Source organism: Peijinzhouia sedimentorum, assembly GCF_049340005.1.
In the GTDB taxonomy this organism is placed as follows: domain Bacteria; phylum Bacteroidota; class Bacteroidia; order Cytophagales; family Cyclobacteriaceae; genus CAXBDP01.
This window is the reverse complement of the sequence record NZ_JBMPIY010000002.1, coordinates 403,700-461,370: the sequence shown is the minus strand read 5'-3', so window position 1 is coordinate 461,370 and position 57,671 is coordinate 403,700. Positions and strand designations below refer to the sequence as shown.

Below are 57,671 nucleotides of genomic sequence, written 5' to 3'. Positions count from 1 at the left end.
TTCTTCATTGAATCTATCCTTTAAGTATTTTTCTTTGTTGCATACTCACGCAAAGTCGCCAAGGCGCTAAGTCTTTGTGCTTTTTTCTTCGCGACCTCGTGGCTTTGCGTGATATTTTCCTTCCCAAGATTATGCATTTTCTTTCTAGTTAATTTTTTTGATCCTCCACAGAGTCCCAACTATGGAGGTTAGGTCGATTCAACATCCACAAAAAAAGGCTGCCTAAATGAATAGACAGCCTTTCGATATACATTTTTTGAATTAAATCTATTTCTCTGCGTCTTTATCTACCAAACCTTTTTGTAGCGTTACCACTAATTCCTCAGCGCCTTCTACATGATCCGCAAGTAAAGTATCGCCAACTTGGATTTCACCTTTTAGAATTTCTTCAGCGATAGGGTCTTCCAAGTATTTTTGGATAGCTCTATTGAGAGGTCTTGCTCCATATTGTGGATCGTAACCTTTTTCAGATAAGAAATCCTTTGCTTTATCAGTAAGCTCAATTGAGTACCCTAAATCCTTGATACGAACGAAAAGCTTACCCAAAGAAATATCGATGATTTTGTGGATATGCTCTTTTTGTAAAGAGTTAAACACGATCACATCATCCAATCTGTTTAGGAATTCAGGGCTAAAGGTCTTCTTAAGCGCTTTTTGAATAGTATCTTTCATAAGATCATCCATTGCTTCTTGCTTGGTTTGTGTTGCAAAACCAATGCCCGCACCGAAATCTTTCAAATCACGCACACCAATATTTGATGTCATAATGATGATGGTATTTCTAAAATCAACTCTTCGCCCAAGTCCATCTGTTAAAATACCATCGTCCAATACTTGAAGTAGGATATTATAAACATCTGGGTGAGCTTTCTCGATTTCATCAAGAAGGATTACAGAATAAGGCTTGCGACGAACTTTCTCAGTTAATTGACCACCTTCCTCATATCCAACATAGCCTGGAGGCGCTCCTACTAAACGAGAGATTGAGAATTTCTCCATATACTCACTCATATCGATTCTGATTAGAGAATCCTCTTTGTCGAATAAATATGTGGCAAGCACCTTCGCTAGCTCCGTTTTACCTACGCCAGTTGGCCCTAAGAATACGAATGAGCCAATTGGCTTTTTCGGATCTTTCAAACCTACTCTTGTACGTTGTATAGCTTTCGTTAATTTCTTGATTGCTTCCTCTTGACCAATTACTCTACCTGCAAGTGCTTCGCCCATTTTCATTAGTTTGGCACTTTCATTTTGAGCAATTCTATTGGCTGAGATACCAGTAATCATCGCAATAACCTCTGCTACATTTTCTTCGTCAACTGTGTAGCGTTGATTTTTGGTTTCTTCTTCCCAGCGAAGTTTTGCCGCATCAAGTTCTTCAAGAAGCTTTTTCTCCTTATCGCGAAGTCTTGCCGCTTCTTCGTATTTCTGGCTTTTTACAACCTTATTTTTATCTTTCTTTACGTCTTCAATGTCCTTTTCTAGCTGCTCGATATCTTCAGGAACGTGTATATTTTTGATGTGTACTCGTGCGCCAGTTTCATCCAAAATATCGATAGCCTTATCTGGAAGAAAACGATCACTAATGTATCTGTCGGACATTTTAACACAAGCTTCTATCGCCTCCTGAGAGTAATTCACATGGTGGTGTTCTTCATACTTGTCCTTAATGTTTTCCAATATTTGGATGGTTTCGTCTATCGTTGTAGCGTCTACCATTACCATTTGGAATCTTCTGGCTAAAGCTCCATCCTTCTCAATATATTGTCTATATTCATCTAAGGTGGTCGCACCTATACATTGGATTTCTCCACGAGATAGTGCAGGCTTGAACATGTTACTGGCATCCAATGAGCCAGAAGCTCCTCCCGCACCAACAATAGTGTGTAATTCATCAATGAACAGGATTACATCTTTCGATTTTTCCAATTCATTCATTACTGCTTTCATTCTTTCCTCAAACTGCCCCCGATATTTTGTGCCCGCAACCAGTGAAGCTAAATCAAGCGTTACAACTCTTTTGTTGAACAGTACTCTCGATACTTTTTTCTCGATTATTCTCAAGGCAAGCCCTTCGGCAATAGCCGTTTTACCCACACCCGGTTCACCAATTAGTATTGGATTATTTTTCTTACGGCGACTAAGAATTTGCGCCACTCTTTCAATTTCCTTTTCACGACCGACTATTGGATCTAATCTGCCATCTTCGGCAAGTTTAGTCAAATCGCGACCGAAATTGTCTAGCACTGGAGTTTTGGATTTTTCAGCACCTTTTGATGCGCCAACTCCACCAGCAGAACTTCCAGAACTACCGAAAACTTTGCTACTATCGTCATCGCTATCGTCAGTATCAGATGCCGCCATTGGGCTGTCAGATTGATACTCCAAAAGCTCTTTTACCACATCATAGCTCACATTGTATTTTTCCATCACTTGGGTTGGGATACTGTCTTCATCCCGAAGAATTGATAGCAATAAATGCTCAGTTCCAATCAATTGACTTTTAAATATTTTTGCTTCTAAATATGTGATTTTTAGTACTTTCTCAGACTGTCTGGTTAGTGGGATGTTCGCTAGATTTTTTACATTATGAGATGCAGTTCCTTTGGTCGCTTTTTCCAAAGACTGTCTCATTTCATCTAATGGAACGCCTAATTTCTTAAGAAGAGAAACGGCTACACCTTCACCCTCCCGCAACAATCCAAGCACCAAATGCTCGGTGCCAATATAATCATGCCCTAGTCGCAATGCTTCTTCGCGACTTAGGGATATTACTTCTTTTACTCTATTCGAAAATTTTGCTTCCATATTCTGTATCTATAAAGCGTCTGTACTTGCTAAATGTAAATGATTCAATTCGAAAATACCACCTTGGGAAGGATAAAAATTATGTAGGAAAAACGTACTATAGCCTACATTTGTTCAATGCTTCTTTTTGATAGATGCCATCAACAACGATTTGGCTTGAGGGCCTTCACAAAAGAGGAGGTCTAGAATCGACAGATTGTTTACAAAGTCTGCGCCAAACACTTGGTAATATGACATGGGATCAAATTCTAAAGAATCAGGTAATGATTTGTTGGGTCTAATACTGTTTCTCAAGTCGGTGACGCCTCTTTCAGTCTGTTTTTCAAATGTTTGCGAATATTCTAAATTAATTTTGATATTTAATAATTTGAGACAATTTGTCAGTACTAATTTATTCAAGTCTAAAAGGCGGGAGGGTTTGGCTTCCAGTATTTGGCGGATGTCATTTTCGAAAAACTCGAAGTATGGTGCATTGCCATAACCCGATTGGATCGTCCTCCAATGTATATCAGTCCACCTTTGTGAATAATCTATTTCAATTTCGGAGATGGGTTGTTTGCTACTGCCTTTTACAGGGACGGAAAGTGCAGTAACCTTATTTGCTGTTTGGATATAGCATCTGTTTCTGTAACTCTGTTTTAAGAAACTCTCTTGCGTTTCAAGCATGATTGTATCAAATCGCAATAGTTGAGCGAACCAAGCTATACATGGAAAGTAATGAAGTTCGATAAGGGCGGTGTGGGCTTCGATATTATTAGGCACTGTTTATTTTTACCTAGGGAGCATGCTCCATTTACTTTGGTTGTTTTCTTTTTTTATGAATAAGGATTTACTTCTACAAAAAATCATCAATATTACCCAGACCCTCACGTATTACTTCAATCTCATCGCCAGAGCAATCGATCACTGTGGAGGCTACATTTTTGCCGTAATCTCCGTGAATCACTATATCCACCTGATTTTTGAATTTCTCATAAATGAGTTCAGGATCGGTAGAATACTCAATAACTTCATCTTCATCTCGTATGGAAGTGGTGATAATTGGATTGCCCAATCGCTCTACAATCAATCGAGGAATTTTATGATCAGGAACACGAATACCTATAGTCTTTTTTTTGGTATTCAGTATTTTAGGTACTTTGCTGCTGGAATTTAGGATGAATGTGAATGGCCCAGGAAGTGCCTTTTTCATTACCTTGTATACGGGAGTGCTTAGGTTCCTCACGTATTCTGAGATATTGCTCAAATCGCTACAAATAATTGAGAAATTAGCTTTCTCAGGTTTTACACCTTTCAACTGAGCGACTCTTTGGACAGCTTTCTGATTGAAAATATCGCAACCCATACCATAAATTGTATCCGTTGGGTAAATGATGACACATCCATTACGGAGTACTTCCACAATTTGATCAATCTTTTTATCCTCAGGATTTTCCTCGTACAGACGTATAAATTCGGCAGACATACTTATACTTATTTATTCAAAGTTACGCTTTTTTTATTTCAGACGGTTGACAAATACAAGCAGAAGAAATCGAAATTAATCAAATCCTTATTGTTTGATGTAACATTATCCTCCCGCCATTTTGTAATTTAGCCATCGAATTAAAATCCATTTATTATGCAAAAGCGCATCTTATCATTTCTGTACGTCGTTTTATTTTTTGGGCTAGCTTGTAGTTCCCAGGCTCAACAGCTCAAAACGATTTCTATTAACAATGCAGCGGAAACTTCCTTATTTCTTAAATGGAATGAAAACCGTGTGCCGATGATTTCTGCACATAGAGGTGGGCCTATGACAGGCTTTCCCGAAAACTGTATTGAGACTTTTGAGAATACGATAAAGTACACGCATGCGATTATCGAATGTGATATTGTGATGACAGCAGATGGTCATTTGGTAATGATGCATGATAATACACTCGACCGAACAACTAATGGAACTGGTCGTGTAAATGAAGTGACCTTAGAATATGTTCAATCTTTGTATTTGAAAGACAATGAGGGTAATCTCACAGACTTCCAAGTGCCAACATTGCGGGAGGTATTAGAATGGGGCAAAGGTAAAGTGGTATTTACATTGGATGTTAAGAGTGGTGTGCCACTTGAAAAAGTTACAGATTTGATCGTAGAAACTGAAACGAGTCATTTGTCGATAATGATTACATATAATATGGATGCGGCAAAGCAAGTGCATGAGCTTATTCCTGATTTGCCTATTTCGATGTCTCTTGGTAGTATGGATGCAATAGAGCAATGGCGTAAATCGGGTATTCCAGCAGAAAATGTTGTGGCCTTTGTAGGTACATCCGAAAGAGATGCTGAGCTATATGAAATTTTACATAAAGAAGGAATTTACTGCATACTAGGCACGATGGGCAACTTAGACAGAAGCGCAGCAACAAATGGCGATGAATTATACACCAATCTAATCCGGAATGGAGCAGATATCCTATCTACTGACAGACCGGTAGAAGCAGCCAAAGCATTAGCACCATTGATTAATACCGAAAGCAGATTTTACCAAAGATTTTTCAAAAACTAAGTATGATAGATTTAAGAAGCGATACCGTAACCCGTCCTACACCAGAAATGATGCAAGCCATGATGGCGGCAAAAGTGGGTGACGATGTGTTTGGAGAAGATCCAACTGTAAATGAGTTGGAGAAGAAATTAGCAGCCTATTTCGGAATGGAAGCTGGACTATTTTGCCCAAGTGGTACCATGACCAACCAAATCGCCATTCGCATTTTAACCCAACCACAGGACGAAGTGATCTGCCACAAGTACTCTCATATTTACCTTTATGAAGGTGGTGGTCTGATGGCAAATTCTCATATTTCTGTTGCCTTGCTCGAAGGCGAAAATGGGATATTGAGTGTCGAAGATATTAAAGGTGCGATTAATAACCCTGATGATGTGCACCGTCCGCTTAGTAGGGTAGTTGCATTAGAAAATACAATGAATAAAGGTGGTGGCGCAATTTATCCAATGGCAACAATCCGTGAGATCAGCAAAATGGCTAGAGAAAACGGATTGGCGATGCATTTGGATGGAGCAAGGCTTTTCAATGCATTGGTTGAAACAGGCAATGATCCCTTAGAATACGGTCAATTGTTTGACACTATTTCCATTTGCTTATCCAAAGGCTTGGGTTGCCCGGTAGGTTCTGTTTTGCTTTCGTCAGCAGAAAAAATTCGTAAAGCACGTAGAGTACGTAAGGTACTAGGTGGAGGAATGCGCCAAGCAGGATACTTAGCTGCAGCAGGCATTTATGCTTTAGATAATAATATAAGCAGGCTTAAAGAAGACCATGCAAAAGCGTCCAAATTAGGTGAAGTTTTAGCCAATTTGAATTGGGTAGAAAAAGTAAGCCCAGTTGCTACCAATATTGTGATTTTCCATTTAATCCCTAGCCTAAACAATAAGGAAATTCTAGCCAAACTAAATGAAGCAGGTATTGGTGGTGTGCTTTTCGGGCCAGGGCAGATTCGCTTGGTTACGCATTTAGATTTTAGTGACGAGCAATTGGAAGAAGCAATAGATATACTGCAAAGGTTCGAGCCATGAGTTTATTTGCTTCATCGGCACCATTAGCGGAGCGTCTCAGACCTGAGTCGCTAGACGACCTTATTGGTCAGCAACACTTGGTGGGGCCAGGAAGTGTATTGCGTTCGGTAATAAAATCAGGACATGTGCCGTCGCTCATCTTATGGGGACCGCCAGGCGTTGGTAAAACCACCTTGGCGAATATTATCGCTAAGCAGGTGAAAACGCCTTTTGCCACATTGAGCGCAGTAAGTTCTGGCGTAAAAGATGTGCGGGAGGTAATAGAGCGAGCAAAAAATACGGGTCGGATTATCCTTTTTATCGATGAGATTCACCGCTTCAACAAGTCCCAGCAAGATGCACTATTGCATGCTGTGGAGAAAGGGTATATCACGCTAATTGGAGCAACTACAGAGAATCCATCGTTTGAAGTAAATGCTGCATTACTTTCTCGTTGTCAAGTGTATATTCTCAAAGCCCTTGACGAAGCCGATTTGATTGGTTTGATGAAAAAAGCACTTGAAGAAGATGAAGTGCTTGCCAAAAAGAAACTTATTCTCACAGAAACGGCAGCACTTATTCGCATATCAGGTGGTGATGCCCGTAAGCTATTGAACTTACTAGAAATCGTTGTAGATCATTTGAGTGAGGGAGAAGAAATTCTCGATGAAAGTGTGATGAAAATCGCACAGCAAAAAATCGCTATTTATGATAAATCGGGCGAGCAACACTATGATATCATTTCGGCATTTATCAAATCCATAAGAGGAAGCGATCCTAACGCCGCACTTTATTGGCTGGCTCGAATGATAGAAGGCGGGGAGGATGTAAAATTCATTGCTCGCCGAATGGTGATTCTAGCCTCAGAAGATATTGGTAATGCAAATCCAAATGCGCTATTGCTTGCAACCACTACTTTTCAAGCTGTTGCCATGATCGGCTATCCGGAAGCTCGCATTGTGTTAGGGCAATGTGCAAGTTATTTGGCTTGCTCCGCCAAAAGCAATGCGGCCTATTTGGGAATAGACAAAGCGTTGGCCGAAGTGCGTAATTCTGGAGATTTGCCCGTTCCCTTGCCTATCCGAAATGCACCCACCCGCCTTATGAAAGATCAAGGCTATGGCAAAGGCTACAAATATTCACATGACTATCCTGGAAATTTTGCTTTCCAAGAGTTTTTGCCCAATGAGCTAAGCAATACCGTGTTTTACGATCCAGGCAAAAATGCGCGGGAGGAAGAGTTTCGTAAACAGCTCCAAAAACTTTGGAAGGATAAATACGACTATTGAAATCAGCTTATTTGCTAGGTGATGTCAGGATTTAATGCGATTTCATCAGGCATATAGTTCTTATGCCATTTGCTCAGTTTCTCGTTGGTTTGATGATTCATCTGCGAGACTTTTTGGATTCGGTCGATTACGAATACGTGCTCATGACTCATTTGTACTTCATCTACAGGGCCTCTCGGTGAAATTAATTTCACAAATATTGGTGCTGTTTCTATACAAATAAATAGCAGCAAAATAAACCAACTGGCAGTAGCCATTACTGAATTTTTCTCACCTAATCTGCCTAATGCCTCCAGCCTTGCTGCCATTCCATCGTAGCGATCGCCTTCAAGGGTTAATAATTCGGCTTGCAATTTTTGATATACGCTATCTCTCGCCACAAGCAATTGAGCAATATTCATTTTCGCATCAGCTTCGAAGCTTTTAAATTCCTCTTCAGCTTTATCTGCATCCGCTTTTTTCAGTAGGTAAATAGGGCCTAAGTTTTTCTGCATTGAGCCGCCTGTTCCATCGGCTTCTTTGCGAGCTTCTTCCGCCAACATATCTTTCCGGTTTTGAGCAGACGCTATTTTCTGTTCCCAATCGAGTACTGCACTATCGTAGCTGGCGAGTGTATTGGTAAATCTTGCAGAAATACTTGCTTCTTGGTTTTTTTTCAATTCCTGCTGCATCAATACAAGCTCAGAGGCAATTTCTGGCTCGAATATCTTGAGTTCGAGTGGGCGGGAAATCACGATTGCTAATACAATTGCCAAGAGCAAACGAGGAATAGCCATTGCCCATTCACTTTGACGGCTTTTACTTTTCTTCATGCTCGATACTATATAGCGATCCAAATTGAATATCATAGCACCCCATAGCAGTCCAAATCCTATGGAAAGGAGAATGTTTTCGCTAATGGTGAAAAGTGCATAAGCCGAAGCCAGAAAGGCAAAAACGGCTGTAAAGAATATGGTGGCACCAATGCCACAGTATTTATTAATTTCACTTGGGCATCTTTTGATATAGCCCTTGGAAACTCCAGAACAGAAAAGGAAGAATTGCTGCATAATGCGGGAGGATTTTGTTCAAGCTTAACGAATAAGCTACTTGCATATTTTATCTCCAACAAAATTCGATTAACCGCCCGATTTGTTCGACTGATGGGGTGATTTTGGGGGTGGGAAAGGTTTGAAAATTGGTTGGATATTTTTTTCGGAACCATCTGCGTAAATCTGCGACATCTGCGGGCAATTTTCTCCCGCAGATTACGCAGATGAACGCAGAGAAGTAATCATAAACTTTGCAAATCTTCGCGTAAAACTCAGCGCTCATTGCGGTTGATAGAATTTTGATGGAAGTGAAAAGAGGTTTTGATTAGTTCAAAGGAGTAATTTAGATGAAAACCATCAATCTTCCAGTGTTTGTCAACCCATCAATCAAAATCCAGTTTCTATAACCTTCTTTTATTTTGTGCTCCAATTTTCTCCTCAAAAACCCTCTTCCCCATAAACCCAAGGAATCAAAGTCTGACTCAAAATCATTAGTATAATAATGGAAATCAAGTTGAGAATAAAGCCGGCTTTCACCATTTGTTTCATGCTGATAAAGCCGCTGGAATACACAATGGCATTTGGCGGTGTGGATACGGGCATCATAAAAGCATAACTCGATGCTAGCGTTACTGGAATAGCCAACATGAGTGGAGGAATATTGAGGCCATCAGCGATGCCTAAAACTACAGGAAGGAAAATTACGCAAAGTGCAACATTGCTCATAAGCTCTGTCATAAATAGCATTATGCTAGTGAGTACAAGCAAGAGAAGCCAAAGCTCCCATTGGCTATTGCCTGATACGGCTTCTCCTACTGATTGTATGATTCCCGTTACTTCCATGGCTTTGGCAAGTGTGAGTCCACCACCAAAAAGCAGTAAAATACCCCATGGCAATTCTTTGGTCGCAGACCAATCCATAATGAATTCGCCTTTTTTGAAATTTACTGGGACGATAAACATCAATATTCCTCCTGCCATTGCGATAAGGGTGTCGTTGAGGAAATTACTGCCAATCATATTGTTAATCGGTGAGCGAAATATCCATGCCGAAGCGGTGAGCACAAATATGATGGCTACCAACCACTCAGCTCTGCTTATTTTGCCCAATGCAAGAAGCTTACTTGTAACTAACTCTCCGGTATCTTTTTGCCCTTTTATTTTATTGGGATAAAGTATTTTGGTTAGCAATAGATATGTAATTGCCAACATAGCGACAGCGGCTGGAATGCCCACAAGTAAGTACTTTCCGAACGCCAAATCGTAGTCGTAAAATTGATTGAGATAGCCGACCATTACCACATTGGGTGGTGTGCCAATTATCGTTGCTGTGCCACCAATATTTGCAGCATAGGCAATACTGAGAAGAAGCACTAGCGAAAAGTTCTTCACCCCGATTTGATTTTCTTCAGCTATTCGTTCACTAAGGAGTTTTACCACACTCATGGCAATTGGCAGCATCATCACAGCTGTGGCTGTATTACTAATCCACATGCTGAGAAAGGCGGTGGCGACCATAAAGCCTAGGATTATGCCATTGGGATTGGTGCCGATTACTCGGATAAGGTTTAACGCAATTCGCGAATGGAGATTTTGCTTTTCCATTGCCAATGCAATCAGAAATCCGCCCATAAATAAGAATACTATTGGGCTTGCATAAGGCGTAGAGGCCTCTTCTTGTGAAAATATGCCAAGCATTGGTAGGACAATCATAGGTAAAAGTGCCGTTACGGGTAGCGGCATTGCCTCGGTAATCCACCAAGCGACCATCCAAGTAGCGAGGGCTATAACTTTCCAAGCTTCTGGATTGAGACCATCTGGAGCAGCAGTATTTAGAAGAAAAATAAAAACTAATGGGCCAGCGATGAGCCCAATTGCTTTTGAGATTGAAAATTCAGAAGAAGTGTTCAAATCCATCTATGCGGCCAGCCTCTGTTGATTAAGGTTTATTAGAAAGGGTAATTTCTATTTTTTTGGCCGTTTCACAAAATGGTTTTTAGATGACAAAAATTCTGTATGGCTGTAGTGGTTAATCTTTGAGCAAAAAAAAAGCTGGATCTTTCGAGCCAGCTTCAACAAAGGATTGCTTAATTATTATTTTTTCAGAATCTGCTTAACTGCAGCTAACGAAAGAGCTGGGACTAAGCTCATGCGAACCATTTTAGTGAAACTATCTTGGTCTTTATCTTCTTCAGTAGCTGACGATATTGTCATAGTTTTTTCTGTTGAAGAAGCAATGAATTTATCCATTTTTGCTGATGGATTAAAAGCCTGCAATGTTATTGCTCCAGCCATCAATAAGGCAAATAGAGCGCATAAATTTTTTTGACTTGGTCTGAAGAGTGATTTCATGATTGTCGGAGTTCTTTGTGATAACGCAATTGTTGTTATCCTGTTTCAAAATTAGTTATAATATTTCATTAAAAATTCTATTGAGGAAGAATTTGGCTGCAAACGGTGGGTATTGCAGCCATCTTCCTCTTCGAACCCAAAACATTATCTTTCGATCATGTAGTGCGCTACGCCTTGGTAGTCAATTAGTAGCGAACTTTTGCGGAGCAAGCTGCTCAATTTTTTATCAGTTATGATCAGCATATTCTTTTCTGTGCCTTCATACACCAATTCGTTATTCTGATCTACTATCCTGAAGGTTTTTTCAAGTTGAAGAGTAGGACTAACAGCTTTTTCTATTTGCTGAGAAATTTCCAACAACTCAGCTTCGAGTCTCAAATCCAACCAGTTCTGTTCTTTTACAGTTGGTTTGGCTTTTAGTGTGTCAGACGCATTCACTTTTGCACTCATAAGTACAAGCATTGCCAAGATGATGGCGATCATTGCACTTAAGTTTTTCTGACTTGGGATTGTTAATGATAAAGTTTTCATGACTATATAAATTTTTGATTTTTTCGTTCCGTTTATGCCAGACAATAGCCAAGCCACGTGCCATGAAAAGAAAAATTCATTAAGTAATTGATAAACAGATAATTATACATTATTCCATAAAACAAAAATTGTCCGATAGCGTACGTTATCGGACAGTTTTATTTCAGTATCGAACACCTGTTTGAAAAAGGCGGGAGGTTGAGATTCTCTTAGTTATTTAGAAGGAACTAGCATCAGTTTGCTTTTTTGATGTTGCTGAATATCTGTTTTGTCCATTAGTTGATATCTAAATTCTCCATTAGCATACATTTGCGCCTGGTCGCTGTAATGCTCGCTTAAGATATTTCCTGATTGCCCTGTTGGTAGCACAGACCATGATTTTTGAATCTGACCCATGTCAATAATCCTTCTCATTGCTGGACCAAAAGTGGCCTTGTAATATCCACTTGAGTCAGGTGCGAAACCAATATTATTTATCACTTCATTTCCACCCTTCAGGGCAATTGGTCCCACATTGAAGTATTTCCTTAAACTTTCATTTTCTCCAAAGGGGTGTGGATGTTCTACAGTGTGGACCTCTGCCCACGTCCAATTATCTCGATTGCTGCCAAGTTGATTTTCTAATGCCTGTATGGTCTCCGTAAACGCTTTGCTTACAATATCCCTTCTTTGTTCTTTGATTTCGCTATTTACATTATTCCACCAAATACTGCTGTCATTTTCTACAAAAGCTCTAATGCTACGCTTTTGTAAGTGACTTCCGATATATGTATCGAAAAGCTCTTGCCCCATTTCATCCTCGAATGCATACTTTTGAATAAGGTAAATCCACTTTTGGAAAATCACTGCGCCTTGACTGTTCATTCTGTAATTACCATCCCAGTTTTTCAGCAAACTCAGCGCGGAAAGTTCCTGTTCAGATAAGTCTTTTTCCATCAACAATGGAATAAGTGATTTGCTAATATGAAGATCTTCAGAAGCATGGACATCATTGATCATAGTTTTCATTTTCTCAATAGTCCAATCATTTTCCTCATTTAGCAATTGTGTTATTCGCTTAGCCCTATTTTCCGGTACATAATATCCAGGATATAGTTGGTCGTCCATTCCTTCAGGCTGATTGTTTGCAGAATACACATATCCAGAAGGTGGGTTTTCGGCATGAGGATTCATTTCAAAAGGCAGAAAACCTGTTGGTTCTTCGGCAGGATTGCTTCCGTCGAGGAATAGTTTACCACTTTGGCCTTCTGGTCTTTGCCAAAGTTTGGCTGTAGTCCACCAAGCGATATTTCCGTCCACATCTCCATACATTACATTTAAGCCAGGGCTATTAATCATAGAAGCGCCTTTTTTCACATCCTCCATGTTGTTTGCTTTTATAATATTATATGTGGCTTGTAGATTTTGATTGGGTAATTGTAAATAGCTCCACGAAACTGCCACTGGCTGATTATAAATGGCAGATATCTCTGGAATCACAGGGTTTATGATTGGGCCATGTTTGCTGGATTTCACTTCGAAGCTAATATCATCGCTATCCTTCACTTTGATGATTTCTGTACGGGAGGAAAAATTGAGTTTCTCTTCACCATACCAATATTGATTAGAATTGCCTTCCACTGGTTTTTCGATAAAGAAATCAGTGTCGTCATTTTCGAACATAGTGAGGCCAACTGCCATGTAACGGTTGTGCCCTAAAATAGGGAAGGGAAAGCCAGCAGCGTAATTGCCATAGCTGCTCATGCCGGGAGCTTCAATATGTGCCTCGTACCATACAGAAGGTTGGCTAAAACCCATATGCGTATCATTTGCAAAAAGGACTTTACCTCCCGCTGTTTTTGTCGGGCCAATTACCCAGCTATTGGAGCCCAACCAAGGTGCAACAGGTAAATTATCTAATAACTGCTTTGTATGCGTGGAAATGGAAAGAAGATTTTGTTCCATCTTAGGGTCATAAACTGGAATTTTTTCAGCCATTTCTTCCCAGTCAATTATCAAGTCATTTAAGTAATCTCCACCCAATTTGTTCATCAAAGTACTTACTAGGGGATCTTCTCTAAAACCTTCAGCAAATCCAAAAGCCATAAAACCGGTGGTGAGATATACATCTTGCAAAGTATATGGCTCCATGGAAATACCCAACAGGTGGAACTCAACAGGTTTAGGCCCTTTTTCGATAAATTGATTTATGCCTTTGAGGTAAGCCAGCGTATTTATTTGCCAAGGTTCATCTTGCTCATCCGTCCAAAATTGTTCAATGGCTTCTTCCGCTTGAAGGGATATTCCCAACGTGCGAAAAAATTGATCAGTTTCTAGCAAATCCATGCCGAATATTTCAGACAATTTTCCGGATGCTACGCGTCTCAACATTTCCATTTGGAATAGCCGATCTTGTGCGTGCACATAGCCCAAAGCAAAATGAGCATCTTCTTCTGACTGAGCAGTTATGTGTGGAACGCCGTATGTATCAAAAATAATCTCAACTTCGGATTGTAATCCGTCTAATTTTTGGCTGCCTTTATAGCTAGGTTTGAGTGAATTGTAGCCAATAAAAACCGCAATGATGAGTAGTAAAATCACCAAGCCAAGGCCTAGGAGTACTTTTTTGAGCATATGAATTGAATTTGCTACAAATTAGAAAAAAATAGAATCACGGTTTAGTTTTTTTAAGGATTTGTAATGAATTGTCATCGCTTGTAATTCTCCTTTGTGTAAGCGGTCAAATCTTCTATTTTTGTGAAAAATTAAAATTCGCTACATGAGTGTATTAGTAAATAAAGATTCGAAAATAATAGTACAGGGCTTTACAGGTTCCGAAGGTTCATTCCACGCAGGTCAGATGATAGAGTATGGAACGAATGTAGTTGGAGGTGTTACTCCAGGCAAAGGCGGTCAAACGCATTTGGATCGTCCAGTATTTAACACAGTATCAGAAGCTGTTGCAAAAACTGGTGCTAACGTTTCATTGATTTTTGTTCCACCCGCTTTTGCAGCTGATGCTATAATGGAAGCTGCTGATGCAGGTATAGCTGTAATCATTACTATTACCGAAGGAATTCCAGTAAAGGATATGATCAAAGTGAAGGAATATCTTTCTGATAGAGATGTACGTATGGTTGGGCCAAACTGTCCTGGAGTGATTACACCAGGTGAAGCTAAAGTTGGTATCATGCCAGGTTTTATCCACCGCAAAGGTAGTATTGGTATTGTTTCCCGCTCAGGTACACTTACTTACGAAGCTGTGGATCAGATTACTAAAGCTGGTCTAGGCCAAAGCACTTGTATTGGCATAGGTGGCGACCCAATTATTGGAACTACTACCAAAGAAGCAGTAGAGTTATTGATGAACGATCCCGAAACTGAAGCTATCGTAATGATTGGTGAAATTGGTGGAAGCATGGAATCTGAGGCTGCAAAATGGATCAAAGAAAATGGTACTAAGCCTGTAATTGGGTTCATCGCCGGACAAACAGCACCTCCAGGCCGTAGAATGGGTCATGCGGGAGCGATTGTAGGTGGTGAAGATGATACTGCAGCTGCAAAAATGAAAATAATGGAAGAGTGTGGTCTTTTGGTAGTACAGTCTCCAGCTGAAATTGGCGATATGGTATTGAAAGCCCTAGGAAAATAGTTTTATTTTAGATGGAAAATTGAAAAAAGCGAGCTTCGGTTCGCTTTTTTTGTTTAGTTTAGTTCACATTTAATCATATTTATCAATCACAAATTTTTACCACCATGTTTGGACTTGGCATCATAGGCACAATCATCTATATATTCACTTTGATAGATGTGCTCCGCAGTAGTTTTTCATCAAGTACAGATAAGCTTATCTGGATTTTGGTTGTGATATTTTTACCATTAGTGGGCACTATTCTTTGGTTTTTAATTGGCAGAGGGAAGAGTACGAGATAAAATCACTTAGATGGGAAAATTTACTTGTGGAGGTCTAGTCCTTTTACTACTATTTTTTAATTGTACCTCAGTCTATTCTTTTCAGCTTCGTTTGAAAATATACAAAGAGCCACCCGAAATAGACTTCAAACCAAGCTATACAGGTGTAGCAAAACCAGTCTTTAGTCACGATGGAAAATTATTATTTTTTAGTTTAAAATATGTTGAAGATAATGTTGGCGGGCTAGAAGATCCAGGCGATGTTTATCTTACGAAGTTTGAAAATGGTAATTGGACAGAGGCAGAAAATGTAGGAAAACCAATCAATAATGATTTTCCTAATGCCCCTATTTCTTTGTTAGCAGACAACAGAAGTTTGTATCTATTAAATAAATATGATAAGGGTAGTCCTGGCTCTGGATTATCAATGTCCACTAAGGTGAAAGGAAAATGGAGATTCCCTGATACTCAAAAAATAGAAAATCTAGAAATCAGAGGTCAGTATTCTGACTTTTATGTACATCCAAATGGACATCTGATGTTATTGGCAATTGAAAACGATAAAAGCATTGGCTCTCAGGACATTTTTATTTCTCATCGTTCTGGCAAAAATTCATGGACTGAGCCAGTGAATTTGGGAGAAAATATTAACACTATTGGAGAAGAGTATGCGCCTTTTTTTGGTGCCGATGGTAAAACGATTTATTTCACACATTCTTTTAGCGCAGATTCAGCTTTTGATAATAAAGTCAAAATTTTGATGGCAAAGAAAACAGCGAACGGTTGGCAGAAAGGTATTCCTCTTCCCGATAGTTTATTTGAAAAGCCATCAAATTCTTATCTGAATTTGCTTACTGGCTCTAATGTTGCCATGTTTATTGAGAGAGATTCTGTCTCAGACATTGGCAACCCAAAGACAACTTTTCTAGATAAGAGTTTTTTACCTGCTCCAGTAAAAGAGCTAAATGGAACCATATTGCGACAGAAAAATGGTAAGCCCAAAGAAATAGTAATCAAAGCAATAAATTTAAAATCATCAGAAATTGAGGCTTGGGTGTATAGCCATTCGGAAGATGGTTATTTTGCGATGTTTCTAAGAGAGGGTGAAGATTACCAAATTGAATTTGGAGATGGGAAGGATCAAAAAGTACTGACCCTTAAAGTTAATGATTACAAGGACTTTGAAAAGATTAAGGTTGATGTTCAGGTAAATTAAAGCTTAAACTAAATGAGCCAGCCAGAAGATGAGAAACCATTCTTGATTTTGCTCAGAGAGCAAATTGCTGACTGGGCCATTCAATATTTTGAATGGCTGAAATTTCGTCCTAATCAAAATGTGCTTCAAAAGCTGTTGCATATTCTCACGCGCACTATCGCAAGTATATTTGTCATCGCCTTTTCGCCTATTGTTTTCATCATTCTTTTGGTCACTTTCTTCGCAGCTGGATGAGTCCGTTGGCAGTCTATTCCAAGCTCTATTGGTATTTTGTGTGCTTGTTCCTACTTCACCAAATTCTGCAATATGGATTTGGTATCTATATTCCATTTATTGATAGTTATCTAGATCCATTTGTTGCGCCTATTGTATTGCTGGGAGCATGGCAATTTGAGCGCAATTGGTTTTTAGCAAAAAGGGCAATTCCCTCCCGCCTTTTTCTGTCTGAGGTCATTGCCCTTACTATTTATGTTGCTTTGGTTGGTGAGTTTATTTTTCCACTATTATCCGCCAAATTTTATTATGATCCATTCGATTTTGCCGCCTACGCCTTAGGTGGATTTTGCTTTCAAATTCTCCTCAATAAATAGGATGATGAGCAATGAATATAACTCTAGAAGCTGGATCAAATTCTTTTAGCTTATCCAAACTCACATGCGCTATTTTGTAGCGATAATTTTTGTTGATATAAGATTCTTCGACATCAATTAATTCAAGCTCGTTCAAATCTTCTTCATTTTTGTATCTGATATACAACCTAATGCGCAAATCATTTGAGAATTCAGCTGATCGATTTTGGCGAGCTTTTTTGTATTCGTATTTATACTCGTAAGAGAGCGCCGATATATCGGACAATACCGCTGAGGCAGTAGGGAAGCTGCCAGCACCTTTGCCAATAAAAAACTGACTATCTGTAAATGCGGCACCAATTTGCACCGCATTATACTCATTGTGAACATGGTAAAAGTGGCTTTGATCACTTACAAATTCAGGGATTACCCAGCCATGTACTTTTCCATTATCTCGATAGGCCTTTGCAATTAGTTTGAGTTTCAAGCCTTTTTCGCGTGCATAATTGGTATCTTCTATTGACAAATGTTGAATGCCATAATTGAAGATTTGCTCTGGGCTAAGAAATAAGCCAAAGGTATGCGCAATCAGAATGGTGAGCTTAAATTTCGGATCGAAAGCTTCCACATCCAATTTGGGATTGCTTTCTGCAAAACCTAGTTTTTGGGCTGCAGCAAGTACTTCTTCATAGCTTTTATGATCCTCGATCGTTCGAGTGAGGATGTAATTGGTGGTGCCATTACAAATACCTTCGATGCTGCTGAGCAAGTCATTATCGTAGTATTCTTCCAAATTTCTAATTACTGGGATACTTCCACAGACAGAAGCTTCATATAGAAAGGGAACTCGATATGCTTGTTGCAGCGCATGCAATTCCTCTAAATGCTCAGCAATCATTTTTTTGTTAGCTGAAACAACAGCTTTGCCACGTTGCATGGCAGTTTTCACTATTTCAAATGCTTCATCGGGATCATCTATCAATTCCACCACAAGGTTAATATCCGGATTTCCCAAAATATCATCTTTCTCGAAGGTGAAAATATCGATGCCTTCAGGTCTTTTCTTTTTGCGGTCTTTCACGCAAATTTTTAATATCTCCGTTTTGAAACCCGGAGTCTGTTTCAACACTTCGTACAAGCCACCGCCAACTACACCGAAACCGAAGAGGCCAATTTTTAACTGTTTTTGCATGTAATAAAAGGTCTTAGAATTTTGGTAATTTTTTCTGTTTCAATTAAAAAGCCATCATGCCCGTATAGGGAATCCATGATGCTGAGATGTGACTGAGGAATATGTTTCGCAATCAGCTGCTGTTCGGCGGGAGGAAAAAGTACGTCGCTAGAAATACCAATAATGATGGCCTCAGCTTCAATTTGCGCCAAGGCATTTTCTATACTGGCTCTTCCTCTGCCCACATTATGCGAGTCCATTGCTTCTGAAAGTCTCCAATAAGCGAATGCATCGAATCTATTACTAAGCTTTTGTCCCTGGTAGCGCTGATATGATGATGCTCTGAAGTCATTGATCGCTTCTGGGTCATCTTGCTGGCTTTCCTTGTAAGTATCGTATTGGCGATAGGAAAGCATGGCGATTGCTCGCGCAGCTGCGAGGCCTTTTTTGCCAGCATCAGTATTGTTTTCTTGCCAAGTTTGATCTGCGGCTATAGCCATTCGTTGTGTTTCGTTGAATGCTCTCCCCCAAGCAGAGTGTAAAGCATTGCTGGCCAAAACGCATATTTGCTTGAATACCTTAGGTTGCATTATAGCCCATTCCAATACTTGCTGACCACCTGTGGAGCCACCAATTGACAATTCAATTTGCTCAATGCCCAATTCTTGTCTGAGCAAATCGTGTCCTCGTACAATATCACGGATGGTTACACTTGGGAAGTCATGATACCAAAGTCTGCCCAATTCCTCAGAGTAGGAGAGTGCCGAACTGCTCCCATAGCATGAGCTAAGCATATTTGCGCAAATAATGGTGAAATCGGCGGGGTCAAATAAATCACCAGTTCCAAATAGGCCTTTCCACCAATCCAATACATTCGAGTCGGCAGTAAGTGCATGGCACACCCAAATGATGGGCTTGCCATCCGAAATCTCTGCACCAAAATGGTGATAGGCTATTTCCAGTTGTGGTAATTGTCCGCCACTTTCCAAGTTGAATGGCTTATTGTATATGAATTTGCGCTTAGTCAACTCGCTGAAATTTTAGGTTAAACCTGTTTGTTTGCCTTCGAAAATGCTTGCTCAAAATCTGCTTTGATATCTTCCACATGTTCAAAACCTACAGAAACTCTCAATAAGCCAGGCGCAACTCCTGCAGCTTTTTGCTCTTCTTCACTCAATTGCTGATGGGTAGTAGTAGCCGGATGAATGATGAGTGTTTTGCTATCTCCAACATTTGCCACGTGGCTTATCAATTCCAAATTATTTACCACTTCATCAGCAGCTTCTTTGCCGTTCTTCAATTTGAATGAGAGCACCGCTCCAAAGCCATTCGGAAGATATTTTTTGGCTAATGCGTGATATGGACTAGAAGTTAATCCAGGGTAGTTTACATATTCTACAGCTTCATGATTTTCCAGCCATTGTGCCAAAAGCAAAGCATTGTCCGCCGACTTTTGCACTCGTAGCGAAAGCGTTTCTAAGCCTTGCAGTAGAAGAAATGAATTGAATGGACTCAATGCAGGGCCAAAATCTCGCAGACCCTCAACCCTAGCACGAATGGCAAAGGCAATATTTGGAAGTCCAAGAGGATTGCCTTCTCCAAATACATCCCAGAATTTCAACCCATGATAGCCCTCAGAAGGCTCAGTAAATTGTGGGAATTTGCCATTAGCCCAATTGAAATTGCCTGCATCCACAATCACTCCACCAACGGAAGTGCCATGCCCACCTATCCACTTTGTAGCCGACTCCACCACGATATTTGCGCCATGCTTTATCGGCTGCACCAAGTATCCTCCCGCTCCAAAAGTATTATCTACGATCAATGGAATTTCATTTTTCTGAGCGATGGATGCAATTGCTTCGAAATCAGGAATATTGAATCCTGGATTGCCGATCGATTCTATATAAATCGCTTTCGTTTTCTCGTCTATCAGCTTTTCAAATGAAGCTGCTTTATCTCCATCTGCAAAGCGCACTTCAATGCCCAATCTCTTGAATGCAACTTTGAATTGATTGTAGGTTCCGCCATACAAATAGCTTGTGCTTACGAAATTATCGCCGGCTTGAAGGATGTTGTTGATCGCAATGAACTGTGCGGCTTGCCCAGAGCCTACAGCCAATGCCGCCACGCCGCCTTCCAATGCCGCCACGCGCTTTTCAAACACATCGGTGGTTGGATTCATGATGCGTGTGTAAATATTACCAAACTCCTTTAGCGCAAAAAGATTAGCGCCATGTTCGGAATTATTGAACACGTAAGAAGTGGTCTGGTAAATGGGAACAGCCCGTGATCCAGTGGTTGGATCGGCTTCTTGGCCTGCATGCAATTGCAGGGTTTCGAATCGGTAATTTGTTGAAATTGACATTTTTGTGGAATTAGATTGTGGAAAAAGGATAGTTTAGGGATATGTTATCAGCCATTTGCAGGCAGATATTTCAGCAATAGAAATGATGCGAATTACTCGGAATTAGCAACAACAAGACATCAGGCAACAACAACTGTTGAAGCTTAGAATGCGAGGAGGAATTGATAGAAATAAAGAGATTTGCGCAACATGTGCGGAATCTAAATTGACAAAATTGTGCGTGTATTGTGTGTTCATATTGCAACTGTTTTATATTCTTCCGACACCTTGTCGAAATCAGGAATTGGCACCTTGCTGTTAAGCTATGCAGGTTGCCAGAGGGTCATCGAGCCTGTCTCTCACCTCTTCTTTATAAATCAATCGCTCTCACGAGGAATGATGCTACAAATGTAGAGGATGAAAATTGAATTGTCCAAATGGCCTAAAGCAAAAAATATTATGATTTCCAATCTTTGTTGTCTTAACTAATTGAAATATAGGTTTCTACATAAGAAAATATTTTTTGAAATATTTTTGAAACCCAATTGATTTTGGAAGTGAAAATCAATTTAAGAGTAGTTTCAAGGAATTGGGAGGAAAAAAGTGGGAGGAAATAAAACCAAAAAAGCTCTTCCAATTTGGAAGAGCTTTTCATTATTTTGGTTGATTAGATATCTATTTAGCGAAACTTACAGATCTCATTTCTCGGATTACCGTCACCTTAATTTGACCAGGATACTGCATATCTTTTTCGATTTTTTGCGAGATGTCAAAGCTTATTTGCTTCGCTTTTTCATCAGATACATTATCAGCATCTACCATCACACGAAGTTCGCGTCCTGCTTGTATTGCATAACTTTTGTTCACACCGTCGAAGTTTAAGGCCAATGCCTCCAAGTCTTTCAGTCGCTTGATGTAAGATTCCATCATTTCGCGTCGTGCGCCTGGGCGGGAGCCTGATATCGCATCACCTACTTGAACAATTGGTGATATAAGACTGGTCATTTCGATTTCGTCGTGGTGAGCTCCTATGGCATTGCAAACTTCCGGATGCTCTTTGTATTTTTTGGCCAGTTCCATCCCCAAAATAGCGTGAGGCAATTCTGGTTCTTCATGCCATACTTTTCCTATATCGTGAAGTAGGCCTGCTCTCTTGGCAAGTTTGGAGTTGAGTCCAAGTTCTGCAGCCATTGTTGCGCAAAGCTTGGCGGTTTCGCGGCTATGCTGCAATAGGTTTTGACCATAAGATGAACGGAATCTCATACGGCCTACCATTTTGATAAGCTCTGGGTGCAATCCGTGAATTCCTAAATCAATTACTGTTCTTTCACCAATTTCAACGATTTCATCATCGATGTTTTTCATCGTTTTGGCTACTACTTCCTCTATGCGAGCAGGGTGTATTCTGCCATCTTGTACCAATCTGTGAAGGGAAAGTCTAGCAACTTCTCTACGCACCGGATCGAAGCCTGAAATGATGATTGCTTCAGGCGTGTCATCCACGATTATTTCTACGCCAGTAGCAGCTTCAAGCGCTCGGATGTTTCTACCCTCTCGTCCGATAATCTTACCTTTGATGTCATCACTTTCAATATTGAAAATGGAAACACAGTTTTCTACAGCATGCTCTGTGGCAGTACGCTGTATAGTATTGATTACGATTTTCTTGGCTTCTTTAGTCGCGGTAAGTTTTGCTTCCTCAATAATATCCTTGATATGTGAGGCAGCTTTTGTTTGAGCTTCATCTCGCAAGGTATTAATTAACTGTTCGCGAGCTTCGTCGGCACTGAGGTTGGCTACTTTTTCCAGTACAGAAACTTTCTCTGCAATCGCTTTTTCCAACTCTTCTTTCTTCTGACCTACAATTTCCAGCTGTGCAGCTACATTTTCTTTGATACTATCAATTTCTGCTTCCCTGCGCTTGGTTTGCTCCATTTGCTTGGCTAGCATTTGTTCCTTTTGCTTCAGCTTATTTTCATTGGTCAATAGGATATTCTTTTTCCTATTCGACTCTTCTTCAAATTCGCTTCTAAGCTTGAGAAACTTCTCTTTTGCTTCGAGGATCTTATCCTTTTTGATGGTTTCCGCTTCTTGAGCAGCATCTTTTAAAATACGTTTTGCTCTTTCTTCAGCTTCTTCTTCTTTTTCTTTTCTTATTTTGCTTAGCAGGCTTTTACCTACCAAATAACCAATAGCCAGGCCCACAAGAGCGGCAATCAGTCCAATTATTACACTTTCACCCATTTTTATTTATGTTTATGGGCAGAAGGAACGATGCTATTGATTCTAAAGATTTGGGCTAAATTTCAACCAAGGGATTTATCTAACAGTCCATTCAGCTCTGATAACTTATCGTTAAGAAATTCTGATTTTCCTGAAATAGATTTTTCAGCAGTTAGTTTCTCTACAAGGCTATCAAATGCCACCATTGCGAGTAAATCTTGCTTATCGTCTATTTTGAAACGAGATGAATAACCCTTCAACATATCGTTGATAGTTTTACATGCCGTCCTTATTTTCTCCTCATCCTCGGGTTTAACCTTCATCGGATACTCTCGGTCAAATATTTTAATTTTAATTGAAAGTTCTCCCATTCAGGTATATATTATTTGCCAAGTTGCGCTATACAGAAATCAATTTCTTTGATATAGTCGCTGATAATCTTCTTCAATTCAGTAGTATTTCGTTTTTCTGCCGGAATACCTTCTACAAGTTTAGCTAATTTCCACTTATTTTGAAAATTATCCAATTTTTCGCTTTTTTCTTCAAGCTCATTTTTAAGTTTTATATTCTCACTTTCCAGCTCAGAAACCTTTACTTTGAGGCTATTTTGCAAGTCTAATAACTTATGAAGCTTTTCTTCAAGTTGAAGAATTGATGCGTCCAATTGGTGTTCTTTCATTATTTTCTTATCAATGCGAAGAGGTCGTTTTCAAATAATTTTATCAAACGAGCCATCGTCTTGTCTATATCCTTTTCATTTAAGGTTCGCTGACTGTCCTGCAAAATAAAACTTAATGCGTAGGCTTTTTTCCCGCTTTCGATTTTATCGCCTTCATACACATCAAAAACATTCACTTTCTTGATAAGCCAAAACTCTTTTCTTGCTACAATTTGCTGAATATCCGAAAAGCTTACCTTTTTATCAACAACCAATGATAAATCTCTTCTAACTTCTGGAAATTTCGAAACTTCCTGGAGTTTAGTGTTTTCATTAAATTGGCTGAGTAATTCCTGCCAATCGATATCGGCCATAAATACTTCTTCTTTGATTCCAGCCAATTTGCCCACTTTTGGATGTAGCTGACCAAGTAATGCAAGGCTTCCACCCTTATTTGCCAAGTCCAATGCATAGGCATACATCGGATTTTTGGTTGGAGTAGTTTGCAAATCTCTTTGATTTAATTTCACTGAAATATTACTAACCACTTGGTACAAATCATGAAAAGCGGCTCGCCTTTCTTTTTCTATCCAGTTCTCCTCGCTTTTATTTCCTACCAAATAGATGACTAGTTTTTCTTGCTCATGATAACTGCCATCAGAGAGTTTTTTATAAGTCTTGCCGAATTCGTAAAGCTTCAAATTCCACTGTCTATGGTTTAGATTATGAGCCAATACATCCATTCCGGTGAAAGCCAAATGTTGCCTCATTACTCCCAATTCTTCACTTAGTTTATTAAGGATTTCAACATTTTCATTTGGATCAAACCCATCAATTTTTTGGCTATAATCTGGTTTAGTCAATGAATTAGTCATGATTTCTGAATAGCCCATGCCTGCCAGAATATTGCTGATATCTTGCTGAAGGCGGGAGGAATCTACTTTTGGGAATTCAGCCAAAAACTCTGTTTGATTTTTCGCTGCGAGCTCTATATTGTCGAGACCGTAAATTCTCAATATCTCTTCAATGACATCAGCCTCCCTCGTTACATCCACTCTGTAGGTTGGCGCCAGTACCGTAAATCCTAAATCACTTTCTTTACTCAATTCAAAATCCAAGGCTACCAGAATTCTTTTGATTTCTTCTCTTGGAAGCACTTTGCCAATAAGGCGATCTATATTCTTGTAGCTAACTTCAATTACAGGTTTAGTAACAGGGTTTGGATAAATATCAATAACATCGGAGGCGATTTTACCTCCCGCTATTTCGCAAATAAGTGAAGCCGCTCTCCACATTGCTTTGAGGGTAATTTCTGGATCAGTACCTCTTTCGAATCTGAATGATGCATCTGTCTTCAATCCATGATGATTAGCTGTGCTTCTGATCCTGCCTGGATGAAAGCATGCACTTTCTAAAAATATCTCTGTGGTACTTTCAGTTACTCCAGAATTTATTCCGCCAAATACTCCTGCAATACACATTGGCTCATCGCCATTGCAAATCATCAAATCGGCTTGGCCAAGTTTGCGTTGCTTATCATCCAATGTTACAAATGGCGTATTCGCAGCCAAGGTTTTCACTACCACTTTTCCAGTGGTAATTTTTGATTGGTCGAATGCATGCAATGGCTGTCCAAGCTCGTGCAATACATAATTTGTGATATCTACAATGTTGTTGATTGGTTCTAAATCAATGGCTTGTAATCTGTGTTTAAGCCATTCTGGCGATTCAGTTACTTTCAAACCACTGATTGAAATGCCGCTGTAGCGAATGCTGCCTTCGGTATCTTCTACTTTTACTTCAACTTTCGATTGGCTTTCTGCTTTTGGTAGATTTGGAATCGCAGGCAGACAAATTTCTCTACCGAGTACAGCTTTTAGATCTCTACTTACACCCAAATGTGATGCTGCATCTGCTCTGTTAGGAGTCAGTCCAATTTCTAATACAATGTCATTTGGTAAGTCAAAATATTGAACAGCGGGGGTGCCATTTGGTAAATTGGTGTCGAGTACCATGATGCCAGCATGCGAACTTCCCAGACCTATTTCATCTTCTGCGCAAATCATGCCTTCTGATGCTTCCCCTCTGATCTTGCTCTTTTTGATTTTGAATGGCTCACCCGAGCTTGGGTAAAGTGTACAACCTACAGTGGCTACAATCACTTTTTGCCCTGTCGCAACATTTGGCGCGCCACATACAATTGAGGCCAATTCAGCTTCGCCAATATCCACTTTTGTAAGACTAAGTTTATCTGCATTTGGATGTTGGCTACATTCCATCACCTCGCCAATTACTAAGCCTTCTAGGCCGCCTTTTATGGGCTCGTACTTCTCAATTCCTTCTACTTCGAGGCCAGTGGCAGTTAGTATATTTGCAATTTGCTCAGGGCTTTCTTCGATTTTAATGAAATCCTTGAGCCAATGGTATGATATCTTCATGAAAAAAAGTCAAAATGAAATAATGTGCAAAAATAGGGATATTGTACGGTTGCCAAATTTCAAATGCAAATTCCTTTGAATAATAATTTGAAACGGAGTTAAATCTCTAATAAACGCCAGGTAAAAAATCCTTCTCACCAGCAGTTACTGCTACTGTCACATGATTTCCTGCTGGCGGGAGGGGGCAGCTAAATTCATCTGTATAAGCGCAATATGGATTGTAAGCCATATTGAAATCGATGGTAATAGTTTGGTCGCTTTCTTTCACCAAGTCGATATATCGGCAAGCACCGTAAGTTTCCACTCCTGTAGTTTCATCGGTAAAAATCAGAAACAGTTTGTTCTGAAATTGCCTAACCATTGGTTGAAGTATCAGCAGCCTTTGTTGCTTACCTTTCAATATGAAATTGGCGTATGCATATTTGAGGTAGCGTTCTTCTTTGCCATCATTAGTTGGCAGAACGAGCATTTTATTAGATTCTACTGCTTCTAAGCGAGCTTTAATTTTGAATTCTGGGTCTATTGGAAAATACTCAAGTTCTTTGAAATCTGCTTTTTGGGCATCACTCATTGGAGAGGTGTTATTGTAGCGCATAAAGCGATTTTTATCCTCCCGCTCTGTATTGATTTCCTCTTCATATACAGAGTTGTCTTCTCGGCCAAAAAGTGTGTAAAGCCCAATTGCTAACACAACGAAAACTACGATTGCAACTAACCAGCTATTTTTTATCATAATATTCCTTCATCTGCAAAGCTAAAATATCCATTGTCTCCAAAGATAATATGATCAAGTACGTTAATCTCTAAATGTTTACCACCATCTTTTAATTTTTTTGTTAACGAAATGTCTGATGCGCTTGGTTTGAGGTTCCCAGAAGGATGATTGTGGACGAGTATTATACCGCAAGCGAGATATTCAAGAGCTGATTTGAAAATGATTTTCGGGTCGGCTACTGTGCCAGTAACGCCGCCGCGACTGATATTTTCTTTTCTAAGCACTTTATTGGCTCGGTTCAGAAGTATTATCCAAAATTCTTCTCGTTCTAAATCCAGAAGGTCAGGTTTCATTAAATCGTAAACATGTTCCGAAGCAGTGATTTTAACTTTTTTTAGACTAATTCGAATTTTGCGTCGCTTTCCAATTTCTAGTGCGGCAACAATTGCAATAGCCTTTGCTTCTCCCATCCCTTTAAATTTTTCCAGATCTTTTACGCTGAGCCTAGCTAAATTTTCCAGATCGTTTCCAACACTGTCGAGAATATGTTTGGCGAGATCTACAGCACTGAGAGATCGAGTGCCAGCTCTTATCAAGATGCCAAGCAGTTCGGCATCGGTAAGTATATTGCGACCTTTGTTGAGAAGTTTTTCGCGTGGACGATCCTCTTCTGCCCATGCAGTGATCGAAAGGCTTTTTGGAAATTCTTTCATTGCCAGTAGAGATTTGTTAGGCAATGAATATACTCAAAAAATATGAGAATGTAAATAAATGAAAAATGCTCCACACATGCGGAGCATTTTTATATAGGTCTTAAAAAGAGCTAATTACAAACTATTAACGAATGTCGCTAATTTCGATTTGTTGTTAGAAGCCTTATTTTTGTGTATAATGTTCTTTTTAGCAAGCTTATCAAGCATAGAAGAAACAGTTTTGTAAAGTTCTGTAGCTTCTGCTTTATCAGTAGTGCCTTTTAGTCTTTTGATGAAAGTACGTGTAGTTTTAGCTTGATACCTATTACGTAGTCTCTTGGCGTTGTTGGATCTGATCCTCTTAAGTGCTGATTTATGGTTTGCCATAGTATATGTAAGAAATTAAAGACTCGTTCAAAATTGAGAGTGCAAATTTAAGGTCTTTATTCATATTGGCAAAATATATTTCAAAGATTTACAAATAATATGATTGATACCCATGATTTTGAGTAAGTTTCATACAAAGGTAATCAGTTTTTTGACGATTATTTTATTTTTGATAATGCCCATCAACGGGCTTGGTTGGGGCTTTTTTGCCCATAAACTGATCAATCGGCAGGCGGTTTTTACCCTCCCGCCAGAGATGATTCCGTTCTTCAAAAAAAATATTGAATACATCACGGAAAATGCTGTAAATCCAGATCGACGTAGATATGCGGTGGAAGGGGAGGCTCCAAGACATTTTATTGATCTAGAGAATTTTGGGAATCAACCTTTGGAGGAATTGCCAAAAAACTGGAATGAGGCAGTGAAAAAATTCACTGAAGATACATTAATGGCTCATGGCACTGCTCCATGGAATGTGTATAGAGTATTCAATCAACTTACTAGAGCTTTTGAAAATAAGGATGCAAGTGCTATTCTTCGCTTTGCTGCGGATCTAGGCCATTACATTGGTGATTTGAACGTGCCTTTGCATACTACAGCCAATTACAATGGGCAATTGACCAACCAATATGGGATTCATGGCTTTTGGGAATCTAGACTGCCAGAGCTGTATTCTGATGAATACGATTTTTTCGTTGGTAGAGCAAATTATGTTGATGATCCGACTGAGCGGATATGGCAAGCATTAAAAGAAACCAATGGTGCCTTGGATTCAGTGTTGACTTTTGAAAGAGAGCTTACGGAAACAATGGGCGAAGCAAGGAAATGGGGCTTTGAGGACAGAGGGCAAATTACTACCCGCGTTTATTCCAGAACATTCTCTAAGGCTTATCATGATATGCTAGGTGGTCAGGTAGAGTATAGAATGAGGCAATCAATCAAAATGATTGGCGATTTTTGGTACACAGCTTGGGTAAATGCGGGACAACCCGATTTGCTAGAATTGGCGGGTTATGAAATGGATCCTCAAACGCTGAGCAAAATGGAAAAAGAGCGGGAGGATTGGGAAAATGGTAAACTCAATGTGAGAGAGCATAATTGAATCAATACATATTTGCAGCCAATTTTTGCATTACCTTTCTGTATAATTCAGCGATTATTTCCTTATCTCTATATTCTGAAAAATTTTTCTCACTTGCCGAATGCACCATTTTAGCATGTAGAGCAATTACATCCTTTTGCTCCTTGGTAATCATAATTGGCGCTAATTTTTCAAATACTTGCAGTAATCTCACGCATACAGCCTCAGTGTTATTACCATTTTGCCTAATCTGATCGAAAGCCGTATTGAACATTCCAGTAAATGAAAAAGGCTTGGCAATTACTCTCAATTGTTCATCACTATCCATATAATTATTAGGTGGAAATTGCCTTAGGGCAATAACTGAAAGAGCGGAGCTTAGATGATCGATACAAGTAATGGCTGTGGTTGGGTCATTTACGCCGGGAGATAAAGCTCGTACAGCAATCTCCACCAATTGATCTATAGAGTATTCCAAATCCTGATCAGAAGTTTTTTGTTTGCCCACAATCATACAGTCGTTGAGTTTATCACTCACATCCAAATTGTTTTTATTCGTCTTGATAGTCATGATTACGCTACCCATCATTTGGTAGTCACCCGGCATCAAATCTATCTCTATAATCAAGTCTTCCTTTTGGGCTATAGCTACTAAGCCTTCATAGTCTATGGCTTGTATATAGCCACTTTTACTAGCCTTAATTTGTTGTACTTCCTTTCGGGATTTGTCATTAATAGTTAATTGTGTGTTGGTCGTAAATTTTTTACCCTCGGATATTTCAACACTTTCAGGAAAGCTTTTGTCTATGGCTCTTCCTAAGTCACGGTAGGCATCGGCAATTACATAATCGGCCTGTATAGAGGTGGATATATAATGAAAAAAGAAAATTAAAACACCTAGGCCGAGTATTGCGAGCACCATAGCAAATGCTACGGATAATCTTGGAATAAATTCGATATCGCCTGTAGATCGGATTGCCTGTATTACAAATAGACAGTAGATAAATGTGGAAATATAAGTGCCTAGTACAAACTGATTTCCCAGATCTTTCATGAAATTACGTAAAAGACGAGGGCCAAACTGGCCCGATGCTAGGGTAAGGGCAACAATGGTGATTGAAAATGAAACCCCTGCTATGCCAATCATCGAACCGGAAATGGTAGAAAGGAGTGTTCTAGCGCCATCCGCACCACCATTGTATACATAACTGCTAATATCATTGATGGTAGGGTTGTCAAGCTTATCTACATAAATAAAGAAGTAGGCAGTAAAAACGGCTGCTACACTCATTATTGTAGGAACAAATGCAAAGCTTGACTTAATAAACCCCCATGTGATCTGAATTTTGGCTTTCATAGTTCAAATTAACAATTAATTATTAATTTGAAACTAATGAATTTGCCATGGCAATTCATGTTAGGCAGATTTCAAATATTTCTGAATAGCGTTAGATATTTTTTTGAAAGTATCAATAAACAAACTGTCGTTCTCTTCTAACAATGTTACTCTGAAGCCTAAAAGGTTGGAGCAGAATGAGCTGACAGGAACAACACAGATTTTCTCTGATAATAATAAGTAATATACAAAGCGTTTATCCAACGCCATTTTTTCACTTTCTACCCAATTATCAAACAATTCTTGCTCGGCTTTTGGTAAGTCTAGAAATTGCGATTCGTTCAGCACATTTTCATCAAAAACTATAGTATTGTAAAAAGCCCCGTTTGTTTGATTGAATTTAATACCTTTTACATCGCCTAATAATTCAGCCATAAGCTTACTTCTTCGTCCTATTTTTTTATTCAAATCTTGACGGTAGCTTGTATATAATGGATGACTATATATTTTTGGAATAGCAAGCTGAGGGAGGATAGTAGAACATACTTCAATCATTTTTGCATTCTCGAGCACTTGACAGAGTTTGTTAAACTCGATTGATACATTTCTATTATAAAATTCCATCCAGCCGCATCTTGATCCAGGCCAAGGAACTTCTTTAGAAATACCTTTTAGAGAGATTCCTGGCAGATCATCTATTATTTCGGCGAGTGTAATTGTTTTCTTTCCATTATAGGTGATGTTTTGATAAATTTCATCAGCTATAATTAATAGATTAAATTCCTTAGCAATCTTCACAAACTGCTCCAAAACCTCCTTAGGATAGACCATTCCTGTCGGGTTATCAGGATTAATAATTAGTATTCCAACAATAGAAGGATTGTATTTCACTTTATTATACAGATCATCCATATCTGGAAACCATCCATTATCTGGATCGAGTAAGTAGGTGATTGGTGCTGCATTTGCATGTGCAGCTTCAGCCGAACTGTGAGTTGAGTATGCAGGAGAAGGGCCAATAATGCGAGCGGTAGGAGTCAAAAATTGGTAGAGCTTAGCAATGGCATCACCTAGTCCATTAAAAAACAGAATATCTTCTTCTGTAATTTGGGCTCCACCTTGCGCATTATTGACTGTTGCTAAAAACTGTCTAGTTTCGAGTACTCCTTTTGAGTCGGCATATCCATAGGATTGATTTTCCTGACTTAATTCAACTACTATGTCTTTAATCCATTTGGGTACTATATTGTTTTTTTGAATGGGGTCTCCAATATTCTCCCATGTGATTTTGTATCCTAGAGCCTCAATTTTACGTGCTTTTTTTACAATTCCTCGTATTTCATAGCTGAGTTCCTCTGCGCCTGATCTTAGTAGTATTTGTCTCACAGTGTAATTATTTTTTCTCACGAAAGTGAGTAATCATATTTAATGAGAAAAGAAATTTTATCTGGATTGAAGCTAAAAATTAATAATGGTAAGATTTGATGTATGTAAAATAAATATAGCCCTGAAAATCAGGGCTATATTTAGTATTGGAAATATGATCTAATTAATACTTTTATATCGAATACGTTTTGGTGTGATATCACCAAGTCGTTTTTTCTTATTTTCCTCGTATTCTGTGTAGCCGCCTTCAAACCAGTAAACTTGCGAGTCGCCTTCGAATGCTAAAATATGCGTAGCAATTCTATCTAGGAACCATCTATCGTGGGAGATGATTACAGCACAACCTGCAAAGTTTTCGAGAGCTTCTTCCAATGCTCTAAGTGTGTTTACATCAAGATCGTTTGTTGGCTCATCTAGTAATAGAAGATTGGCTCCTTGCTTTAACGTTACTGCCAAGTGTACTCGGTTTCGTTCACCACCAGAGAGTAAACCAACTTTCTTCTCTTGATCAGCACCTGCAAAGTTGAACTTACTTACATAAGCCCGGCTATTGATTTGCTTTCCTCCCAAGTCAATCAGTTCATTACCACCTGATATAGTTTCCCATACAGATTTGTTAGGGTCAAGATTATCATGCTCTTGATCTACATAGCCAATTTTCACGGTTGGACCTACATCAAAGGTTCCAGTATCGGGTTTTAATCTTCCCGTTATCATATTGAATAGTGTAGTCTTACCAGCACCATTGGGTCCGATAACACCCACAATACCACCTTGTGGAAGTGAAAAGCTAAGGTTTTCGTACAAAAGCTTATCGCCAAATGCTTTAGAAACGCCTTCAACTTCAAGTACTTTCGTGCCTAATCTTGGTCCTGGCGGTATAAATAGTTCTAGTTTGGCCTCTCTTTCTTTACTGTCTTCGCTTACCATTTTGTCATAAGCACTCAAACGGGCTTTGCCTTTTGCTTGCCTGGCTTTTGGCGTCATTCGAATCCACTCAAGCTCTCGTTGTAATGTTTTTTGCCTTTTCGATTCAGTCTTCTCTTCATCGGCAAGTCGAGTCTGCTTTTGATCAAGCCAGCTTGAGTAATTACCTTTCCAAGGAATTCCTTCGCCACGGTCTAATTCAAGTATCCAACCAGCAACATTGTCTAGGAAATAACGGTCGTGAGTTACGGCTATTACTGTTCCCTTGTATTGCTGAAGGTGCTGCTCAAGCCAATGAACAGATTCTGCATCCAGGTGGTTGGTAGGCTCATCCAATAGCAACACATCAGGCTCTTGAAGTAGCAAACGGCACAAAGCCACCCGCCTTTTTTCACCACCAGAAAGGTTTGCAATTTTCGCATCGCTTGGAGGCGTCCTTAGAGCATCCATTGCTCGCTCAAGTTTGGTGTCAAGTTCCCAAGCATTCAAATGATCCAATTTTTCTTGAACCTTAGCTTGCTCTTCAATTAGCTTTTCCATTTTATCTGGATTGTCTAATATTTCCGAATCACCAAATTTCTCGTTGATTTCTTCGAATTGCTTTAGAAGTGCTACCGTTTCCGCAGCACCCTCTTCTACTATTTCTTTTACGGTTTTTTCTGGATCGAGCAAAGGTTCTTGCTCTAACATACCCACAGTGTATCCTGGAGAGAAGACTACTTCACCCAAGAATTCCTTATCGATGCCCGCAATGATTTTGAGCAAGGATGATTTACCTGATCCATTGAGACCCAGTACACCAATTTTGGCTCCGTAAAAAAATGATAAGTAGATGTTTTTCAGTACTTGTTTCTTGGGAGGGTAGATTTTACTCACCCCAGCCATAGAAAAGATGATTTTTTCGTTCGACATAATTTCTTTAATCGTTTAGGGCAAAGATGCAAAAATTTAAAACGTGGTGTTTGGTAGCTGGTAATTAATTATTTTCGCGACTTGTAAGGTTTTTATTCATTAAATATCAAATTGTTTTGGAGCATCCTCATGGATATGTAAAGGAAGGGAAATTATTCAGAAACGCATTTTTGGAGTTTCCTGACAAAGAGATTGCGCTTGTTGAAGATGGGGTTGAGATTGACTTTTCTCCTTTCGAAAAAGCTTTTGCAGATTTATCTACAAAAGTAGACGAGTTAGAAAAGTTGATCGTAGAGGCTCAAAACAAGGGTTCTTTTCTTATCAAGCTCCAATATATGAAGAGCACAATGCCTGAGCATGAAGGCTTAGGTGACTACTCAGTACTTTATACCAAGTTGCAGCAACTAGAAGAGTATTTGGAAGGAATCATCGCATCGAACAGGGCTAGAAACCTGGAGATAAAAAGAGCATTGCTTGCAGAGGCAGAAGGTTTGAAACATTCGATAGATTGGATGGGTACCTCTGAGGCTATGAAGGAATTGCGTCTGAAATGGATCAAAACAGGTGGAGTTGAGGTTGAATTTTCAGAGGAGCTGGAATCGAAGTTTAAAAATGCGATGGATGTTTTCTTTCTTCGCAAATCTGAGTTTTACGAAGAAAAGCGGAAGATTATTTCTCTAGCAATTGATAAGTATAAAGAAATAATTGAAGAAGCTAAGACATTAAATAAGGCAAGACCTGAAAATGGTCATGAGGAAAGCCTTAAGTTAATTGAGAAGTGGAAGCAGCAGCCAAGTATTCCTGCTACAGACCGTCAAGCATTGTGGACTGATTTCAGCAGATTACTTTCGCCATTTATGCGTAAGAAAAGTGCAGCTAAGCCAAATGCAAAATCAGGAGCTAAACCATTTGTAAAAGGCGATCCAAAAGAAAAGAAAGCAATAAATGATGCACTGAAGACTTTGATAAATGAGTTTCCGGACGATGCAGAAAAGCAGTTGGAAGAGCTTATCCAAAAGGGAAGAAATAGCGGGAGGATTAGTGGTCCTGAAGGCAGAGCTTTACAAAAGGAATACTTACTTTCTGTGGATATATTACGTGAGAAACTTTTTCTGAATAGACTAGTTCAATCCAAAACGCGTGGATATGCTAATCTGCCTGAAGATGAGCAAAGAAAAATTCAGCTGAGTTTTATTAGAGAATTATTAAACAGAGATCAGAAGGATTTTGATGTGTTTAATGAAAATTTTGAGAAGGTAAATACCATTAGCAAATCTTCAGATCAAATGATGACTAGGAAGCTGGAATCATTCAAAAGAAAAATTGAAGCTAAAAAATGGTTGTTAAATGAACTTAAAAACTCAAATCAATCTTAGCTGAAAATAATTGACAGATATTTTGGAATTTTTCAGAATAATCTTTCAATACACCCGTATGTTTCTCATAAATTCAGTTATAATTGCAAAATTTTTCTGAAAGGGCTTAAAATAAGCCAGATAAAGAATTAAACGAATTTGAAATTTTAAATAAGGAGGTAAAAACGATGTACTGGACACTTGAGCTTGCATCATATTTGGAGGATGCTCCATGGCCCGCAACCAAAGAAGAGTTAATTGATTACTCTATTCGCTCCGGCGCACCTTTGGAAGTAATTGAGAACCTTCAAGAGTTGGAGGATGATGGTCAACCCTATGAAAGCATAGAGGAGATTTGGCCTGACTATCCAACAAAGGATGATTTTTTCTTCAATGAAGACGAATATTAATTAAAAGCCGGTGTATTCCGGCTTTTTAATTCTTTTCCATCATTAGTGCTTCTGCCACAATGATGTCTTCAGCTGTGGTCACTTTTATATTTCTGTAGTCCCCTTCAGAAAGCATAATAGATTGGCCCATACTTTCCACCACACTTGCTTCATCTGTGAATGTGTCCTTCTCCTCCTGCAAAAAAGCGGATATCAATATTTCCGACTTAAAAACTTGTGGGGTTTGAATTAAATAAAAATTTCTTCGATCTCTTGCTTTGTTGTTTGCTTGGCTTCCTTCTCTGATAGATTCTTTTAGAGGAACTGCGGCTACACCACTACCATTCGCTTTGGCGCATTCAAATGCTTTCCTAATCACTTCTGTGCTCACGATTGGTCTTGCGCCATCATGCACTGCTACTAACTCGTCATTCCTAATTTGAGCCAATCCATTTCGCACGGATTGAAATCTAGTATATCCTCCTGCTATTATTTCCAAAGGAACTTCAAAGGAAAATTCCTTGCAGAGTTGTTTCCAAGTTTCAAAATGATCGGATGGTAATACCAATACAATTCTAATATCATTGTAAGCTTTTGTGAAACAGTTTATGGTGTGCATCAAAAGTGGTTTTCCTAGCAAAAGCATAAATTGCTTAGGAGTTAGAGATTGCATTCGACTCCCACTTCCTCCCGCCACTATTATTACACTTCTAATTAGCTTGGTCATTTTGATGAATACTCTAAATTAATCCTTTGCAATATAGGATCATTGAAAATAATCTACTCTTATTAATCAATAGATTAAGGCAAAAAAGGGCATAAAAAAAGGGCCAAAAGCCCTTTTCCTATTCAATCGTATGTTTTAAAGAATAAGCATTGCATCACCATAAGTGAAGAAACGATACTTTTCTTTGATTGCAATTTTGTATGCTTCAGTGACTAAATCGTAACCACCAAAGGCAGAAGCCATAATTAACAGTGTGGTTTCTGGTAAATGAAAATTGGTAAGTAAGCTATCGCAAATTTTGAAATCGTATGGTGGATAAAGAAATTTATCCGTCCATCCAGCATTTGCTTTCAATCGTTGTCCGGCTGAAACTGAGGACTCAAGTGCGCGAAGAGTGGTTGTACCTATTGCACAAACTTTCTTTTTTGCATCTAGAGATTCGTTTACTTTATCTACTGTGACCTGTGGAACATCGAAGTTCTCACTATCCATTTTATGCTTTGTAAGGTCTTCTACATCTACTGTGCGGAAAGTACCTAATCCCACATGAAGTGTAATAGGAGTCATTTTTACACCTTTGATTTCCATTCTCTTTGCGATCTGCCTAGTGAAATGACGACCAGCGGTAGGTGCAGCTACTGCTCCAGTTTTATCCGCAAAAATAGTTTGATACCATTCGCGATCTTCTTCCTTAGCTTCTCTTCTTAGTTGTTCTTTTGGGATTGGAGTTTCGCCCAATCTGTCGATCATTTGATGAAAATCATTTTCATCGCCATCGTATAAGAAGCGAATAGTACGCCCTCTAGAGGTGGTATTATCAATTACCTCGGCAACTAATTCACCATCACCAAAGTAAAGTTTGTTTCCAACACGGATTTTCCTTGCAGGATCAACCAATACATCCCAAAGTTTCATTTCCTTATTAAGCTCGCGCAATAAGAAAACTTCTATTTTCGCACCCGTTTTCTCTTTATTACCGTAAAGTCTTGCTGGAAAAACCTTGGTATCGTTGAATACCAAAGTATCGCCTTCATCGAAATATTCTACTATATCTTTGAAAATGCGGTGCTCGATTTTACCAGTACTTCGATGCAATACCATCAAGCGGGATTCATCCCTGTTTTCGGTAGGAACTTGTGCAATAAGATTTGAGGGAAGTTCGAATCTAAATTCAGATAATTTCATAGGAGCTTCTTCGACCGTTTAAAATAGCTTGCAAAATTAGGTAAAAAAAAGTCTTGGTCATAACTAATCAAGGCTTTTAATGCTTCAGTAGTAAAACGAAGATTTATGCTTGCTTAATCTAAGCAAAGTGAGAAAGTTGAAATTTTAGCCACCGTTTATCCGTAAAAGTTTCCATTAAAGAGTTTTAAAAATCTTTCCAACAATAAGCATTGAATTAAGGCCAAGCTTAGTGTTGATTTGTGTCCAATTAAATTTACTGCGGTGTTTGTATTACGTCAGATATATGAGAGTTTGAAATTTGCGGGAGGAGCTCTTCGTGCAAATGTATTGCGTACTGTATTGTCACTTTTGGGTGTCACCATTGGTATATTCGCAATTATTGGCGTGTTTACGATGGTCGATTCTCTGGAAAAGAGTATCAAAGAAAGCTTTTCTTTTCTTGGTGCAAATGTGCTTACCATCGATCGCTTTCCTTATGTATTCGATGGCCCTGATTTTCCTTGGTGGGAATATTTTAGAAGACCGGCGCCAGACACTAAAGAATTTAATTACCTAAGTGAAAACCTCAAAAGCGCAACGGCATTGACAATCTACGCCAGTCGGAATACGCTAATGAAACAAGCAAACAATAGTATTTCTGGGGAAATAACTGGAGCATCATTTGCCTATAAGGATGTCTATGAAATGCCTATAGAAAGAGGACGTTATTTTACGCAAATGGAGGCAAATGGTGGAAGAAACGTTATTATTATAGGTGTGAATATTGCTGAAACTTTGTTTCCTTTTCAAGAGCCAATAGGGAAAGAAATAAAAATAAGGGGTCAGAAATATACTGTTATTGGTATTTTTAAGCGGGAGGGAGAGAGTTTCTTGGGAGTTACGACCAAAGATGACGCTGCCTTTATTCCATTCAAGAGTTTTCAAAAGATTTATACGACACGCAGTCGGTTTGGAGTACAACCTAGTTTAGCTATAAAAGGCAGAGAAACTGATATTGGTTTGGTTGAGCTCGAAAGTGAATTGGCTGGCGCATTAAGAAGCAGCCGTGGTTTGAAGCCTAAGGATAAAAATAATTTTGAGCTAAATAGACCTGAAGCAATTGCCGATGCCATCGGTTCTGTATTCGATGTAATTGGAGTAGCTGGCTGGGTAATTGGCGGCTTTTCAATTTTAGTTGGCGGCTTTGGTATTGCCAATATTATGTTTGTATCTGTGAAAGAACGTACGTCAATGATTGGAATTCAAAAATCACTTGGCGCTCAAAACTATTTCATTTTATTCCAGTTTTTATTCGAAGCCATCTTCTTGAGTCTTATCGGAGGCCTTGGTGGAATCTTTCTCGTCTGGCTTATCACCTTAATTCCATTCGGAACTTTAGCAGTTAGTCTTTCTATGCAAAATGTATTGCTAGGATTAGGCGTGTCTGTTATTGTAGGCACTTTCTCTGGAATTGTGCCAGCAGCAATGGCAGCCAGATTAGATCCAGTAATTGCGATTAGAGCTTAATTGAAAAGCATAAAAAATATACGAAAAAGCCCTAGCAAGGATTGCTAAGGCTTTTTTAGTCTATAAATTGTGAGGTTTTTATGCCTGTTCTTTTACTACTTTTCCAGCTACTTTATCGCGAATTTTGTTTTCAATTTCGTCCGAAAGTTCAGGATTGTCTTCCAGTAAAGTTTTTACTGACTCTCTACCTTGACCCAATTTATTATCACCATAGGAGAACCAAGAACCAGCTTTCTTAATTACTTCAAGCTCAGCTCCAAGGTCAATTATTTCACCTACTTTGGAGATTCCTTGTCCATACATAATGTCAAACTCAACAACTTTGAATGGAGGAGCTACTTTGTTTTTCACTACTTTCACTCGAGTTCTATTACCAGTGATATTATCAGAGCTTTCTTTGATTTGGCCGATCCTGCGTATATCCAATCTTACTGAAGCATAGAATTTCAAGGCATTACCACCAGTAGTTGTTTCGGGATTACCGAACATTACGCCGATTTTCTCACGTAACTGATTTATGAACACACAAGCACAACCTGTTTTATTGATCGTACCAGTAAGCTTTCTTAATGCTTGTGACATCAATCTAGCTTGGAGACCCATTTTGCTATCACCCATTTCGCCTTCAAGTTCGCTTTTAGGTACAAGTGCAGCTACGGAGTCAATTACTATAATGTCAATAGCTCCTGAGCGAATAAGGTGTTCGGTGATTTCCAAAGCTTGTTCACCGTTGTCTGGCTGAGATATCAATAGGTTTTCAGTATCAATTCCAAGCTTCTCTGCATAGGCTTTGTCGAATGCATGTTCCGCATCAACTATAGCCGCAATACCTCCCGCTTTTTGCGCTTCGGCAATGCAGTGCATGGCTAAAGTCGTTTTACCGGACGATTCAGGTCCATAAATTTCAGTTATTCTTCCACGAGGAATTCCTCCAATGCCCAATGCTATATCCAATCCTAATGAACCAGTAGAGATGGCTGGAATGTCCAACACTCTTTCATCACTTAGCTTCATTATGGTTCCCTTGCCATAGGTTTTATCCAGCTTATCCATTGTAAGCTGTAGGGCTTTCATTTTTTCACTTTTTTCGCTCATTTTTCCAATTATCTCGTATATCTAGGGTGAAATTACAAAATCAAAGATAATTTTCATTATCATTAGTGAACACATTGAACCTTTTTAAACCCAGCTGCTTATTCTAGCTTCGATAATACCTACATTCAAACTTAAAATGCCAAAGAGTCCAAATACTGTTATGCTCAAAATGTTGATCGGCCTTTGTGCCTCATTGCTCTATTTCGGATTATCAAGTTATAAACTTTCAGCACAAGTAGATAATTCATCTTTTTTTGAGAGAAAGCAGCTTTTTGAAGAATCGGGTTTATATGCAGGGATCAATACTTTTGGGTTTTTAAGACATAAAGCTTTTGATAACAATATTGCTGATGGTTACAGCTTGCTCGGCTATCAAATAAATCCATATCTAGCTTGGCAGCCGGGTGCTCGGTTTCGAATTGATGCAGGCATTTATATGTTGAGGGATTTTGGGGCTAATGGTTTTAGGCAAATAAGCCCCACGTTTTCGTTTACATACCAAGAGCCTGGTTTCCGAATGATAATGGGAAATTTGGATGGAGCTTTAAATCATAGATTGATCGAGCCATTTCAAAACTTTGAGAGGGTGATTGATCGAAGACAGGAAACTGGAATTCAGTTTTTGGTAGAGAATGAGCGGATTTTTTGGGATACTTGGTTGGATTGGCGAAATGATGCACCACCTGGTAGTAACCAAAAAGAATCTGTATTTGCTGGAACTTCAGCTTTTCTCACTTTTTCGAAAGATGATGAATATACATTTGGTGTACCAATACAAGTAACTGCACAACATTTTGGTGCCAGGTTGGATACTACAGGAATACCTGCAAACACTTTGCTAAACTATGCAATTGGAGCGTCTCTTGCATGGAATGGTGGAGACAATACTTTTATGCAGCAAGTAAAATTTGAACCATATTTGGCCTTTTACAGGACTTTGGGAACAGCTGCAATGCCATTAGAAACTGGTGAGGGATATTATCTCAATTTTACTTTAGATAATCAAGCATTTGATTTTATGATCTCTTATTGGTTTGGACAAGATTTTTATTCGCCCGAAGGAGGATATTTGTTTTCATCAATTGGTAACAAGTGGGATAATCCGCTACAAATAGAAAATAAAAGGGAATTGCTCTTTTTGAGATTTTATAAGGACATAAAAATGGAGGAGGGTTTAGTCATTTCTTTTAGATTTGAACCTTATTACGATTTGCAGAATCAATTTTTGGAATATGCGGGAGGATTGTATTTCAGTTACCGTCCAAGTTTTCTGCTTTCTCAAAAAGTCCAAAGCACTAATAAATGAAGAAAAAAATCGGGTTTGCTATTCTTGCTATCCTAGGTGTTGTAGCTGTAATATTTGGAGATATGGTGGCTTATGGTTTAAGTCAAGCCAAAGGCCAGCTTACCGTAGTCTGGAATGCACGACCCATCGAAGATTGGCTAGCTGAGGGTAATTTAAGTGATGACGAAATTTATAAGCTCCAATTAATTCAAGAAATTCGTCGATTTGCATTTGATTCTCTCGGCATCAATGAGAGTGAAAATTACACCAAGCTTTATTACGAAGGAGATGAAACTACATTGTGGGTGATCACTGCATGTGAGCCATTTGCTTTTAAATCTAAAGAATGGAAATTTCCATTGCTGGGCACATTTAGCTATAAGGGATATTTTGATAAGGAAAAGGCAAAAGCTGAGCTTGAGGAATTAAAAGCGGGAGGTTGGGATGTAAGCGGTCGTGCAGTCAGTGGCTGGTCCACACTTGGTTGGTTCAAGGATCCTGTACTGTCTTCTATGCTCAAGAGAAAAGAAGGAGATTTAGCTAATCTGATCATCCACGAATTGAGCCATGGAAGTATTTTCATAAAGGATGATACAGATCAAAATGAGAATGTAGCCACCTTTATTGGAGATAAAGGAGCGGAGCTTTTCCTAATACAAAAATTTGGTGCAGATTCGGAGGAGCTAAAACAATATTTAAATAGCAAGGATGATTATAGACGTTTTGCTGAATATTGGTTAGAGGCCTCCATTGAGTTAGAGCAATTTTATGCTGAACTAGATACAAGTAATGTAGAAAGGGCCAAAAAATTAAAAGAAGAAAAAATTTCTGAACTAGTAGAAGGGCTAAAAGAAGTCCCTTTTCATAATGAAGAAGTCTACCACGACTATTTTGCAGATTTACCTAATAACACCTTTATAATGAATTTCAGGAGGTATCGTTCCAAGCAAAATATTTTTCAGGAAGAGTTTGAAATGGACTTTGAGCAAAACTTGAAAAACTATATAGCTCATTTAATTAAGAAGCATGGCTAGTTTTGGTATATATTTTGTCTTGAAAAACCCGTGTCGAAAATGATTTTCTCTTATGCGTAACCTACTTGTACTTTCTTTTCTTTTTCTTTTGGCCTTTATAGGGTCAGACAAGCCAGCAGGCAATAAAAAGCTCAAGAACAGTACATTCGGAACAAGCGAAACGTTAACCTACAGAGCATCCATTGGTATAATTCACGCTGCAGAAGCAACCTTCCAAGTAGATGATCGAATCCACATTGTAAATGAGAGACCCAATTATAAAATTGATGTTTACGCAAAAACCGTTGGTGTTTTTGATGTATTTCAAAGAGTAAGAGACAATTGGGGGACATTGATGGATACTACACATATGATCCCACATAGATCTTACAGGTATATTGAAGAAGGTAAGTATCGCAAAAATGAAATTGTAAATTTTGACCAAGAGCAAAATATAGCAGTTCTCTCAAAACTGGATAAAGTCACTAGGAAAGTAAAAGAAACTGAAAACTATGATGTTCCTGAAAATGTTCAAGACTTAGTTAGTGGCTATTATTACTTCCGATTAATGGATTTCAGCAAGCTTCAAAAAGGAGACACAGTTTCTGTAAAAGGATTTTTTGATAGTGAGTTGTACGACATGAAAATTGTCTTCGAAGGTAAAGAAAGCCTGAATACTAAATTAGGTGAATTCAAAACACTGGTTTTCTATCCAGTCATGAAGAAGAATAAAATTTTCGGTAGTGACAATCCGGTGAAGATGTGGATTTCGGATGATAAAAACCGAATACCACTTAAAATAAAGGTGAATCTATTTGTAGGTTCAGTTGATATGGATTTGAAAAGCTTCACCAATTTACGATACCCACTGAACGAAATTGCTAAGAGATAATATTAGCATTTGCGAAATCAGGCTTTTTATCCTCCCGCTTTTTTGTCGCATTTTTACATTGAGCCATAATTTGTGTAGATTTAGTCAGGCTTAGTTTCTTTCAATTACAAAGCCTATTACTTTTACATAAACAATTTATTACTCCGCTAATATAGATTAGCCTATTTTGTAATCGTTATGGGAAATAAAGCCAATCACAGAATTTTAGTAGTTGACGACGATACAGACATTTGTGAATTACTGAAATACAATCTTGAAAAGGAAGGCTATGAAGTAAAAGTAGCTCATGATGGGAAAAAGGCTGTTGAGATAGCCAAAAAGTTTTTGCCAGAGCTCACCTTGCTCGATATAATGATGCCAATTCAAGATGGGGTAGAAACGTGCAGGCAAATGCGAGAAATCCCTGAACTGACAGGTTCTTACATTATGTTTCTAACGGCTCGCTCTGAAGAGTATTCCGAAGTAGCAGCTTTCGATGTGGGAGCAGACGATTATATTAATAAGCCTATAAAGCCAAGAGCATTGATGAGTCGTATCAATGCAATCTTCCGTCGCGACCAGAAAAAGAAAAAAGTAAACAACACTGTAAAGGTTGGCGATTTGATGATAGATAGAGGTAGTTATACAGTGAGTATCAATGAGCAGCAGATATCGTTGCCGAAGAAAGAATTTGAATTACTGTTTTTCCTAGCTCAAAACCCAAATAAGGTATTTAGTAGGGATGAGCTTTTGCAGAATATTTGGGGACTGGATGTGTATGTACTTGCGAGAACTGTGGATGTGCACATTCGAAAAGTAAGGGAGAAAATTGGCGAAGGTTATATATCCACAGTAAAAGGCGTAGGGTACAAATTTGAAGTAAACTAACGATTAATGAGAATAAACTCTAGAGCGGTAGCCCTGTTTTTAGCTTGTTCAATAGCCGTAGTTACTACGGCTTTTTTGTCTTTGGTGCCAGAGGTAAGTAAGATAGCTTTGGGCGTTACATTTGTTATTTCCTTTTCTGCATCGGTTATTTTCACTTCCATCACTATGGAGCTACTTATTTTTAAAGAAGTAACCAAAATCTATCGCGTTTTAGAGCGACTGAAAGAAGGGGGCAAAGTGATTAATCCCAAAAGTCAATTAGATTTCAATAATCCTTTCAGAAGCATCAATAAGGAGCTATTTTCCTATGCATCGATGAAGCAGCGGGAGATTGAAGATTTGAAGAAAATGGAAGCTTTTCGTCGAGAGTTTGTGGCGGATGTTTCGCATGAATTAAAAACGCCTATTTTCTCAGCCCAAGGTTACATCCATACATTACTTGATGGAGCAGTGGAAGATAAGGCCGTAAGATTGAAATTCCTGAGAAGAGCAGGTCGTAGTTTAGATCGTCTTGATCGCTTAGTACAAGACTTACTGACCTTATCAAGAATAGAAACTGGAGCGGTGAAAATGAATTTTGGGAATGTAAATATTCTTGAAATTGCTGAGGAGGTAGTAGATCAACTCGAAGATAAAGCAATTAAAAAGAAAATAGAGATTACCTTTGCGAAGGAATTCAAGGATCCAATATTTGTGCATGCCGATCCAGAAAAGATTTATCAGGTAATGCTAAATCTCGTTTCCAATGCAGTGAAATATAGTTCGGACGAAGGCAGCATTATCATAGATTTTGAGCAAGGCAAGCAAGATGTTACTATATTCATAAAAGATACCGGCAAGGGAATTCCTCCAGAAGATATTAAGAGAATTTTCGAGCGTTTTTATAGAGTAGAAAAGAGCAGATCAAAAGAAAAAGGTGGAACGGGTCTTGGATTGGCTATTGTGAAGCATATAATCGAAGCTCATAACTCTAAAGTGATGGTAACGAGCACGGTTGGTAAAGGCTCTGTTTTTAGTTTTAAATTGAAGAGACCACAACCTATTATTGCAGATGAGCCAATTAAGGAGCAGGCGAAAGGATAGAAAAGAAAGATGAAGAAAATTAGTTTTGAGAGTTTGATTATAGGTGAAGATGCTAATTATATAGCAGTAAATAAACCTGCTTATCTTTCTTCATTGGATGATAGACATGATCCTGTGAGTTTATTATCATTGGCGAAGGAATATGATGAAAACCTACAGCTTTGCCATAGATTGGATAAAGAAACCTCTGGTATCTTAATCCTTTCCAAAAATGCAGAGGCATACCGCAATCTTTCCATCCAATTGGAAAAGCGGGAGGTATTGAAGATTTACCATGCCATAGTAGATGGTGTGCATGACTTCAAGGAAGATGTAGTCAATGTGCCTTTAAAAACATTGGCAAAGGGAATTGTAAGAGTAGATACAAGAGAAGGTAAGGAAGCAACCACGGTTTTTAAAACCTTGGAGGCGTATAGATTCCATACTTTAGTGGGCTGTTTTCCGCTTTCGGGACGTATGCATCAGATCAGAGTGCATGCTGCTTGGATGAAAGCGCCACTCGTTGGAGACGAAACTTATGGTGGAAAACCACTATTTTTGTCAACTTATAAAAAACAATACAATATAAAAGACGGAGAAGATGAACTTCCAATAATAAAAAGAGTAGCTTTGCACGCCAAAAGTTTTCGATTCAGGACACTGAATGGCGATGAGCTAGGTTGGGAGGCTCCATACCCTAAGGATTTTAAGGTCGCTGTAAATCAATTAAGAAAATTTACACATTAAGACTGATATTTCCTTGATATTGTTGTTTTTCCAAATCTATACTCATATCTTTGTGTCCCTTTTTCAGGGGGAACTATAAATGATTGTTTGTTAAGGCATTAAATTCTACAAGAAGTGGATACTCTAAGTTATAAAACCGTTTCGGTTAATAAGGCTACTGCTGAGAAGAAGTGGGTGATAATAGACGCAAGTGCACAGGTGCTTGGTCGTGTTTCAAGTCAGGTTGCGAAAGTAATCAGAGGCAAGCATAAGCCTGATTATACTCCGCACGTTGATACTGGCGATAATGTAATCGTAATCAACGCTGACAAAGTAAGAATGACTGGAAAGAAAATGGACGATAGAGTTTATCTTTCTTACACTGGATATCCAGGAGGTCAAAAATCAATTACTCCTAGAGAATTGAAAAACAAGTCTTCTCGTTTATTGGTTGAGAGAGCCGTAAGAGGTATGCTTCCAAAAACAAGACTTGGCAGACAGCTTTTTAAAAATTTGTATGTTTACGAAGGAACTGAGCATCCACATGAAGCTCAGAAGCCAGAAGTGATAAAACTATAATCTGATAATCGATTACATGGAAATTATCAATACCTTAGGTAGAAGAAAAACCTCCGTAGCGCGAGTTTACATGAGCGCAGGTAAAGGAGAGGTAACTATCAATGATCGCAAATTGAGCGATTATTTTCCTTCTGAAATTTTGCAAACAATCGTAAAGCAGCCATTCCACCTTGTGAATGTGCCTGAATCTTTCGATGTTGTTGTGAATGTAGATGGTGGTGGTTTAACAGGTCAGGCAGAAGCAATTCGTCTAGGTATTAGTCGTGCATTGTGCGAGAATAACCAAGAGCATCGCCCAGCCTTGAAAAAAGAAGGTTTCTTAACTCGTGACCCAAGAATGGTGGAACGTAAGAAGCCAGGTAGAAGAAAAGCAAGAAGGAAATTCCAGTTCAGCAAACGTTAATAGATTTCAAAACGAATTTTTGATGGCCAAATTAGAATACAAAGATCTTTTGGATGCAGGTGTACACTTCGGTCACCTTACTCGTAAGTGGGATCCAAAAATGGCTCCATATGTTTTTATGGAGAAGAATGGAATTCACATTATAGATCTTAATAAAACATTAGCATGTCTCGACGAAGCATCGCATGCAATTAAAAATCTTGTTCGTTCAGGTCGTAAGGTCATGTTCGTAGCTACTAAAAAGCAAGCGAAAGACATTGTGACTGAAGAAGCAAAAAGGCTTAAAATGCCTTACGTAACAGAAAGATGGTTGGGCGGTATGCTTACTAACTTCTCTACAATACGTAAGTCAATGAAAAAGCTTTCTTCAATGGATAAATTGATGAAAGACGAAGCTTACAAGAATCTTGCTAAGAAGGAACGCCTAATGGTGCAACGCGAAGCAGAGAAAATGGAGAGAGTGCTAGGTGGTATTGTTGATCTTACCCGCTTACCTGCAGCAATGTTTGTGGTTGACGTAAAACGTGAGCACATCGCTGTAAAAGAAGCAAAGAGATTAAATATTCCAGTATTCGCAATGGTTGATACTAACTCTGACCCAAGTACAGTTGATTTTCCAATCCCAGCAAATGATGATGCTTGGAAATCAATCACAATCATCACAAAAGCTTTTGCAGCTGCTATCGAAGAAGGTTTGATGGAGCGTAAGCAAGAGAAAGAAGATGTGCGTCAGAATGAAGAGCTTGAAGCTAAAAAACAAGCCGACCTTAAAGAGGCTAAAGCGGAATAAGTTTACAATAATTTTCGTATAAAATTGAAATTGAACATTGTGACCCTGCTCCAATGTTCAATTTTTGTTTTAATTCTAACCTGATTATTCACTTAACAAAATAAGACTTATCATGGCTATTACAGCACAAGACGTCAACAAACTTAGACAAATGACTGGTGCCGGTATGATGGATTGCAAAAAAGCACTCACTGAAGCTGGTGGAGATTTCGATACTGCAATTGAAATCCTAAGAAAAAAAGGTCAGAAGGTTTCTGCTGCTCGTTCTGACAGAGAAACAAATGAAGGAAGTGTTTTTGTAAGAACTAGCGACGATCACAAAACAGGTGTCATCGTAGCGGTAGGTTGTGAAACCGATTTCGTTGCTAAAAACGATGAGTTCCAAGCATTAGGTAATGCAATTGCCGACTTGGCTTACCAAAACAAGCCAGCTACGATAGAGCAGTTGAAAGCCCTACAATTGGGTGACCTTACTGTAGCCGATAAGCTAGTAGAAATGATCGGTAAGATTGGTGAGAAAATTGAAATCACTGCTTTTGAAATTGTAGAAGGTGAAAAAGTGATTAGCTATATCCACATGGGTGCTAAGCTTGGCGTATTGGTAGCAATGGTAAACACTGGCGATGCTGATGTAAGTGAAGCAGGACGTGATGTTGCTATGCAAATCGCAGCGATGAATCCTGTAGCTTTAGATAAAGACGGTGTTGATCAGAAAGTGATACAGCAAGAAATAGAAATCGGTATGGATCAAGCTCGCCAAGAAGGTAAGCCTGAGGAAATGCTTGAGCGTATTGCTACTGGTAAATTGAACAAGTTTTTCAAAGACAATACATTGTTAAGTCAAACTTTTGTGAAAGACAATAGCATGACTATTCAACAATACTTGGATAGCGTGAATAAAGGACTAACTGTAAGTGCATTCAAAAGAGTAGCATTAGGTTAATTATCCTCCCACATATTATTTTAAAAAAAACCAAGATTTGATCTTGGTTTTTTTTGTTTTAGGGTCAATATGAAATGAATAGTGTGAGAACCTTGAAAATAAAAAAGCAAGCCAAATCTGGCCTGCTTTCATTTTTTCAATCGATGTGAGTTTTATTACTCCTCAGATTTTTCAGCAATTTTAGCTTTAGCTTTTTCGATGCTAGTAAGGATTTTAGTTTTTACTTCACCAGCTTTTACTTTTTGATCTTCAAGGTATTGCATGATTTCTTCATGTGTTTGCTCATCGAATGTTGGCTTGTAGTTTCTCATCCAATCCATCATAGATTTATTAGCTTCTTCCAGTTCACTGGCAATTTGCTTTAAATCTATGCTCAATTCTAAGTTTTCAACATTGCTAGAGTCGGCCGATAGGCTATCTGCATCTGCAAGTAATTCATTCTTCAAGGTATTCATTTCGCCCATTTTCGGCATTACCTCGTCATGAATTTCCATTACTTCATCTTTCAAAGAATTTTGTTGTTCCTCTTCAGTTGGTCCACTTTCACAAGCAATTGCTACAAAAGCAACAACTACAGCTAAGAATAATGTTTTTAATTTGTTCATGGTTTTTTTATTTAGAGGGCAAAAGTAAAGGGCAATTATCAAATATTTGATAATTGCCCTAAATATTTTCGTCCTTATAGTTTAGAATGCTAATCCGTCAAATTTTGCATCTTTCAGAATGTACATCATTTGATCAGGATCCTTATCATTTAAAGTAAGAATACCTCTGATCTTGATGGGATTGCTTGTGTATTTCACAGGCTCTTTAAGGAATACATCCATTACAGTTTCAGGTCCACCTGATCCACAAAAGAAACATTCGCTAAGTGGGAGAGAGCTGATAATTATATGATCTGGCTTGAACATTCCATCGAATGGAATAATATAACCAGGTATTACAACTTCTTTTCCTTCGAGTTTTTTTACATCTTCATCAAATACAGGAATGTATAATTCGCCGTATTCATCTTTTCCAATTTTATAAGTGACTTTAGATAAAGTACCCCATATACTACTATTGAAGTTAATTGATTGACTTTGAGCCAAAAGTGTAACTCCAAATACAAGGATAAAAGTTAATAAGAAATTGCGTTTCATGATATTTTAATTTTTTTAATGCTTTTACAAAGTTAACCCTGAGCCAGAACTTTCGAAATATCTGTTCGATAAGATTGGATTGCTGGTATTAAAGCGGCAATGATTCCAATAATCAAACTTCCAGCAATTATAATAAGTTCAGCTTTAAGGAATTGCCTGCCAGTAACACCTAATTGTCCAGACTGCTCAAATATTGCTCCAAGTAATTCCACCATGCCGTGTCCAAGCAATAAACCAAATATAGCTCCTAAGCTGGTAATAATAATTCCCTCTAATATTACATGGATAAAGAGTTTTTGTTTGCTCGCTCCTAAAGAACGCATTATTGCCAAATCATATTTTCTTTCCTTCAACGCATTGTAAAGAGCAATGAAAATACTTAATGCTGAAATAAAGATTATCAAATAAGCAAAGCCTTGCATTACATCTACTCCAACACCGATAAGAGTAAATAATCTAGCTGTTTCGAAAGCTGGCGATGCAGCTTGCATTGAGCTTTGGCTATTTACATATCGCGGCAATTGTACAGCGCCAAGGGGTGATCTGTATTGGATAAACATAGAAGTAATTTCCTTGCCTGCCAATGGAATACTTGGGTCTCTTTCTGTATTTCCAAGTTTCAGTTTTCTTTGACTTGCAGTAGTACCTGAAGGGCGAACACCAAATGCGGGTCTGATAGTAGTGGTTGTAGGAACAGAAACTACAGTAGAATCTTCTTCTGCAACCATACCATCCTCATGGCTTAACCAAACGGTTTCAACATTGGTGAATATAAGGTTGTCCACTGCCGATCCTGTAGTCTTAAGGATGCCTACCACCACAAAGGGTTCTGTATCGTGACTGTGGCCGCCATCAGAAATTCCATGTGCGCTATAAAACTCATCGCCAATTTTAAGACCTGATTTTACAGCTACTTCTGAGCCTAAAGTTGTTTCGAAATGTTCTTCCCAAATTTCACCGTCGGCGATTTCTGCTTCATATAGATCAGTGTATTCATTCGATGTACCTACAATTCTAAAGCCTCCATAATTATCGCCTAGAGCTAGAGGGATTGCATTTTTTACTAATCGGTGGTTGAGCAATTTTTCAGCTTCCTCTAAGGATACATTGCCTGTAGGGAAGTCAATATGAAATATGCTAGACAAGATCAATTGTAATGGGCTACCTTTTGCGCCAACTACCAAATCGATTCCGCGGGCATTTTTGGTCAAATTTTCTTCTACTTGTCTGCTCACCAAAAGCAACACGATGATGATGGCAATTCCCAAAGCCAGCAGAAATACATTCAAAAATGTATTGAGTGGCTTTCCTTTAAGGTAATTCCAGCTTATAGTCGGCAAATTCATATCGTTTCCAATTTTATTTGGTTAGAAATTCTGCCTTTCAGCCTTTGGTCGTGAGTTACAATTACCAAAGTGGCGTTGTATTTTTTTGCTTGATTTTCTAAAAGGTTCATCACCTTTTCAGTATTCATATCGTCCAACGCAGAGGTAGGTTCATCAGCAAATATGACTGAAGGTTTGTTTAGAACTGCCCTAGCGATGGTAACTCTTTGTTGCTCTCCTTGACTAAGCTGATGCGGCTTTGAGTTCATTTTACTCTCCAATTGCAACTCGGCTAGTACTTCCTTTATCCTCCCGCTATCTTGCGGTAGTCCAGCTAGATATTGCGCCAAAGCCAAATTATCCTTAACACTTAATACACTTACCAGGTGAGCTTTTTGAAAGACTAAGCCTATTTCTTTTCCACGGAATTTATCTAATTCGGCTTCGCTGATTCTGGCAATATCTTTACCCGATATTTTAATGCTGCCAGACTGCGGTCTCAGCAAGCCTGAAAGCAAATGCAGTAAAGTGGTTTTACCGCTACCAGATGCTCCTAAAATTAGCCAATGACTACCCTGCTCAAGTTTCAAATCCTTAAATCTGAATTGAGCATTTTGATCATAAGAAAAGCTGACGCCTTCGAATTCAATCATTTTGTATAGGTTTTTCCTTAAATTATGAATTTATGCCGTCTTGACAAGCCATTTTTACATAGCCGAGTGAATTCTGGTAGAATGACTGAAATTCAGCCTTGGAAATGGCGGGAGGTTGATCTTACTATTTGGAATTATTTACTAATACAGCATCTGTGATAATGAAGTTAGTTTTGTCAATATCCTCAGCATTCAATACTAAAATTCCTTTCACTTTGATGAATTCATCTACCTTGAATTTCTTGGGCTTATCTTTAAAGTAAACGGTAGCGATCGTTTCAGGTCCAGCACCACCGCAAAAGAAACACTGCGCATATGGATAATAAGACAACACTGTGAAATCAACTTCATTGTCCACTGGGAGAGGAATCACATAGCCTTCGAGTGTAATCTCTTTGCTTTCCATGGCTAATATCTCCTCCGTAAATTCTGGATAGAACATATGGGCATTGAAATCCTCCACAAACTTTGGTTTGAATTCGACTCTCGAAAATACAGCCCAGCCATTGGAATCTTGTGCAATTCCGTATTGACTACATAATAGTAGAATTCCAATCAATGAAAGGAGAGGTAATTTTTTATGTATTTGACTATGCATCTTTTTACGGATTTTATTTTCTAATAATTAAATCAAATTTACCACCAAAATTGTTAAGCTCAATGTAAAAATAGAATCCCAACTTTTGCAAGTCGGGATTCTGTACAACTCCACCACTGAAATGAATAACAATCAAAATAATTCCTGATTGCTTTTGCAATTATAAAGGAGTTTTCCCATCTTTGCAACGTTGTTGCATAAAATATATGAAAAATTCTTCTTGGTTAAAGCGAAATGCAGATTTGATTGGCTTTTATAGCTCAATGGCTTGTATGGTGCATTGTATTGTATTGCCAGTGATCATAACAATGTCGCTTTTCTCTGTCAATGGTTTTGGATCACATTGGCATACTCTTGATTATCTTTTTATAGTATTGTCATTCTTAGCGGTGCTTTACGCTACTAAAAGGTCGCCTACTCAGTCCATGAGAATAGGTTTGTGGTTTTCTTTCGCTATTTTTAGTTTCGCATTGATGGCACATGAAGCAGCACCATGGATGTTATTTATCTCTCTTGCCGCTTCCATTGCGTTAATGGTATTACATATTGTAAACTACAGAGTTTGCAGTATCCCAAAACCCAATAGTTAATTTCAAAAAGCTTAATTATGCTTAAAAAAGTATGTATAATGACTCTATTCTTAATGGGGTCATTTTTTTTATCTATGTCTCAAGACAATGGCTGGAAGGCCAAGTTTGAGCAACTAGGAACTACACTTCCTACTCCCAATGAATACCGAGATGCCTCGGGCGCACCAGGTTCCAAATATTGGCAGCAGCAAGCTGATTATGAAATAAAGGTAACGCTAGACGATAACAATCAGACAATTACAGGCTGGGAGAATGTTACCTATCATAATAATTCACCGCAAACGCTTACTTATTTGTGGTTGCAACTTGAGCAAAATATGCGTGCCTCAGATTCAGACGCCAAAAGTGTGACGGCAGCTGGATTAGGAGGAGCAATTCCAGCTAAAAGCTTTGATCAAATAATTGGTGGTTCTCCAGATTTTGATGGAGGCTACAAGATAAATTCTGTGAAAGATGGGCAAGGAAATAGTCTGAAATATACCATCAACAAAACAATGATGAGAGTTGATTTACCAGAACCAATGAAAACTGGTGATCAATTCAGTTTTGAAGTAGAGTGGAGTTACAACATCAACGACCGCATGAAAGATGGCGGGAGGTCTGGTTTTGAATATTTTCCGGAAGATGGAAATTATGTATATACTATTGCTCAGTTTTTCCCGCGAATGGCTGTGTATGATGATGTAAATGGCTGGCAAAATAAGCAATTCCTTGGCAGCGGTGAGTTTGCATTGCCATTTGGAGATTATAAAGTGAGCATTACGGTGCCTTCTGATCACATGTTGGCCGCGACTGGTGAGTTGCAAAATCCAAGTGATGTATTGACGGCTTCAGAAAGAGAAAAATTTGAATTGGCCAAAAAGACTTTTGATAAGCCAGTAATAATTAGAAGTCAGGAAGAAGCAATCCAATACGAAAAATCAAAAAGTACCAAGACTTCCACTTGGGAGTTCGAAGCTGAGAACGTAAGAGATTTTGCATTTGCTACCTCCCGCAAATTTATATGGGATGCAATGGCTGTGCAACTTGATAATTCTGCGCCATTAGCTATGAGCTATTATCCCAAAGAGGGAAACCCACTTTGGGAAAAGGAGTCAACAATGGCTGTAAAAAACACTTTACTGACTTATTCTGAAAGAACTTTTGATTACCCGTACCCTGTGGCAATTTCGGTGCATGCTGCATCAATAGGTATGGAGTATCCGATGATATGTTTCAACTTTGGTCGCCCTCGCCCAGATGGGAGCTACGACGATAGAGTTACTACTCGAATGATAAGTGTGATCGTACATGAGATTGGTCACAACTATTTCCCGATGATTGTAAATAGCGACGAAAGACAATGGGCTTGGATGGATGAAGGTTTGAACTCATTTCTTGAACAACAAACAATGGCCGAATGGTATCCTGAATTGCCTTACTTCAGCAATACACCTGCGAGCATTGTACCTTACATGAAGGGAGACAAAACCTACCAAAGACCGATAATGACCAATCCAGAGCAATCGCTTCAATTGGGGCCTGAGGCTTATACCAAGCCAGCTGCAGCATTGAATATTTTGAGAGAAACTGTAATGGGTGAAGAGCTTTTCGATATGGCTTTCAAAGAATATTCGCAGCGCTGGATGTTTAAGCATCCGCAACCGGCAGACTTTTTTAGAACTATGGAAGATGCTTCTGCTATCGATTTAGATTGGTTTTGGAAAGGATGGTTCTACACCGTTGATAACGTAAATATTTCTGTTGATAATGTAAGATGGTTTCGTCTGAAAGGCGAAGAGAAAAGCTTTGAAGGACAAGTGCAAGCCCAAGGTCAAATAGCTGCGGGTGGAGAAGGAAGTACCGAAAAAGGCATTGAAGGACCATTCAGTATTGAGCTTATGGACACCAATCCGATGAGTTACGGAGAATTCAAAGCTAGAGTAGATGATGAAGCTATTCGTCAAACCTATGCTGGTAAAAATTTCTATGAAGTTTCATTTTCAAACCAAGGCGGATTGGTGATGCCATTAATTGTGCATTTAACTTTTGAAGATGGTACTGTTCAAGAAGAATACATCCCTGCTGAAATTTGGAGACGAAATGAAACAGAAGTTCGTAAAGTATTTATCACAGATAAGCAGGTGGTGAAAGTGAGCTTCGATCCGGATGCTAAATTGGCGGATACAGATGCTGCAAATAATGTATTTCCAAGACAACCGGCAGCAAGTAGATTCGATCGTTTCGACGAAGAATGATTTAGCTTGGTTGGTAAATAGATTTGAAAAGAGTCGATGCCAATGGTGTCGACTCTTTTATTTTTAGCCTAAATAGCAATATAGAATAAGCTTGAAAAATAGATAGTGAAATGAATTGGTATTCAATTTCTTGCGAAAATATTACTGAAATTAGTTTTAGGAAACCTCAAACGCTTTTGTAAGCATCAAGCACTGCGATTTGCTCATTCATATTGAAGGTGTGTGTGCCAAGTAAATGCTTGTCCCAATCAGGCAATATTTCACCAATCCTCTCCTCATCATATTCCTCCAGACTCCATTTGGTTATTTTATTGAAATGAATGGCATAACCATATCTCACAGAACAATCTTGTGCGGGCCTAATCCATTCTCCATCTTTCAAGAATAATTTTCCCGCCATCCGAGCATTTCTCACATCCGAGACTATTGGATTGCAAGGATGCGATCGCCAATCTGGTTTTGTTAATGATGGTGTCGAAAAAAGAAATAATTCATCGAAAGCAGAGCTGCCTTTATTTTCAGCAATATTTACAAACATCCACCAAAGTCCGTCCCTTTTCACCAAAGTTGCATCTACAGCAGCAATGTCATTCATCAAAATAGTTTGCTTTTCCCATCTGTTTGGGAAATCAAAAGCCTTATATAAATCAATGGATCTATTGGCTCTGCTTTCTGGAAGCATATACCATTCGCCAGCATCTTTGAAAACAAATGGATAAGAAAGATGATAATCTTCTTTTAAAGCGGGTCTAATATTTAACAGATCTCCATTTTCCCATTCTCCTACGGCAATATGTCCTTTTTTAGTGTTGAACATCAATTCCTCAAAGAACACATAGATTTTTCCATTTACTGAAATTGGAAAAGGATCAGCATAAAATCGGTCTTTTGGTGGGATTATACTTTTGTATTCAATGGGAGGAGTATTTTCATCTGCAGCATCCTTCACCAAAAGGAACCACTGTTTATTGGAAAATGCTTCTTTGATTTTTCGGCTCAACGATTTTGCAAGTAATCGAGCAAGTAGCCCAATCATTTGCAAATTATGCGGCGGTTTAAATAATCCTTTTGAAGGAGGAATTTGGCTTTGCTGCTTTGCTATGGCGGTATCAATAGCTTTTTGTCCTTGATGGGCAACTTTTTCCAAAAGCCTAGGAACAAATGAAAGGCTTTTCCAATATACTTTCTGCGCATTTCGATTTACCGATAGCGGATCTGTTTGGCTCCAAGATCGAAATAGAACTTTGCCATCGTCCAGATTTTCGGTGAGAATCTGCAATACCGTACCGGTGCAATGCCAACCCAACATCACTTCCCAAAAAGCTGGTGGCCCACCTTTATTCACCTGATTATCTCCATGATGAAAAGACCAAATTCCATATTTAGGCAAATTCAAAATGTCGCCTCTTAATATTCTGAAGCCCATTCTGAGCAATACATCGGGTTGATGGGATTTGATCTCTTCTAATTTGCTTTCAGGAAAGTAATCTGAAAATTTGCTTTGGCGTGGTGTTACATAAACTTTGGTAATATTAGCTGGTAACAAAGGGGCAATTGCCTTCCGCGCAAATGCATCGGGATTAGCAGGAAAGAATTTCCGATCTAATTTTCTGTAAGCTCTATAGATAAATTTGTTGAAGTCGTTTGGCTCACTCTTAGTATCCTCCCGCAATATTAGTAGTGAGATTTCTGCAAAAGAACTTTCTTGAATTTGCCGAATCATTTCCCAGCTCCAAGCAGGAATTTTCTCTTCATTCAGTAATAATCCGACTTTTAGTTTGACCAATTTTACTTTGATTTATCTTTGTTGAAGCTAGGAAGAAATTGCTTAATGCGAATTTATCTTTTTGTTTTTAATAAATGGTGTACCTTTTCAATATTTAGAAATTCAATTTGAACTCTTGAATAGAAAAACCAAAATTCTTCATTTGATAAAATCCTTGGGTAGAGGAGGAGCTGAAATGCTGTTGCCAATTAGCTACAAATATGCATCCCATGATCAGTTCGAATATTCTTATGCCTATTTTCTAAAAGGAAAAGATGATTTGGTATATCTTCTCAAGGAAAACGGAGCCCAAGTTCATTCATTCGAAGCGGGAGGAAATAGGGAGATTTTATTATCGGCATTTTCTCTGGCCAAATATTGCAAGTCAAATAAGGTTGACATCATTCATGCGCACTTACCAATAGCCGGCGTGGTAGCACGTATTGCAGGCAGAATTGCCAAAATTCCAGTAGTTTATACCGAACATAATTTAATGGAGCGTTACCATCCAATTACCAGGTTTTTGAATAAAAACACTTTTGCCATGCAAGCGCATGTGGTGTCTGTTTCGCGTGATGTGGAGCAATCTATCCGCAAGCATACAAATACAAAGGTTCCAGTTTCTACGGTTTTGAATGGAATTGATACGCTTCAATTTAAGAGAGATTTGATAGGAGGAGAAGAGTTGAGAATGCAATATACAATTCCGATGGATGCTACGGTAATTGGTTTTGTGGCGGTGTTCAGAGAGCAAAAGCAATTGCCAGTTTGGCTTAAAGTAGCTGCGACTATATTAAAATCTCATCCCGATTCTTATTTCCTTTTAGTGGGTGCTGGACCACTTTCTGATGAAATAGAAAATTTGCGAGACACCTTAGGTTTGAGAAATCGCTTGATACTTCCAGGACTAAAAGAAAATGTAAGGCAGCATTTATCTGCAATGGATATCTTTTTTATGTCTTCCAAATTTGAAGGCTTGCCATTGGCACTTTTGGAAGCGATGGCTTGCGAATGCGCAATCGTTGCGACAAAAGT

55 protein-coding genes and 1 riboswitch (1 of these 56 cut by a window edge) are annotated in these 57,671 nt (G+C 38.7%); of the genes, 25 read left to right on the top strand and 30 right to left on the bottom strand.

The features are described 5' to 3' along the window. Positions 1-267 precede the first annotated feature (267 nt). The 3 genes from ACOXY8_RS05265 to ACOXY8_RS05255 form a co-directional block, all read right to left on the bottom strand. Positions 268-2,808, bottom strand: a complete 2,541-nt coding sequence (locus ACOXY8_RS05265) for an ATP-dependent Clp protease ATP-binding subunit (RefSeq protein WP_458330499.1) — start codon at positions 2,806-2,808, stop codon at positions 268-270. Between the two features lie 114 nt (positions 2,809-2,922). Then, positions 2,923-3,570, bottom strand: coding sequence for a WbqC family protein (locus tag ACOXY8_RS05260; protein WP_458330498.1), 648 nt, complete (start codon positions 3,568-3,570; stop codon positions 2,923-2,925). A 73-nt stretch (positions 3,571-3,643) separates the two neighbouring features. Further along, on the bottom strand, positions 3,644-4,273 hold the full coding sequence (locus ACOXY8_RS05255; protein ID WP_458330497.1) for an L-threonylcarbamoyladenylate synthase: 630 nt from the start codon (positions 4,271-4,273) through the stop codon (positions 3,644-3,646). 156 nt (positions 4,274-4,429) lie between these two features. On the opposite strand from ACOXY8_RS05255, the gene ACOXY8_RS05250 reads away from it, so the two are divergent. From ACOXY8_RS05250 to ACOXY8_RS05240, 3 genes are read left to right on the top strand one after another with little or no spacing between them, the layout of a single operon-like run. After that, positions 4,430-5,353 carry a glycerophosphodiester phosphodiesterase family protein gene (locus tag ACOXY8_RS05250; protein WP_458330496.1) on the top strand — a complete coding sequence of 308 codons (924 nt, stop codon included), beginning with the start codon at positions 4,430-4,432 and terminating at the stop codon, positions 5,351-5,353. A 2-nt stretch (positions 5,354-5,355) separates the two neighbouring features. Beyond that, positions 5,356-6,378: a threonine aldolase family protein gene (locus ACOXY8_RS05245; RefSeq protein WP_458330495.1), complete on the top strand. Its 1,023-nt coding sequence runs from the start codon at positions 5,356-5,358 to the stop codon at positions 6,376-6,378. Further along, a complete protein-coding gene (locus ACOXY8_RS05240) occupies positions 6,375-7,646 on the top strand; it encodes a replication-associated recombination protein A (RefSeq protein WP_458330494.1) in 1,272 nt (423 codons plus the stop codon). The genes ACOXY8_RS05245 and ACOXY8_RS05240 overlap by 4 nt, the downstream gene beginning before the upstream one ends. Positions 7,647-7,660: 14 nt before the next feature. Here the strand turns inward: ACOXY8_RS05240 and ACOXY8_RS05235 are convergent, their stop codons facing one another. The 5 genes from ACOXY8_RS05235 to ACOXY8_RS05215 form a co-directional block, all read right to left on the bottom strand. After that, positions 7,661-8,695 (bottom strand): DUF4407 domain-containing protein, encoded by a 1,035-nt coding sequence (locus ACOXY8_RS05235; RefSeq protein WP_458330493.1) that lies wholly within the window; start codon positions 8,693-8,695, stop codon positions 7,661-7,663. Positions 8,696-9,115: 420 nt separating this feature from the next. Further along, entirely contained in the window at positions 9,116-10,594 is a 1,479-nt protein-coding gene (locus tag ACOXY8_RS05230; RefSeq protein ID WP_458330492.1) for an SLC13 family permease, read from the bottom strand. 177 nt (positions 10,595-10,771) lie between these two features. Continuing rightward, positions 10,772-11,029 carry a hypothetical protein gene (locus ACOXY8_RS05225; protein ID WP_458330491.1) on the bottom strand — a complete coding sequence of 86 codons (258 nt, stop codon included), beginning with the start codon at positions 11,027-11,029 and terminating at the stop codon, positions 10,772-10,774. A 144-nt stretch (positions 11,030-11,173) separates the two neighbouring features. Further along, on the bottom strand, positions 11,174-11,560 hold the full coding sequence (locus ACOXY8_RS05220) for a hypothetical protein (protein WP_458330490.1): 387 nt from the start codon (positions 11,558-11,560) through the stop codon (positions 11,174-11,176). A 213-nt stretch (positions 11,561-11,773) separates the two neighbouring features. Beyond that, positions 11,774-14,173 carry a penicillin acylase family protein gene (locus ACOXY8_RS05215; protein WP_458330489.1) on the bottom strand — a complete coding sequence of 800 codons (2,400 nt, stop codon included), beginning with the start codon at positions 14,171-14,173 and terminating at the stop codon, positions 11,774-11,776. Between the two features lie 145 nt (positions 14,174-14,318). Between ACOXY8_RS05215 and sucD the strand changes: the two genes are divergently transcribed. The 5 genes from sucD (at position 14,319) to ACOXY8_RS05190 (ending at position 17,257) form a co-directional block, all read left to right on the top strand. Beyond that, complete coding sequence (gene sucD, locus ACOXY8_RS05210) at positions 14,319-15,191, top strand: succinate--CoA ligase subunit alpha (RefSeq protein ID WP_458330488.1); 873 nt, start codon at positions 14,319-14,321, stop codon at positions 15,189-15,191. A 104-nt stretch (positions 15,192-15,295) separates the two neighbouring features. Then, positions 15,296-15,472: a PLDc N-terminal domain-containing protein gene (locus ACOXY8_RS05205; RefSeq protein WP_458330487.1), complete on the top strand. Its 177-nt coding sequence runs from the start codon at positions 15,296-15,298 to the stop codon at positions 15,470-15,472. Positions 15,473-15,482: 10 nt separating this feature from the next. Further along, positions 15,483-16,667 carry a hypothetical protein gene (locus ACOXY8_RS05200; protein WP_458330486.1) on the top strand — a complete coding sequence of 395 codons (1,185 nt, stop codon included), beginning with the start codon at positions 15,483-15,485 and terminating at the stop codon, positions 16,665-16,667. A gap of 12 nt (positions 16,668-16,679) precedes the next feature. After that, positions 16,680-16,901: a hypothetical protein gene (locus tag ACOXY8_RS05195; RefSeq protein WP_458330485.1), complete on the top strand. Its 222-nt coding sequence runs from the start codon at positions 16,680-16,682 to the stop codon at positions 16,899-16,901. Further along, positions 16,898-17,257, top strand: a complete 360-nt coding sequence (locus ACOXY8_RS05190) for a hypothetical protein (protein ID WP_458330484.1) — start codon at positions 16,898-16,900, stop codon at positions 17,255-17,257. The genes ACOXY8_RS05195 and ACOXY8_RS05190 overlap by 4 nt, the downstream gene beginning before the upstream one ends. Here ACOXY8_RS05190 and ACOXY8_RS05185 read toward each other — a convergent pair. From ACOXY8_RS05185 to rpsT, 10 genes are all read right to left on the bottom strand, one after another. After that, on the bottom strand, positions 17,247-18,428 hold the full coding sequence (locus ACOXY8_RS05185; RefSeq protein ID WP_458330483.1) for a homoserine dehydrogenase: 1,182 nt from the start codon (positions 18,426-18,428) through the stop codon (positions 17,247-17,249). The two genes, ACOXY8_RS05190 and ACOXY8_RS05185, sit on opposite strands and share 11 nt — an antisense overlap. Beyond that, positions 18,413-19,435: a homoserine O-acetyltransferase family protein gene (locus tag ACOXY8_RS05180; protein WP_458330482.1), complete on the bottom strand. Its 1,023-nt coding sequence runs from the start codon at positions 19,433-19,435 to the stop codon at positions 18,413-18,415. The genes ACOXY8_RS05185 and ACOXY8_RS05180 overlap by 16 nt, the downstream gene beginning before the upstream one ends. A gap of 17 nt (positions 19,436-19,452) precedes the next feature. Further along, positions 19,453-20,775 carry an O-acetylhomoserine aminocarboxypropyltransferase/cysteine synthase family protein gene (locus ACOXY8_RS05175; RefSeq protein ID WP_458330481.1) on the bottom strand — a complete coding sequence of 441 codons (1,323 nt, stop codon included), beginning with the start codon at positions 20,773-20,775 and terminating at the stop codon, positions 19,453-19,455. A 246-nt stretch (positions 20,776-21,021) separates the two neighbouring features. Beyond that, positions 21,022-21,133: riboswitch (SAM riboswitch) on the bottom strand. 296 nt (positions 21,134-21,429) lie between these two features. Further along, positions 21,430-22,998 (bottom strand): ribonuclease Y, encoded by a 1,569-nt coding sequence (gene rny / locus ACOXY8_RS05170; protein WP_458330480.1) that lies wholly within the window; start codon positions 22,996-22,998, stop codon positions 21,430-21,432. A gap of 62 nt (positions 22,999-23,060) precedes the next feature. Then, entirely contained in the window at positions 23,061-23,348 is a 288-nt protein-coding gene (locus tag ACOXY8_RS05165; RefSeq protein WP_458330479.1) for a cell division protein ZapA, read from the bottom strand. 11 nt (positions 23,349-23,359) lie between these two features. Then, positions 23,360-23,656, bottom strand: a complete 297-nt coding sequence (locus ACOXY8_RS05160) for a hypothetical protein (protein ID WP_458330478.1) — start codon at positions 23,654-23,656, stop codon at positions 23,360-23,362. After that, positions 23,656-26,073, bottom strand: coding sequence for a phenylalanine--tRNA ligase subunit beta (gene pheT, locus ACOXY8_RS05155; RefSeq protein ID WP_458330477.1), 2,418 nt, complete (start codon positions 26,071-26,073; stop codon positions 23,656-23,658). Before pheT ends, ACOXY8_RS05160 begins: the two co-directional genes overlap by 1 nt. A gap of 106 nt (positions 26,074-26,179) precedes the next feature. Further along, on the bottom strand, positions 26,180-26,806 hold the full coding sequence (locus tag ACOXY8_RS05150; RefSeq protein WP_458330476.1) for a DUF1684 domain-containing protein: 627 nt from the start codon (positions 26,804-26,806) through the stop codon (positions 26,180-26,182). After that, the gene (gene radC, locus ACOXY8_RS05145) at positions 26,803-27,501 is read right to left on the bottom strand and encodes a RadC family protein (RefSeq protein ID WP_458330475.1); all 699 of its coding nucleotides are present in this window, start codon (positions 27,499-27,501) and stop codon (positions 26,803-26,805) included. Before radC ends, ACOXY8_RS05150 begins: the two co-directional genes overlap by 4 nt. 114 nt (positions 27,502-27,615) lie before the next feature. Next, entirely contained in the window at positions 27,616-27,867 is a 252-nt protein-coding gene (rpsT, locus tag ACOXY8_RS05140) for a 30S ribosomal protein S20 (RefSeq protein ID WP_458330474.1), read from the bottom strand. Positions 27,868-27,979: 112 nt separating this feature from the next. Here rpsT and ACOXY8_RS05135 point away from each other — a divergent pair, with 112 nt between their 5' ends. Beyond that, positions 27,980-28,969, top strand: a complete 990-nt coding sequence (locus ACOXY8_RS05135) for a zinc dependent phospholipase C family protein (RefSeq protein WP_458330473.1) — start codon at positions 27,980-27,982, stop codon at positions 28,967-28,969. 1 nt (position 28,970) lies between these two features. On the opposite strand, the gene ACOXY8_RS05130 is transcribed toward ACOXY8_RS05135, so the two are convergent. From ACOXY8_RS05130 to ettA, 3 genes are all read right to left on the bottom strand, one after another. Further along, on the bottom strand, positions 28,971-30,305 hold the full coding sequence (locus ACOXY8_RS05130) for a DUF2254 domain-containing protein (protein WP_458330472.1): 1,335 nt from the start codon (positions 30,303-30,305) through the stop codon (positions 28,971-28,973). A gap of 60 nt (positions 30,306-30,365) precedes the next feature. Further along, positions 30,366-31,670, bottom strand: a complete 1,305-nt coding sequence (locus ACOXY8_RS05125) for a pyridoxal phosphate-dependent aminotransferase (protein WP_458330471.1) — start codon at positions 31,668-31,670, stop codon at positions 30,366-30,368. A 159-nt stretch (positions 31,671-31,829) separates the two neighbouring features. Next, positions 31,830-33,509 (bottom strand): energy-dependent translational throttle protein EttA, encoded by a 1,680-nt coding sequence (gene ettA, locus ACOXY8_RS05120; protein ID WP_458330470.1) that lies wholly within the window; start codon positions 33,507-33,509, stop codon positions 31,830-31,832. A gap of 116 nt (positions 33,510-33,625) precedes the next feature. On the opposite strand from ettA, the gene ACOXY8_RS05115 reads away from it, so the two are divergent. Together ACOXY8_RS05115 and ACOXY8_RS05110 are read left to right on the top strand one after the other, a co-directional pair. Then, positions 33,626-34,885, top strand: coding sequence for a DUF349 domain-containing protein (locus ACOXY8_RS05115; protein WP_458330469.1), 1,260 nt, complete (start codon positions 33,626-33,628; stop codon positions 34,883-34,885). 167 nt (positions 34,886-35,052) lie between these two features. Then, entirely contained in the window at positions 35,053-35,274 is a 222-nt protein-coding gene (locus tag ACOXY8_RS05110; RefSeq protein WP_458330468.1) for a DUF2795 domain-containing protein, read from the top strand. 25 nt (positions 35,275-35,299) lie between these two features. Here ACOXY8_RS05110 and ACOXY8_RS05105 read toward each other — a convergent pair whose 3' ends face one another. Together ACOXY8_RS05105 and queA are read right to left on the bottom strand one after the other, a co-directional pair. Then, positions 35,300-35,980, bottom strand: coding sequence for a 2-C-methyl-D-erythritol 4-phosphate cytidylyltransferase (locus tag ACOXY8_RS05105; protein WP_458330467.1), 681 nt, complete (start codon positions 35,978-35,980; stop codon positions 35,300-35,302). Positions 35,981-36,115: 135 nt separating this feature from the next. Further along, a complete protein-coding gene (gene queA, locus ACOXY8_RS05100; RefSeq protein ID WP_458330466.1) occupies positions 36,116-37,165 on the bottom strand; it encodes a tRNA preQ1(34) S-adenosylmethionine ribosyltransferase-isomerase QueA in 1,050 nt (349 codons plus the stop codon). Positions 37,166-37,402: 237 nt separating this feature from the next. Between queA and ACOXY8_RS05095 the strand changes: the two genes are divergently transcribed. Further along, on the top strand, positions 37,403-38,671 hold the full coding sequence (locus ACOXY8_RS05095) for an ABC transporter permease (protein ID WP_458330465.1): 1,269 nt from the start codon (positions 37,403-37,405) through the stop codon (positions 38,669-38,671). A gap of 78 nt (positions 38,672-38,749) precedes the next feature. On the opposite strand, the gene recA is transcribed toward ACOXY8_RS05095, so the two are convergent. After that, on the bottom strand, positions 38,750-39,766 hold the full coding sequence (gene recA, locus ACOXY8_RS05090) for a recombinase RecA (RefSeq protein ID WP_458330464.1): 1,017 nt from the start codon (positions 39,764-39,766) through the stop codon (positions 38,750-38,752). A 136-nt stretch (positions 39,767-39,902) separates the two neighbouring features. On the opposite strand from recA, the gene ACOXY8_RS05085 reads away from it, so the two are divergent. From ACOXY8_RS05085 to tsf, 10 genes are all read left to right on the top strand, one after another. Continuing rightward, positions 39,903-41,072 carry a hypothetical protein gene (locus ACOXY8_RS05085; protein WP_458330463.1) on the top strand — a complete coding sequence of 390 codons (1,170 nt, stop codon included), beginning with the start codon at positions 39,903-39,905 and terminating at the stop codon, positions 41,070-41,072. Then, positions 41,069-42,085: an aminopeptidase gene (locus ACOXY8_RS05080; protein WP_458330462.1), complete on the top strand. Its 1,017-nt coding sequence runs from the start codon at positions 41,069-41,071 to the stop codon at positions 42,083-42,085. Before ACOXY8_RS05085 ends, ACOXY8_RS05080 begins: the two co-directional genes overlap by 4 nt. A 52-nt stretch (positions 42,086-42,137) precedes the next feature. Then, entirely contained in the window at positions 42,138-42,956 is an 819-nt protein-coding gene (locus tag ACOXY8_RS05075) for a DUF3108 domain-containing protein (protein ID WP_458330461.1), read from the top strand. A gap of 177 nt (positions 42,957-43,133) precedes the next feature. Further along, positions 43,134-43,823 (top strand): response regulator transcription factor, encoded by a 690-nt coding sequence (locus ACOXY8_RS05070; protein WP_458330460.1) that lies wholly within the window; start codon positions 43,134-43,136, stop codon positions 43,821-43,823. Between the two features lie 6 nt (positions 43,824-43,829). Beyond that, a complete protein-coding gene (locus ACOXY8_RS05065) occupies positions 43,830-44,906 on the top strand; it encodes a sensor histidine kinase (protein ID WP_458330459.1) in 1,077 nt (358 codons plus the stop codon). 9 nt (positions 44,907-44,915) lie between these two features. Then, positions 44,916-45,632: an RluA family pseudouridine synthase gene (locus tag ACOXY8_RS05060; protein ID WP_458330458.1), complete on the top strand. Its 717-nt coding sequence runs from the start codon at positions 44,916-44,918 to the stop codon at positions 45,630-45,632. 114 nt (positions 45,633-45,746) lie between these two features. Further along, positions 45,747-46,190 (top strand): 50S ribosomal protein L13, encoded by a 444-nt coding sequence (gene rplM, locus ACOXY8_RS05055; RefSeq protein WP_458330457.1) that lies wholly within the window; start codon positions 45,747-45,749, stop codon positions 46,188-46,190. Positions 46,191-46,206: 16 nt separating this feature from the next. Beyond that, complete coding sequence (gene rpsI / locus ACOXY8_RS05050) at positions 46,207-46,593, top strand: 30S ribosomal protein S9 (RefSeq protein WP_458330456.1); 387 nt, start codon at positions 46,207-46,209, stop codon at positions 46,591-46,593. Positions 46,594-46,615: 22 nt separating this feature from the next. Continuing rightward, positions 46,616-47,383, top strand: coding sequence for a 30S ribosomal protein S2 (gene rpsB, locus ACOXY8_RS05045; RefSeq protein ID WP_458330455.1), 768 nt, complete (start codon positions 46,616-46,618; stop codon positions 47,381-47,383). A gap of 112 nt (positions 47,384-47,495) precedes the next feature. Continuing rightward, positions 47,496-48,326, top strand: a complete 831-nt coding sequence (gene tsf, locus ACOXY8_RS05040; RefSeq protein WP_458330454.1) for a translation elongation factor Ts — start codon at positions 47,496-47,498, stop codon at positions 48,324-48,326. Positions 48,327-48,481: 155 nt separating this feature from the next. On the opposite strand, the gene ACOXY8_RS05035 is transcribed toward tsf, so the two are convergent. From ACOXY8_RS05035 to ACOXY8_RS05015, 5 genes are all read right to left on the bottom strand, one after another. After that, a complete protein-coding gene (locus ACOXY8_RS05035; RefSeq protein ID WP_458330453.1) occupies positions 48,482-48,931 on the bottom strand; it encodes a hypothetical protein in 450 nt (149 codons plus the stop codon). Positions 48,932-49,012: 81 nt separating this feature from the next. Beyond that, positions 49,013-49,468: a hypothetical protein gene (locus ACOXY8_RS05030; protein WP_458330452.1), complete on the bottom strand. Its 456-nt coding sequence runs from the start codon at positions 49,466-49,468 to the stop codon at positions 49,013-49,015. Between the two features lie 32 nt (positions 49,469-49,500). Beyond that, on the bottom strand, positions 49,501-50,814 hold the full coding sequence (locus ACOXY8_RS05025; RefSeq protein ID WP_458330451.1) for an ABC transporter permease: 1,314 nt from the start codon (positions 50,812-50,814) through the stop codon (positions 49,501-49,503). After that, positions 50,811-51,446: an ABC transporter ATP-binding protein gene (locus ACOXY8_RS05020; RefSeq protein WP_458330450.1), complete on the bottom strand. Its 636-nt coding sequence runs from the start codon at positions 51,444-51,446 to the stop codon at positions 50,811-50,813. The genes ACOXY8_RS05025 and ACOXY8_RS05020 overlap by 4 nt, the downstream gene beginning before the upstream one ends. Before the next feature lie 124 nt (positions 51,447-51,570). Beyond that, positions 51,571-52,044, bottom strand: a complete 474-nt coding sequence (locus ACOXY8_RS05015; protein ID WP_458330449.1) for a hypothetical protein — start codon at positions 52,042-52,044, stop codon at positions 51,571-51,573. Positions 52,045-52,250: 206 nt separating this feature from the next. On the opposite strand from ACOXY8_RS05015, the gene ACOXY8_RS05010 reads away from it, so the two are divergent. Together ACOXY8_RS05010 and ACOXY8_RS05005 are read left to right on the top strand one after the other, a co-directional pair. Continuing rightward, positions 52,251-52,634 (top strand): MerC domain-containing protein, encoded by a 384-nt coding sequence (locus tag ACOXY8_RS05010; protein ID WP_458330448.1) that lies wholly within the window; start codon positions 52,251-52,253, stop codon positions 52,632-52,634. Positions 52,635-52,672: 38 nt separating this feature from the next. Beyond that, positions 52,673-54,871 carry a M1 family metallopeptidase gene (locus ACOXY8_RS05005; protein WP_458330447.1) on the top strand — a complete coding sequence of 733 codons (2,199 nt, stop codon included), beginning with the start codon at positions 52,673-52,675 and terminating at the stop codon, positions 54,869-54,871. Positions 54,872-55,037: 166 nt separating this feature from the next. On the opposite strand, the gene ACOXY8_RS05000 is transcribed toward ACOXY8_RS05005, so the two are convergent. Further along, positions 55,038-56,657 (bottom strand): glucosamine inositolphosphorylceramide transferase family protein, encoded by a 1,620-nt coding sequence (locus ACOXY8_RS05000; RefSeq protein WP_458330446.1) that lies wholly within the window; start codon positions 56,655-56,657, stop codon positions 55,038-55,040. 115 nt (positions 56,658-56,772) lie between these two features. Here ACOXY8_RS05000 and ACOXY8_RS04995 point away from each other — a divergent pair, with 115 nt between their 5' ends. Further along, positions 56,773-57,671, top strand: partial view of a glycosyltransferase gene (locus ACOXY8_RS04995; RefSeq protein ID WP_458330445.1) — the 5' portion only. Its footprint extends 217 nt past the window's final position; only the first 899 of its 1,116 coding nucleotides appear in the window; the start codon lies at positions 56,773-56,775; its stop codon lies off the right edge, out of view.

What these genes read in the sequence shown, in the direction of transcription:
- ACOXY8_RS05175 (WP_458330481.1), bottom strand. Translation starts at nt 20,775, where the DNA reads ATGTCAATTTCAACAAATTACCGATTCGAAACCCTGCAATTGCATGCA.
- pheT (WP_458330477.1), bottom strand. Translation starts at nt 26,073, where the DNA reads ATGAAGATATCATACCATTGGCTCAAGGATTTCATTAAAATCGAAGAA.
- ACOXY8_RS05030 (WP_458330452.1), bottom strand. Translation starts at nt 49,468, where the DNA reads ATGAAACGCAATTTCTTATTAACTTTTATCCTTGTATTTGGAGTTACA.
- ACOXY8_RS05205 (WP_458330487.1), top strand. Translation starts at nt 15,296, where the DNA reads ATGTTTGGACTTGGCATCATAGGCACAATCATCTATATATTCACTTTG.
- recA (WP_458330464.1), bottom strand. Translation starts at nt 39,766, where the DNA reads ATGAGCGAAAAAAGTGAAAAAATGAAAGCCCTACAGCTTACAATGGAT.
- ACOXY8_RS05200 (WP_458330486.1), top strand. Translation starts at nt 15,483, where the DNA reads ATGGGAAAATTTACTTGTGGAGGTCTAGTCCTTTTACTACTATTTTTT.
- queA (WP_458330466.1), bottom strand. Translation starts at nt 37,165, where the DNA reads ATGAAATTATCTGAATTTAGATTCGAACTTCCCTCAAATCTTATTGCA.
- ACOXY8_RS05080 (WP_458330462.1), top strand. Translation starts at nt 41,069, where the DNA reads ATGAAGAAAAAAATCGGGTTTGCTATTCTTGCTATCCTAGGTGTTGTA.
- ACOXY8_RS05075 (WP_458330461.1), top strand. Translation starts at nt 42,138, where the DNA reads ATGCGTAACCTACTTGTACTTTCTTTTCTTTTTCTTTTGGCCTTTATA.
- rpsT (WP_458330474.1), bottom strand. Translation starts at nt 27,867, where the DNA reads ATGGCAAACCATAAATCAGCACTTAAGAGGATCAGATCCAACAACGCC.
- ACOXY8_RS05220 (WP_458330490.1), bottom strand. Translation starts at nt 11,560, where the DNA reads ATGAAAACTTTATCATTAACAATCCCAAGTCAGAAAAACTTAAGTGCA.
- ACOXY8_RS05005 (WP_458330447.1), top strand. Translation starts at nt 52,673, where the DNA reads ATGACTCTATTCTTAATGGGGTCATTTTTTTTATCTATGTCTCAAGAC.
- ACOXY8_RS05135 (WP_458330473.1), top strand. Translation starts at nt 27,980, where the DNA reads ATGATTTTGAGTAAGTTTCATACAAAGGTAATCAGTTTTTTGACGATT.
- ACOXY8_RS05015 (WP_458330449.1), bottom strand. Translation starts at nt 52,044, where the DNA reads ATGCATAGTCAAATACATAAAAAATTACCTCTCCTTTCATTGATTGGA.
- ACOXY8_RS05065 (WP_458330459.1), top strand. Translation starts at nt 43,830, where the DNA reads ATGAGAATAAACTCTAGAGCGGTAGCCCTGTTTTTAGCTTGTTCAATA.
- ACOXY8_RS05025 (WP_458330451.1), bottom strand. Translation starts at nt 50,814, where the DNA reads ATGAATTTGCCGACTATAAGCTGGAATTACCTTAAAGGAAAGCCACTC.
- ACOXY8_RS05070 (WP_458330460.1), top strand. Translation starts at nt 43,134, where the DNA reads ATGGGAAATAAAGCCAATCACAGAATTTTAGTAGTTGACGACGATACA.
- rpsB (WP_458330455.1), top strand. Translation starts at nt 46,616, where the DNA reads ATGGCCAAATTAGAATACAAAGATCTTTTGGATGCAGGTGTACACTTC.
- ACOXY8_RS05215 (WP_458330489.1), bottom strand. Translation starts at nt 14,173, where the DNA reads ATGCTCAAAAAAGTACTCCTAGGCCTTGGCTTGGTGATTTTACTACTC.
- ACOXY8_RS05060 (WP_458330458.1), top strand. Translation starts at nt 44,916, where the DNA reads ATGAAGAAAATTAGTTTTGAGAGTTTGATTATAGGTGAAGATGCTAAT.
- ACOXY8_RS05195 (WP_458330485.1), top strand. Translation starts at nt 16,680, where the DNA reads ATGAGCCAGCCAGAAGATGAGAAACCATTCTTGATTTTGCTCAGAGAG.
- ACOXY8_RS05010 (WP_458330448.1), top strand. Translation starts at nt 52,251, where the DNA reads ATGAAAAATTCTTCTTGGTTAAAGCGAAATGCAGATTTGATTGGCTTT.
- ACOXY8_RS05235 (WP_458330493.1), bottom strand. Translation starts at nt 8,695, where the DNA reads ATGCAGCAATTCTTCCTTTTCTGTTCTGGAGTTTCCAAGGGCTATATC.
- ACOXY8_RS05240 (WP_458330494.1), top strand. Translation starts at nt 6,375, where the DNA reads ATGAGTTTATTTGCTTCATCGGCACCATTAGCGGAGCGTCTCAGACCT.
- ACOXY8_RS05160 (WP_458330478.1), bottom strand. Translation starts at nt 23,656, where the DNA reads ATGAAAGAACACCAATTGGACGCATCAATTCTTCAACTTGAAGAAAAG.
- ACOXY8_RS05230 (WP_458330492.1), bottom strand. Translation starts at nt 10,594, where the DNA reads ATGGATTTGAACACTTCTTCTGAATTTTCAATCTCAAAAGCAATTGGG.
- ACOXY8_RS05250 (WP_458330496.1), top strand. Translation starts at nt 4,430, where the DNA reads ATGCAAAAGCGCATCTTATCATTTCTGTACGTCGTTTTATTTTTTGGG.
- rny (WP_458330480.1), bottom strand. Translation starts at nt 22,998, where the DNA reads ATGGGTGAAAGTGTAATAATTGGACTGATTGCCGCTCTTGTGGGCCTG.
- ACOXY8_RS05150 (WP_458330476.1), bottom strand. Translation starts at nt 26,806, where the DNA reads ATGATAAAAAATAGCTGGTTAGTTGCAATCGTAGTTTTCGTTGTGTTA.
- ACOXY8_RS05255 (WP_458330497.1), bottom strand. Translation starts at nt 4,273, where the DNA reads ATGTCTGCCGAATTTATACGTCTGTACGAGGAAAATCCTGAGGATAAA.
- ACOXY8_RS05035 (WP_458330453.1), bottom strand. Translation starts at nt 48,931, where the DNA reads ATGAACAAATTAAAAACATTATTCTTAGCTGTAGTTGTTGCTTTTGTA.
- radC (WP_458330475.1), bottom strand. Translation starts at nt 27,501, where the DNA reads ATGAAAGAATTTCCAAAAAGCCTTTCGATCACTGCATGGGCAGAAGAG.
- ACOXY8_RS05265 (WP_458330499.1), bottom strand. Translation starts at nt 2,808, where the DNA reads ATGGAAGCAAAATTTTCGAATAGAGTAAAAGAAGTAATATCCCTAAGT.
- tsf (WP_458330454.1), top strand. Translation starts at nt 47,496, where the DNA reads ATGGCTATTACAGCACAAGACGTCAACAAACTTAGACAAATGACTGGT.
- ACOXY8_RS05225 (WP_458330491.1), bottom strand. Translation starts at nt 11,029, where the DNA reads ATGAAATCACTCTTCAGACCAAGTCAAAAAAATTTATGCGCTCTATTT.
- ACOXY8_RS05190 (WP_458330484.1), top strand. Translation starts at nt 16,898, where the DNA reads ATGAGTCCGTTGGCAGTCTATTCCAAGCTCTATTGGTATTTTGTGTGC.
- ACOXY8_RS05020 (WP_458330450.1), bottom strand. Translation starts at nt 51,446, where the DNA reads ATGATTGAATTCGAAGGCGTCAGCTTTTCTTATGATCAAAATGCTCAA.
- ACOXY8_RS05130 (WP_458330472.1), bottom strand. Translation starts at nt 30,305, where the DNA reads ATGAAAGCCAAAATTCAGATCACATGGGGGTTTATTAAGTCAAGCTTT.
- ACOXY8_RS05165 (WP_458330479.1), bottom strand. Translation starts at nt 23,348, where the DNA reads ATGGGAGAACTTTCAATTAAAATTAAAATATTTGACCGAGAGTATCCG.
- ACOXY8_RS05085 (WP_458330463.1), top strand. Translation starts at nt 39,903, where the DNA reads ATGCCAAAGAGTCCAAATACTGTTATGCTCAAAATGTTGATCGGCCTT.
- ACOXY8_RS05105 (WP_458330467.1), bottom strand. Translation starts at nt 35,980, where the DNA reads ATGACCAAGCTAATTAGAAGTGTAATAATAGTGGCGGGAGGAAGTGGG.
- ACOXY8_RS05185 (WP_458330483.1), bottom strand. Translation starts at nt 18,428, where the DNA reads ATGCAAAAACAGTTAAAAATTGGCCTCTTCGGTTTCGGTGTAGTTGGC.
- rpsI (WP_458330456.1), top strand. Translation starts at nt 46,207, where the DNA reads ATGGAAATTATCAATACCTTAGGTAGAAGAAAAACCTCCGTAGCGCGA.
- ettA (WP_458330470.1), bottom strand. Translation starts at nt 33,509, where the DNA reads ATGTCGAACGAAAAAATCATCTTTTCTATGGCTGGGGTGAGTAAAATC.
- ACOXY8_RS05110 (WP_458330468.1), top strand. Translation starts at nt 35,053, where the DNA reads ATGTACTGGACACTTGAGCTTGCATCATATTTGGAGGATGCTCCATGG.
- ACOXY8_RS05245 (WP_458330495.1), top strand. Translation starts at nt 5,356, where the DNA reads ATGATAGATTTAAGAAGCGATACCGTAACCCGTCCTACACCAGAAATG.
- sucD (WP_458330488.1), top strand. Translation starts at nt 14,319, where the DNA reads ATGAGTGTATTAGTAAATAAAGATTCGAAAATAATAGTACAGGGCTTT.